General features: G+C 69.8%; 55 protein-coding genes (1 of these 55 running past the window's edge). 31 read left to right on the plus strand and 24 right to left on the minus strand.

Annotated features, from left to right (window positions below; genetic code table 11):
• Window positions 1–166: 166 nt before the first annotated feature.
• The gene (locus tag NDW01_RS37010; RefSeq protein WP_252829053.1) at window positions 167–2,989 is read right to left on the minus strand and encodes a family 20 glycosylhydrolase; all 2,823 of its coding nucleotides are present in this window, start codon (window positions 2,987–2,989) and stop codon (window positions 167–169) included.
• Between the two features lie 246 nt (window positions 2,990–3,235).
• Here NDW01_RS37010 and NDW01_RS37015 point away from each other — a divergent pair, with 246 nt between their 5' ends.
• The 8 genes from NDW01_RS37015 to NDW01_RS37050 all read left to right on the plus strand — a co-directional run bounded on the left by NDW01_RS37015 (window position 3,236) and on the right by NDW01_RS37050 (window position 6,962).
• A complete protein-coding gene (locus tag NDW01_RS37015; protein WP_308211859.1) occupies window positions 3,236–4,015 on the plus strand; it encodes a TetR/AcrR family transcriptional regulator in 780 nt (259 codons plus the stop codon).
• A gap of 133 nt (window positions 4,016–4,148) precedes the next feature.
• The gene (locus NDW01_RS37020; protein ID WP_252829054.1) at window positions 4,149–4,625 is read left to right on the plus strand and encodes an Asp23/Gls24 family envelope stress response protein; all 477 of its coding nucleotides are present in this window, start codon (window positions 4,149–4,151) and stop codon (window positions 4,623–4,625) included.
• Entirely contained in the window at window positions 4,622–4,933 is a 312-nt protein-coding gene (locus tag NDW01_RS37025; protein ID WP_252829055.1) for a hypothetical protein, read from the plus strand. Before NDW01_RS37020 ends, NDW01_RS37025 begins: the two co-directional genes overlap by 4 nt.
• Complete coding sequence (locus NDW01_RS37030; protein WP_252829056.1) at window positions 4,930–5,166, plus strand: hypothetical protein; 237 nt, start codon at window positions 4,930–4,932, stop codon at window positions 5,164–5,166. The genes NDW01_RS37025 and NDW01_RS37030 overlap by 4 nt, the downstream gene beginning before the upstream one ends.
• 22 nt (window positions 5,167–5,188) lie before the next feature.
• Complete coding sequence (locus tag NDW01_RS37035; protein ID WP_252829058.1) at window positions 5,189–5,380, plus strand: hypothetical protein; 192 nt, start codon at window positions 5,189–5,191, stop codon at window positions 5,378–5,380.
• Window positions 5,377–5,778, plus strand: coding sequence for an Asp23/Gls24 family envelope stress response protein (locus NDW01_RS37040; RefSeq protein ID WP_252829060.1), 402 nt, complete (start codon window positions 5,377–5,379; stop codon window positions 5,776–5,778). Before NDW01_RS37035 ends, NDW01_RS37040 begins: the two co-directional genes overlap by 4 nt.
• Window positions 5,775–6,401 carry a DUF6286 domain-containing protein gene (locus NDW01_RS37045; protein WP_252829062.1) on the plus strand — a complete coding sequence of 209 codons (627 nt, stop codon included), beginning with the start codon at window positions 5,775–5,777 and terminating at the stop codon, window positions 6,399–6,401. The genes NDW01_RS37040 and NDW01_RS37045 overlap by 4 nt, the downstream gene beginning before the upstream one ends.
• Before the next feature lie 3 nt (window positions 6,402–6,404).
• Complete coding sequence (locus tag NDW01_RS37050) at window positions 6,405–6,962, plus strand: hypothetical protein (protein ID WP_252829064.1); 558 nt, start codon at window positions 6,405–6,407, stop codon at window positions 6,960–6,962.
• A 55-nt stretch (window positions 6,963–7,017) separates the two neighbouring features.
• On the opposite strand, the gene NDW01_RS37055 is transcribed toward NDW01_RS37050, so the two are convergent.
• On the minus strand, window positions 7,018–9,321 hold the full coding sequence (locus NDW01_RS37055; RefSeq protein WP_252829065.1) for an ATP-binding cassette domain-containing protein: 2,304 nt from the start codon (window positions 9,319–9,321) through the stop codon (window positions 7,018–7,020).
• A gap of 178 nt (window positions 9,322–9,499) precedes the next feature.
• Here NDW01_RS37055 and NDW01_RS37060 point away from each other — a divergent pair, with 178 nt between their 5' ends.
• Window positions 9,500–10,003, plus strand: coding sequence for a MarR family winged helix-turn-helix transcriptional regulator (locus NDW01_RS37060; protein ID WP_252829066.1), 504 nt, complete (start codon window positions 9,500–9,502; stop codon window positions 10,001–10,003).
• 54 nt (window positions 10,004–10,057) lie between these two features.
• On the opposite strand, the gene mctP is transcribed toward NDW01_RS37060, so the two are convergent.
• Window positions 10,058–11,677: a monocarboxylate uptake permease MctP gene (mctP, locus tag NDW01_RS37065; protein WP_252829067.1), complete on the minus strand. Its 1,620-nt coding sequence runs from the start codon at window positions 11,675–11,677 to the stop codon at window positions 10,058–10,060.
• 3 nt (window positions 11,678–11,680) lie between these two features.
• Window positions 11,681–11,914, minus strand: a complete 234-nt coding sequence (locus NDW01_RS37070) for a DUF3311 domain-containing protein (RefSeq protein ID WP_252781700.1) — start codon at window positions 11,912–11,914, stop codon at window positions 11,681–11,683.
• Between the two features lie 291 nt (window positions 11,915–12,205).
• Between NDW01_RS37070 and NDW01_RS37075 the strand changes: the two genes are divergently transcribed.
• The 4 genes from NDW01_RS37075 to NDW01_RS37090 all read left to right on the plus strand — a co-directional run bounded on the left by NDW01_RS37075 (window position 12,206) and on the right by NDW01_RS37090 (window position 16,874).
• Window positions 12,206–12,814, plus strand: a complete 609-nt coding sequence (locus tag NDW01_RS37075) for a TetR/AcrR family transcriptional regulator (RefSeq protein ID WP_252829068.1) — start codon at window positions 12,206–12,208, stop codon at window positions 12,812–12,814.
• Between the two features lie 4 nt (window positions 12,815–12,818).
• The gene (locus tag NDW01_RS37080) at window positions 12,819–13,301 is read left to right on the plus strand and encodes a nitroreductase family deazaflavin-dependent oxidoreductase (RefSeq protein WP_252829069.1); all 483 of its coding nucleotides are present in this window, start codon (window positions 12,819–12,821) and stop codon (window positions 13,299–13,301) included.
• Window positions 13,302–13,504: 203 nt separating this feature from the next.
• Window positions 13,505–15,655: an anthranilate synthase component I gene (locus tag NDW01_RS37085; protein WP_252829070.1), complete on the plus strand. Its 2,151-nt coding sequence runs from the start codon at window positions 13,505–13,507 to the stop codon at window positions 15,653–15,655.
• Between the two features lie 82 nt (window positions 15,656–15,737).
• Entirely contained in the window at window positions 15,738–16,874 is a 1,137-nt protein-coding gene (locus tag NDW01_RS37090; RefSeq protein WP_252829071.1) for an amidohydrolase family protein, read from the plus strand.
• Between the two features lie 55 nt (window positions 16,875–16,929).
• Here the strand turns inward: NDW01_RS37090 and NDW01_RS37095 are convergent, their stop codons facing one another.
• From NDW01_RS37095 to NDW01_RS37130, 8 genes are all read right to left on the minus strand, one after another.
• Window positions 16,930–17,880 carry a PDR/VanB family oxidoreductase gene (locus NDW01_RS37095; protein ID WP_252829072.1) on the minus strand — a complete coding sequence of 317 codons (951 nt, stop codon included), beginning with the start codon at window positions 17,878–17,880 and terminating at the stop codon, window positions 16,930–16,932.
• Window positions 17,877–19,058, minus strand: coding sequence for a cytochrome P450 (locus NDW01_RS37100; protein ID WP_252829073.1), 1,182 nt, complete (start codon window positions 19,056–19,058; stop codon window positions 17,877–17,879). Before NDW01_RS37100 ends, NDW01_RS37095 begins: the two co-directional genes overlap by 4 nt.
• A 164-nt stretch (window positions 19,059–19,222) precedes the next feature.
• Window positions 19,223–20,893, minus strand: coding sequence for an AMP-binding protein (locus NDW01_RS37105; RefSeq protein ID WP_252829074.1), 1,671 nt, complete (start codon window positions 20,891–20,893; stop codon window positions 19,223–19,225).
• Window positions 20,894–20,925: 32 nt separating this feature from the next.
• A complete protein-coding gene (locus NDW01_RS37110) occupies window positions 20,926–22,068 on the minus strand; it encodes an FAD-dependent monooxygenase (RefSeq protein ID WP_252829075.1) in 1,143 nt (380 codons plus the stop codon).
• A complete protein-coding gene (locus tag NDW01_RS37115; RefSeq protein WP_252829076.1) occupies window positions 22,065–22,637 on the minus strand; it encodes a flavodoxin family protein in 573 nt (190 codons plus the stop codon). The genes NDW01_RS37110 and NDW01_RS37115 overlap by 4 nt, the downstream gene beginning before the upstream one ends.
• A 5-nt stretch (window positions 22,638–22,642) precedes the next feature.
• On the minus strand, window positions 22,643–23,905 hold the full coding sequence (locus NDW01_RS37120; RefSeq protein WP_252829077.1) for a hypothetical protein: 1,263 nt from the start codon (window positions 23,903–23,905) through the stop codon (window positions 22,643–22,645).
• Window positions 23,902–24,159 carry a hypothetical protein gene (locus tag NDW01_RS37125; RefSeq protein ID WP_252829078.1) on the minus strand — a complete coding sequence of 86 codons (258 nt, stop codon included), beginning with the start codon at window positions 24,157–24,159 and terminating at the stop codon, window positions 23,902–23,904. Before NDW01_RS37125 ends, NDW01_RS37120 begins: the two co-directional genes overlap by 4 nt.
• Window positions 24,156–24,722 carry a VOC family protein gene (locus NDW01_RS37130; RefSeq protein ID WP_252829079.1) on the minus strand — a complete coding sequence of 189 codons (567 nt, stop codon included), beginning with the start codon at window positions 24,720–24,722 and terminating at the stop codon, window positions 24,156–24,158. Before NDW01_RS37130 ends, NDW01_RS37125 begins: the two co-directional genes overlap by 4 nt.
• Window positions 24,723–25,156: 434 nt before the next feature.
• On the opposite strand from NDW01_RS37130, the gene NDW01_RS37135 reads away from it, so the two are divergent.
• Window positions 25,157–26,131 (plus strand): alpha/beta hydrolase, encoded by a 975-nt coding sequence (locus NDW01_RS37135; RefSeq protein ID WP_252829080.1) that lies wholly within the window; start codon window positions 25,157–25,159, stop codon window positions 26,129–26,131.
• Window positions 26,132–26,198: 67 nt separating this feature from the next.
• Window positions 26,199–26,873 carry a TetR/AcrR family transcriptional regulator gene (locus NDW01_RS37140; RefSeq protein ID WP_252829081.1) on the plus strand — a complete coding sequence of 225 codons (675 nt, stop codon included), beginning with the start codon at window positions 26,199–26,201 and terminating at the stop codon, window positions 26,871–26,873.
• Here the strand turns inward: NDW01_RS37140 and NDW01_RS37145 are convergent.
• Both NDW01_RS37145 and NDW01_RS37150 read right to left on the minus strand, forming a co-directional pair.
• The gene (locus NDW01_RS37145) at window positions 26,870–28,954 is read right to left on the minus strand and encodes a molybdopterin-containing oxidoreductase family protein (protein ID WP_252829082.1); all 2,085 of its coding nucleotides are present in this window, start codon (window positions 28,952–28,954) and stop codon (window positions 26,870–26,872) included. The two genes, NDW01_RS37140 and NDW01_RS37145, sit on opposite strands and share 4 nt — an antisense overlap.
• Window positions 28,951–29,454 (minus strand): hypothetical protein, encoded by a 504-nt coding sequence (locus NDW01_RS37150; RefSeq protein WP_252829083.1) that lies wholly within the window; start codon window positions 29,452–29,454, stop codon window positions 28,951–28,953. Before NDW01_RS37150 ends, NDW01_RS37145 begins: the two co-directional genes overlap by 4 nt.
• Window positions 29,455–29,598: 144 nt before the next feature.
• Between NDW01_RS37150 and thyX the strand changes: the two genes are divergently transcribed.
• On the plus strand, window positions 29,599–30,318 hold the full coding sequence (thyX, locus tag NDW01_RS37155; protein ID WP_252829084.1) for an FAD-dependent thymidylate synthase: 720 nt from the start codon (window positions 29,599–29,601) through the stop codon (window positions 30,316–30,318).
• An 18-nt stretch (window positions 30,319–30,336) separates the two neighbouring features.
• Here thyX and NDW01_RS37160 read toward each other — a convergent pair whose 3' ends face one another.
• Window positions 30,337–31,104: an SDR family NAD(P)-dependent oxidoreductase gene (locus tag NDW01_RS37160; RefSeq protein WP_252829085.1), complete on the minus strand. Its 768-nt coding sequence runs from the start codon at window positions 31,102–31,104 to the stop codon at window positions 30,337–30,339.
• A gap of 46 nt (window positions 31,105–31,150) precedes the next feature.
• The gene (locus NDW01_RS37165; RefSeq protein WP_252829086.1) at window positions 31,151–31,546 is read right to left on the minus strand and encodes a PaaI family thioesterase; all 396 of its coding nucleotides are present in this window, start codon (window positions 31,544–31,546) and stop codon (window positions 31,151–31,153) included.
• A 442-nt stretch (window positions 31,547–31,988) separates the two neighbouring features.
• On the opposite strand from NDW01_RS37165, the gene NDW01_RS37170 reads away from it, so the two are divergent.
• Window positions 31,989–32,855: an alpha/beta hydrolase fold domain-containing protein gene (locus tag NDW01_RS37170; RefSeq protein WP_252829087.1), complete on the plus strand. Its 867-nt coding sequence runs from the start codon at window positions 31,989–31,991 to the stop codon at window positions 32,853–32,855.
• 102 nt (window positions 32,856–32,957) lie between these two features.
• Here the strand turns inward: NDW01_RS37170 and ggh are convergent, their stop codons facing one another.
• Window positions 32,958–34,334: a glucosylglycerate hydrolase gene (gene ggh / locus NDW01_RS37175; RefSeq protein WP_252829088.1), complete on the minus strand. Its 1,377-nt coding sequence runs from the start codon at window positions 34,332–34,334 to the stop codon at window positions 32,958–32,960.
• A gap of 225 nt (window positions 34,335–34,559) precedes the next feature.
• A complete protein-coding gene (locus NDW01_RS37180) occupies window positions 34,560–35,753 on the minus strand; it encodes an ROK family transcriptional regulator (RefSeq protein ID WP_252829090.1) in 1,194 nt (397 codons plus the stop codon).
• A gap of 274 nt (window positions 35,754–36,027) precedes the next feature.
• On the opposite strand from NDW01_RS37180, the gene NDW01_RS37185 reads away from it, so the two are divergent.
• Complete coding sequence (locus NDW01_RS37185; protein WP_252829091.1) at window positions 36,028–36,831, plus strand: helix-turn-helix transcriptional regulator; 804 nt, start codon at window positions 36,028–36,030, stop codon at window positions 36,829–36,831.
• A 61-nt stretch (window positions 36,832–36,892) separates the two neighbouring features.
• Here NDW01_RS37185 and NDW01_RS37190 read toward each other — a convergent pair whose 3' ends face one another.
• Entirely contained in the window at window positions 36,893–37,987 is a 1,095-nt protein-coding gene (locus tag NDW01_RS37190; protein WP_252829092.1) for a globin domain-containing protein, read from the minus strand.
• Between the two features lie 470 nt (window positions 37,988–38,457).
• On the opposite strand from NDW01_RS37190, the gene NDW01_RS37195 reads away from it, so the two are divergent.
• The gene (locus tag NDW01_RS37195; RefSeq protein WP_252829093.1) at window positions 38,458–39,186 is read left to right on the plus strand and encodes a gamma-glutamyl-gamma-aminobutyrate hydrolase family protein; all 729 of its coding nucleotides are present in this window, start codon (window positions 38,458–38,460) and stop codon (window positions 39,184–39,186) included.
• A gap of 97 nt (window positions 39,187–39,283) precedes the next feature.
• Window positions 39,284–40,069 carry an enoyl-CoA hydratase/isomerase family protein gene (locus NDW01_RS37200; RefSeq protein ID WP_252829094.1) on the plus strand — a complete coding sequence of 262 codons (786 nt, stop codon included), beginning with the start codon at window positions 39,284–39,286 and terminating at the stop codon, window positions 40,067–40,069.
• Between the two features lie 39 nt (window positions 40,070–40,108).
• Here NDW01_RS37200 and NDW01_RS37205 read toward each other — a convergent pair whose 3' ends face one another.
• Complete coding sequence (locus NDW01_RS37205; RefSeq protein ID WP_252829095.1) at window positions 40,109–40,717, minus strand: TetR family transcriptional regulator; 609 nt, start codon at window positions 40,715–40,717, stop codon at window positions 40,109–40,111.
• A 101-nt stretch (window positions 40,718–40,818) separates the two neighbouring features.
• Between NDW01_RS37205 and NDW01_RS37210 the strand changes: the two genes are divergently transcribed.
• On the plus strand, window positions 40,819–41,157 hold the full coding sequence (locus NDW01_RS37210; protein WP_252829096.1) for a hypothetical protein: 339 nt from the start codon (window positions 40,819–40,821) through the stop codon (window positions 41,155–41,157).
• Window positions 41,158–41,382: 225 nt separating this feature from the next.
• Here the strand turns inward: NDW01_RS37210 and NDW01_RS37215 are convergent, their stop codons facing one another.
• Complete coding sequence (locus NDW01_RS37215) at window positions 41,383–42,624, minus strand: cytochrome P450 (RefSeq protein ID WP_252829097.1); 1,242 nt, start codon at window positions 42,622–42,624, stop codon at window positions 41,383–41,385.
• Between the two features lie 682 nt (window positions 42,625–43,306).
• Between NDW01_RS37215 and NDW01_RS37220 the strand changes: the two genes are divergently transcribed.
• The 6 genes from NDW01_RS37220 to NDW01_RS37245 all read left to right on the plus strand — a co-directional run bounded on the left by NDW01_RS37220 (window position 43,307) and on the right by NDW01_RS37245 (window position 48,481).
• Complete coding sequence (locus NDW01_RS37220) at window positions 43,307–44,119, plus strand: AfsR/SARP family transcriptional regulator (RefSeq protein WP_406567797.1); 813 nt, start codon at window positions 43,307–43,309, stop codon at window positions 44,117–44,119.
• Window positions 44,116–44,865 (plus strand): thioesterase II family protein, encoded by a 750-nt coding sequence (locus tag NDW01_RS37225; RefSeq protein ID WP_252829099.1) that lies wholly within the window; start codon window positions 44,116–44,118, stop codon window positions 44,863–44,865. The genes NDW01_RS37220 and NDW01_RS37225 overlap by 4 nt, the downstream gene beginning before the upstream one ends.
• Window positions 44,866–45,034: 169 nt before the next feature.
• Window positions 45,035–45,640 carry a DUF6886 family protein gene (locus NDW01_RS37230; RefSeq protein ID WP_252829100.1) on the plus strand — a complete coding sequence of 202 codons (606 nt, stop codon included), beginning with the start codon at window positions 45,035–45,037 and terminating at the stop codon, window positions 45,638–45,640.
• 281 nt (window positions 45,641–45,921) lie between these two features.
• Complete coding sequence (locus tag NDW01_RS37235; RefSeq protein WP_252829101.1) at window positions 45,922–47,361, plus strand: MFS transporter; 1,440 nt, start codon at window positions 45,922–45,924, stop codon at window positions 47,359–47,361.
• Complete coding sequence (locus NDW01_RS37240; protein ID WP_252829102.1) at window positions 47,358–47,873, plus strand: MarR family winged helix-turn-helix transcriptional regulator; 516 nt, start codon at window positions 47,358–47,360, stop codon at window positions 47,871–47,873. Before NDW01_RS37235 ends, NDW01_RS37240 begins: the two co-directional genes overlap by 4 nt.
• 20 nt (window positions 47,874–47,893) lie before the next feature.
• On the plus strand, window positions 47,894–48,481 hold the full coding sequence (locus tag NDW01_RS37245; protein ID WP_252829103.1) for a YbhB/YbcL family Raf kinase inhibitor-like protein: 588 nt from the start codon (window positions 47,894–47,896) through the stop codon (window positions 48,479–48,481).
• Window positions 48,482–48,613: 132 nt separating this feature from the next.
• Here NDW01_RS37245 and NDW01_RS37250 read toward each other — a convergent pair whose 3' ends face one another.
• On the minus strand, window positions 48,614–50,164 hold the full coding sequence (locus NDW01_RS37250) for an acyl-CoA carboxylase subunit beta (protein ID WP_252829104.1): 1,551 nt from the start codon (window positions 50,162–50,164) through the stop codon (window positions 48,614–48,616).
• Between the two features lie 619 nt (window positions 50,165–50,783).
• Here NDW01_RS37250 and NDW01_RS37255 point away from each other — a divergent pair.
• The 4 genes from NDW01_RS37255 to NDW01_RS37270 all read left to right on the plus strand — a co-directional run bounded on the left by NDW01_RS37255 (window position 50,784) and on the right by NDW01_RS37270 (window position 54,773).
• Window positions 50,784–51,662: an AfsR/SARP family transcriptional regulator gene (locus tag NDW01_RS37255; RefSeq protein ID WP_252829105.1), complete on the plus strand. Its 879-nt coding sequence runs from the start codon at window positions 50,784–50,786 to the stop codon at window positions 51,660–51,662.
• A 221-nt stretch (window positions 51,663–51,883) separates the two neighbouring features.
• Window positions 51,884–53,797, plus strand: a complete 1,914-nt coding sequence (locus tag NDW01_RS37260; RefSeq protein ID WP_252829106.1) for an HAD-IIIC family phosphatase — start codon at window positions 51,884–51,886, stop codon at window positions 53,795–53,797.
• Window positions 53,794–54,021 (plus strand): acyl carrier protein, encoded by a 228-nt coding sequence (locus NDW01_RS37265; RefSeq protein ID WP_252829107.1) that lies wholly within the window; start codon window positions 53,794–53,796, stop codon window positions 54,019–54,021. The genes NDW01_RS37260 and NDW01_RS37265 overlap by 4 nt, the downstream gene beginning before the upstream one ends.
• Before the next feature lie 11 nt (window positions 54,022–54,032).
• Window positions 54,033–54,773: a 2-oxo acid dehydrogenase subunit E2 gene (locus tag NDW01_RS37270; RefSeq protein WP_252829108.1), complete on the plus strand. Its 741-nt coding sequence runs from the start codon at window positions 54,033–54,035 to the stop codon at window positions 54,771–54,773.
• Window positions 54,774–54,790: 17 nt separating this feature from the next.
• Here the strand turns inward: NDW01_RS37270 and NDW01_RS37275 are convergent, their stop codons facing one another.
• Entirely contained in the window at window positions 54,791–55,825 is a 1,035-nt protein-coding gene (locus tag NDW01_RS37275; protein ID WP_252829109.1) for a 3-oxoacyl-ACP synthase III family protein, read from the minus strand.
• 78 nt (window positions 55,826–55,903) lie between these two features.
• On the minus strand, window positions 55,904–55,967 hold the 3' end of the coding sequence (locus tag NDW01_RS37280) for a type I polyketide synthase (protein WP_256514067.1). 18,995 nt of this gene lie beyond the right edge of the window; only the last 64 of its 19,059 coding nucleotides appear in the window; its start codon lies off the right edge, out of view; its stop codon occupies window positions 55,904–55,906.

The following is a 55,967-nucleotide window of genomic DNA, read 5'->3' on the forward strand; positions in this document are numbered from 1 at the left end:
CGCGGATCGCGGACGTCACGAAGGGGAGAAGCTCGGCGGCGCCGATCCGCGCCGCCGCGTCGGCGGCCGCGGCCACCCACCCCACCACCCCGGCGGCCGCCCCCCCCCCCCGCCGATCCCACGGGACCGTCCCTGCCGCTCCCGGTCCGGCTCTACCGATCCGGCTCTACCGGACCAGCGCCCAGGAGGACGGGGACGTGTCCGGAGCGGCCGACGTGTTCGCGCGCGTCGCCCGGTAGATCTCCCCCTGATGGTCCACCAGCGCGCCCGCCGGGTAGGCGGTGCCGGTCTGCCACACCGTCAGGCCGACCGGCGAGATCCGGCTCGTACGCCCGTCGACGGCGCGGGTGCGCAGCAGCACGGTCGGGCCGGCCGTCACCGGTCCGGGGTACGGCCGCCAGGAGGTGCCGTCGGTGGAGTACTCGATCGCCATGCCCGGGTTACGGACGTTGGCGGTGAGCATCCCGTTGCGCACCTGCCCGCCCGGCAGGGGGATGCGGTAGTTCACGCCGACGCCCGGCAGTCCGACCGGCTTGTAGAAGGACAGCAGCGGGAAGGTGACCTGCCCGAGGGTGTTCGAGAAGACGTCCCACGCCGCCGGCATCTGCGCCGTGTCCGGCGTGCGGCGGTTCCAGGCCCGCTCGGCGACGCCGAGGAGCTTGGGGAACGCCTGGTACTCCCGCAGGCCCTCCGACTTGCCGTTCTCGGCGAACAGTTGCGCCTCCATCCCGAGGATGTTCTTGCGGCCCTCGGGCGTCAGCCTCTCCCAGCTCGGGTTCGGCTGGATCGGGTTGCCCCAGCGGTCCTCCGTCGCGCTCGCGTACACGTCGTACGGCTGGTAGGTGAACGTGCTCTTCTCGTCCACGTAGTTGGCCCAGTAGTAACCGGGCTCGTCCGGGTCCTTGTTGTAGGCCAGGTCCATGTACAGGTTCGTGGCGTGCGCCAGGATCACCTGCCGGCCGGTGTTCGCGAAGTGGTACGCCCAGGCCTCCCGGCCCCAGCCCCAGACGTTCTGCCAGGGCAGCGCGATGAAGTGGTCGAGGTTCAGCGTCCGCGGGTCGTCGCGGACGACGTCCTCCCACCCGGCGGTCGTCGGCGCGACCGTCAGCGCGATCCGGTTCCACTTCGTGAAGAAGTAGTTCATCAGCGCGGCGTCGTCCTTGCCGGCCGTCTCCGGGTTGCTCTTGCAGGCGGGCGACCCCTGCCAGCGGTTCGGTCCCGGCGGCTCGTCGCCGCCCAGGTTGAAGGTGTTCAGCGGCGCGCCGGCCTCGGCGTACAGCTTCTTGACCTCGGTCGCGACCTTGCCGAGGAACGCGTAGGTGCTCGGCAGGCACGGGTTGGCGAGGTTGTCGGTGTAGCCCTGGACGCTGACGTGGTTCGAGGTGTCCTTCGGATCCAGCAGCCGGTACGTCGCGTCGCCGGTCCGCTGGTAGCGGTGCTCCATCGACTGCACCGCGGCCCGCGCGTGCGCCGGGAAGTCGAACTCCGGGACGACCTGGATGTGCCGCCGGTTCGCGTACTTCAGGATGTCGACGAAGTCGGCCGTCGTGTAGTAGCCGCTGCCCTTGCCGACGAAGTTCACCGTGTCCTGCTCGAACCCCTGGTACGCGGGCCTGCGCCCCAGGTTGGCCTCGGTGGCGTCGCGGGCCTTGTCCGTGACGCCGTCGCCGCCGCCGAGGTCGTTGCCCGAGCCCATGGCCTGGTGCAGCTGCGTGTTCCGGTCGAGGTCCAGGCCACGGTGCGCGCCGAAGCCGGTCAGCTCGGGGAGCCCGGGGATCTGCAGCCGCCAGCCCTCGTCGTCGGTGAGGTGGAAGTGCAGCCGGTTCAACTTCAGGTACGACATGAGATCGAGGAACTTCTCGATCGTCTGCCTGGTCTCGAAGTGCCGCGCGACGTCGATGCCCATGCCGCGGTATCCGAACAGCGGGGCGTCGGCGATCGTCGCCTGCGGCACGGCGATCTGCGACGGCCGGGCGCCGCGGGCCGCCGCCGCGTACGCGGACACGGGGATGAGCTGGCGCAGCGTCTGCACCCCGTAGAGCACGCCGGCCGCGTCCTTGCCGACGATGTCCACGCCGTGGGCGGCCGCGCGCAGCGTGTAGCCCTCGGTGTCGGCCTTGCCGTCGTGGTCGACGTCCAGCTTCGGGTCCACCGACAGCCGGATCACGGTCCCGCCCCCGTCGCCGCGGCCGCCGCCCTTGACGACGTCGCGGAGCGCCGACCGCAGGTAGCCGGCCTCGCCGGACAGCCCGGCCGAGTGGCGGATCGCGGTCCGTCCGCTGATCGTCACCGTGCCCCGGCCGGCGGTGGCCGACAGGGGCTGCGGGACGAGCCGCTGCTGCAGGCTGAGGTTCGCCTTCTGCGCGGTGTCGTCGGCGTACCGCGTCGCCGCGGTCTGGACGGGCCGGTTGTCGCCGGAGAACGCCTTGGTCTGCTTCGGATCGGCCGGATCCAGCAGTGCCTTGGCGGGCACCCACTCGGCGGCCCCGCCGCCGAAGGAGATGCTCCAGCCCGCGGGCGCGTCGGTCTTCTGGATCGCCCAGAGCTCGAAGTTCATGTCGATCTTGCGGCGCTCGCCCGGCTTGAGCGGTGCGAACCCGCTCGTGGGCGTCAGGGCGTAGAGGTCGCCGCTCTGCGCCCGGTCCGCCCGGGCGACCGCCAGGCCCTGGGCGGCGAGCTGCGCACGCGCGGTGTCCCCGGCCGCGCCGGACAGGACGGCGGCCGGCTGGCGCACGGAGTTGAAGTACAGGGTCCAGCCGCCCGCGAGGGAACACCGGCCGCCCCCGTTGGCCAGTGTGAGACGGGCGAGGTAGTACTGCGCGTCGGTGACGGTGTGGTCGATCGGCTGGAAGGTGACGGACAGGTCCCGCCCGTGCGGGTGGCACGCGCCGGGCGTCGCGTGGGCGGGGGCCGTCGTGAAGACGAAGGACGAGGTCAGCGCGGTCGCCGCCAACAGGCGGAGCGCTGCCGATCTGATGGGGATGCTCATCGTGGAAGGTGCCGCTCTCCTGGGAGTCCGGTAGGGGCCATCGTCGCCCGATGGCTGGGCGTTGAAGAGGCGCAGCGGGGGAGAGGGACGGTCACGGACCGTCGCGCGGCCAGGGCTCTAACACGAGACAGGAAACTAACCTGTTTAATTTTTGCGGCGCAATGAGCCGACCTGCTCCGGCCATGAAGATCGCGGTCAGGCCCTCTGACCACGATCGGTCAACGGACCCGGGTCTACGCTCGAACCGTGATCGACGGCGTACGAGACGAGGGAAGCGCACCACGCGGCGGCGACGACGCGCCCGGGGAAGAAGCGACGGCGGGCACGAACGCGCCCGCCCGGCACCCGCACGCGACGCCGAGCGGGCGGCCGGCTGCCACGTCGAGCGAGCGGCCGGCTGCCACGAAGCCGTTTGGCCAGGTCGCTGCGACGACGCCGAGCGGGCGGGCGGGGCGTGACCCGCGCCGCCGCCGGGCTCTGCTCGAGGCCGCGGACCGGATCATCCTCCGTGAGGGGCCGGAGGCGTCGATGGCCGCGATCGCGTCCGAGGCGGGCATCAGCAAACCAATCCTTTACCGGCACTTCGGCGACAAGTCCGGCCTCTACCAGGCCCTCGCCGAACGGCACACGCGAGCCCTGATGGACAGCGTACGGGCGGCCTTCCTGCGCCCCGGAGACATCCGCACGCGGTCGCGGGCGGCGATCGACACCTACCTCGCCGCCATCGCCGCCAACCGGCACCTCTACCGCTTCCTCGTGCACCGGGCCAGCGCCGAGGACACCGCCACGCACAGCGCGATGGGCACGGTCATCCGCGGCCTCGGCGGCGAGATCGCCGACATCCTGCTCCGGGAGGGTCTGCTGCCCGACCCGGTCCGGGTGCACATCTGGAGCCACGCCACCGTGGGCATGGTCCAGGCGGCGGGGGAGTGGTGGCTGGACCACCCCGACGTCCCGCGCGAGACGGTCACCGACGGCATCGTCGACCTCCTCCTCGACGGCCTCCCGGAGGCCACCCGCCGCTGACCCCCGGGAGCGCAGCATGACGGTTCGGGCGGTTTGTCCGGGTGCGCCACGGGTAGGGCGAGCCGTGACAGGGGGCGAATCCAACAGTGGCCGTCGCGAGACCGGTGTGCGTCTCGCGTGGGAGGGGGGCCACATGAGTGCTGCGGAGAGCGGGAAGACGGCCTCGGCGGTCTCCGAGTCCAAAGGCGGCGCGGTGACCGGCCGTACGAGCGGTGAGCTGGTCGGCGAGCACGGCAGGACGTCGATCGCGGACGCGGTCGTCGCCAAGGTCGCCGGCATGGCGACCCGCGAGGTCCCAGGGGTGTACGCGATGGGCTCGGGCCTGTCCCGGGCGGTGGGAGCCGTCCGCGAACGTCTTCCCCGGGCCGGTGGTCCGAGCATCACCCGTGGCGTCATGGTCGAGGTGGGCGAACGGCAGACCGCGATCGACCTGGACATGATCGTCGAGTACGGCGTTTCCATCCCCGACCTCGCCAACGGCGTGCGGCGCAATGTCATCAGCGCCGTGGAGAAGATATGCGGACTCGAGGTGACCGAGGTCAACATCACCGTGGGCGACGTTCACCTCCCGGACGAAGAAGCCGAACCGGCCGAGCCACGGGTCCAGTGACGCTCTTCGGCGACCCCGTCGACACCGCCGAGGCCGGGAGGCTGGCCGACCGGATCAGGAAGGCCGTGACCGGCTGCGCGTCGGTCGCGCGACTCGCCGCGGGTCCGGTCGCCACCTATCTGCCCGGTCGCGCGGTCCAGGGAGTGGCCGTGGGAGAGGGCGAGGTGCGCATCGCGGTCGTGGCCGTCTACGACCGGCCGCTGGCCGAGGTCGCCGACCAGGTGCGAAGAGCAGCGCGGAGCGTGGTACCGGAGTGGCGGATCGATGTGGCCATCGACGACATCGAGGTTCCCGGGCGGCACGGGTGAGAGCGGATCGGCACGACTTCAACCTCTGGGTGCGGGCCCATCACCCGGATGTGGGCGGAGACCCGGAGCGGTTCGCCGCCGGCCTGGAACGCTGGCGCGCCGGCGCCGCCACCGGCGTCGGCGCGAAGACGTGGGGGACGGGGAACGTGACGGTGTTCCGCTCCCGGGGCGGGCTGTGGCCGCTCGCCCGCTGGGCGAGGCGCCGGTGCGGGGCGAAACGGCACCTGGCGTGAGGAATGCGGGGGTGTGAAAGGCATGGACGAACTGCGCTGGTGGCCGGTGGTCGGTCTGGCGTTCGGAACCGCGCTCGGATTCGCCGGTGCGTTCGGCGGCGTCGGCGCGTTCCTGATCGTGCTGGTGCTCGGGGTGGTCGGCCTCCTGACCGGGCGAGCGATCATGGGCGATCTGGACCTGCGCGAACTGATCGGCGGCCGGAGGCACTCGTGAACCCCGCGCCGGCGGTGCCCGACGAGCGCGCCGCAACGGAGGCGGAGACCCGGGGTCACACCACGATCACCGCCCGGGTCGTGGAGAAGATAGCGTCCCGCGCCCTGACCGAGGTCGAGGGAGTCCGCGGGGCCGCCGGGCGGTTCGCGGGTCTCCCGTTCGGAGGCGGCACGGCGGCCGCCGCACCGCGCGTGCGGGCCCGCGTCGACGGTGGGCTGGCGATGCTGCGGATGCGGATCCGCGTCGCCTACCCGGCGCCGATCCGGCAGGTGACCCGTGATCTGCGCGCCCTCGTCATGTCCCGCGTCGGTGAACTGACCGGCCTGCGGGTACGCCAGGTCGACATCGACATCGCCCGGCTGACACCGCCCGGGCGAGCCGGCGGGCGGCCGCGGTGACCGCCCCGGAGCAGGACCGCCCGGCCGAGGCGACCGCCCCGCTGCAGGGCCGGCCGCCCGCGGAGATGTCCCGCCGCGAGCGTCGGCGCGCGTTCCGGCCGCGCCGCGCGATCCCGGCCATCGTGACGGCCGCCGCGCTGGCCGCCGCCACCATCCTCATCGCCGTCGAGGTGATCACGGCGCTGGTGTCCCACCGCGCGGGCAACGTGCTGCCGGTGCCGTACCTGGCGCGGCTCGGCCGCGACACGCGCTGGGCCGACCCGCTCGCACTGGCCGTGGCGGCCCTGATCGCGGCGCTCGGCCTGCTGCTGCTCCTGCTCGCGCTGTGGCCCGGACGCCCGCGGGTCATCGCGCTGGCCTTCGACGACCCCGCCGCGCTCGTGGGCATCACGGTGGCGGGGCTCCGGCGGCAACTCGCACAGGCCGCCCGGACGGTCGACGGCGTCACCGGCGCCCGCGTCAGGGTCCGGCGCGGCGGGGTACGGGTCCGGGCGGTGAGCCCGCTCCGTGACCCCCAGGGCCTGGCCGAGCAGGTGGAGCACGCCGTCACCGGGCGGATCCGGGAACTCGCGCCGCTGCACCCGCCGCGCGTACACGTCACCGTCCGCCACCGGGAGGACTGACCCATGCTCCGCCGTACCGCACGCCGGAACCGCATCGGCCTGGCGATCATCGGGCTCATCCTGTTCCTCGGCGGCCTCACGGCGTTCATCCGTGGACTCGGCCTCTACCCCGGTGTCCTCGGAGCCGCCCGCAGACCGGTCACCGACCGGGCCACCCGTGCCTTCGTCGACGGTCATGTCTGGTTCTGGGCCGCACTGGCCGCGGTCGCCATCGTGATCGGAATGGCCGCCCTGCACTGGCTCATCACCCAGGCCGCCACCGGCGTCCAGCGGACGATCCGCCTGGAGGACGACCCGCGGGAGGGGATCACGGCTCTCCCCTCCCGCGTAGCCGGCGACGCCGTCCGGAACGACCTCCTCGACAGCCCCGACGTGCGGAGCGCGGCCGCGACGTTCACCGGAACCCCGGCGCACCCGTGTCTCCGCCTCACGATGACCCTGGAGCCGGACGCCGATCCGGCCGGCGTCGAGGACCTCATCCACCCGGCCCTCCGGCGGCTCCGCCAGAGCGTTCAGGCCCCGGACCTGCCCGCCATCGTCCGCATCCGCACCGGCCGCTGACCGGGCCCCGTGAGCCCCGCCACGCGCCTCGCCGCGCGGCCCCGCCGGCCGGCCGTCATTTCGGCGCCGAGTGCCCGGCCCGGCGGAGGTCCTCGGCGAGGCACCGGCCGGTATGCGATCCCTCGGCGGTGAGGAGGCCGTCCGGCCTGCCCTCGTACAGGACGCGCCCACCGTGCCGGCCGGCCTCCGGCCCCAGGTCGATGACCCAGTCGGCGTACTTGACGACGTCGAGGTCGTGCTCGATCACGATGACCGTGTTGCCGCCGTCCACCAGGCGGTCGAACAGGCGGAGCAGGCGGCGGGAGTCCGCCATGTGCAGCCCGGTGGTGGGCTCGTCGAAGACGTAGACGACGCCCCGGTCCCGCAGCCGGTGGGCGAGCTTGAGCCGTTGCCGTTCGCCGCCGGACAGGGTGGACAGCGGCTGCCCCAGGGTCAGGTAGCCGAGTCCCACCTCGCGGAGGAGGGAGAGCCTGCTGCGAATGCGGGCGTCGTCGAAGAAGCCGTGCGCATCCTCGGCCGTCATCGCGAGGACGTCGGCGATCGTCCTGCCCTGAAGCGTGTGACGCAGTGCCTCTTCGTTGTACCTGCGTCCGGCGCAGCGCTCGCACACGGTCGTCACCGGGTCCAGGAACGCCAGGTCCGTCTCGATGTATCCCCGGCCCTGGCATTCAGGGCACGCGCCGGTCGAGTTGAAGCTGAACAGTCCGGGGTCCGTGTCCGAGGTACGGGCGAACAACCGGCGGACGGCGTCCATCACGTCGAGGTACGTGGCCGGGGTGGAGCGCGTCGAGACGCCGATCGCGGACTGGTCCACCACGACGGTCTCCGGGTGCTGCGCCGTGAACACCTTGGAGATCAGGGTGCTCTTCCCGGATCCGGCCACGCCGGTCACGCAGGTCAGCACTCCGGTGGGAACGCCGACCGTGATGTCGCGCAGGTTGTGCAGGCCGGCGTTACGGATCGGCAGGGTGCCGGTGGGGGTTCGGTACTCCCCCTTCAACCCGGGCACGGTGAGGAGGCTCCGGCCGGTCGGCGTCCCGGCCCGGCGCAGCCCCTCGACGGTGCCTTCGTAGATCACCTGACCACCGTCGCCTCCCGCGCCCGGCCCCATGTCGACGACGTGGTCGGCGCTCTCGATGACGGCCCGGTCGTGCTCGACGACCAGCACGGTGTTGCCCTTGTCGCGGAGGGCGCGCAGCAGGCCGGTCATCCGGCGCACGTCGCGCGGGTGCAGGCCGACGCTGGGTTCGTCGAAGATGTAGGTGAGGTCGGCCAGGCTGCTGCGCAGGTGCCGTACCAGCTTCAGCCGTTGGGCCTCGCCGCCGGACAGGGTCGAGGTCTCCCGGTCCAGGCTGAGGTAACCGAGGCCGACCGCCTCCAGGCCTCGCAGGGCCGCCACGGCGGCCTCGGCGACGGGCCTGACGGCGGGCGCCTCGATCCGGGCGAGCCGGGGGATCAGCTCACCGACCTCCAGGGCGGCGTAGTCGGCGATGTTGTCCCCGTCGATGCGCGAGTCCAGCGCCGCCCGGTTCAGGCGGGAGCCGCCGCAGACCGGGCATGGCCCCTCGACGACGACCTGTTCGACCGCCGTCCGATCCCTGGCCTTGAGACCGTCCAGCCCGTCCTTGAGATAGCGGCGTTCGAACCGGGGGACGATCCCCTCGTAGGCGTTCTTGTAGACGCCGTTGCGGCCCGTTCGGTCCACCGTGAACCCGCTGCCGTACAGCAGCAGTTCCCGGTCGGCGTCACTGAACTCACGGATCGGCAGATCCGGGTCGAACAGCCCGGACTCGGCGTACAGCTGCCACAGGAATGTGCCGGGCGCGAACGCCGGAAACCGGATCGCGCCCTCGTTCAGGCTCTTGTCCTCGTCCAGCAGCCGGCCGAGGTCGACGCGGACCGTGGAGCCCAGGCCCTCGCACTCTTCGCACATCCCGCGCGGGTCGTTGAAGGAGTACGCGTGCGAGGGGCCGGCGCTGGGCCGTCCGTGGCGGGAGAACAGCACCCGCAGGATCGGGTTGATCTCGGTCATCGTGCCGACCGTCGACCGTGCGTTGCCGCCGACGGGCCGCTGGTCGATGACGACGGCCGTGGACAGGTTCTCGATGACCTCGGCGTCCGGTCGCTCGTACCGTGGCAGCCGGTTGCGGATGAACCACGGGAACGTCTCGTTCAGCTGCCGCTGCGACTCGACGGCGATCGTGCCGAAGACCATCGAGGACTTCCCCGAGCCGGAGACGCCGGTGAAGACGGTCAGCCTGTGCTTCGGGATGCGCAGGTCCACGTTCTTGAGATTGTTCTGGCGGGCGCCGCCGAGGACGATCACGTCACCGGGATGAGCGCTCGGGTCATGCGTCATGGGTTCGTCCCCCCAGGGGTCAGCAGACCGGTGAGACCGGACCGGCTGGACACGGGATATGGTTTCCGATTGGAAACCATATCGGCGTCCGCCCTCACAGCCCTCGCTAAGCCGCGCGCCTAGGATTGATCAGTGCCGGCGGATCCGCCGTCCTCGTCATCCGAACCGGGGGTCCTCCATGACGACATCCGGCACCCCACCGGAGATGCCTCTCGGCGAGCCCGACGAACTGGAGAACGCCCTGTCCCATCTCCAGTGCGTCCTGGTGGCCCGGCGGGCGCTGACCAACCCCGAAGGGGTCACCTGGCAGCAGTACGACGTGCTCGAACTCCTGCGCATCCGCGGGCCGATGATGCCCTCGGCGCTCAGCACGGCCCTCGGCGTCTCCCGGCAGACGATCTCCAAGGCCCTCCGGGTCCTCAAGGACCTCGGACTCGTCGGCCAGGAGACGGCCGGCGCGGACCGGCGCGAGCTGACCACGTTCCTCACCGCGGAGGGGCGCTCCTTCCTCGCCCGTGTCGCGCACCAGCGCCGGGAGAACGCCCGGACCGTGACGGCCGCTCTCACGCCGGCCGAACGCGCGCTGTTCACGGAGCTCTGCGCGAAGGCGACGGCGGCGATCGAGGCACTCAGCGGCGACGGCGCGTCCCTGCGAGCCGCGTCCTCGGCCCCTTCACCGTGAAACGGCGGCCGCCCCGATCGGGGCGGCCGCCGTCTGCGCGGGAGACCGACCGGGTCAGGCGAGCTCCGCCTCGATCTCGCGGCTGCCCGCGGCGACCCGGGGGTCGCCCTCGTCGGCGTAGTAGTCGTCGGCGCGGGTGGCGTCGACGCCGTCCGCGGCCTTGACCGCCTTGAGCACGAGGGTCGCGACGATGGCGACGACCAGGTTCACGAGCAGCGCCAGCATGCCGACGTAGACCGTCACCTTGCTGTCGAACCCGAGATCGCTGAGCGGGTACGCCGAGCCGCCGAAGTGCGCCTTGTGGGTGGCGGGGTTCGGGATCCGGTACAGCATCCACAGTCCCGTCGCGAGGCCCGCGACCCAGCCGGCCATGAGGCCGCCGCGGTGGAACCAGCGGGTGATCAGACCGAGGCCGACCGCCGGGAGCGTCTGCAGGATGATGACGCCGCCGATCAGCTGCAGGTCGATGGAGAACTGCGGGTCGAGCAGCAGGATGCACGCGACCGCGCCGACCTTGACGACCAGCGAGACCAGCTTGCTGACCTTCGCCTCCTCGGCCTCGCTCGCGTTCCGGCGGAAGTACTCCCGGTAGATGTTGCGGGTGAACAGGTTCGCGGCGGCGATCGACATGATCGCGGCGGGGACGAGCGCGCCGATGCCGACGGCCGCGTACGCCACGCCGGCGAACCAGCTCGGGAACATGTGGTCGAACAACAGCGGGACGACCGTGTTGCTGTCCGGCTTGCCGCCGGAGGTGAGCGGCTTGATGCCACCCGCGATGGCCATGTAGCCGAGCAGCGCGATCAGGCCGAGCACGAAGCTGTACGCCGGCAGCGCCGCCATGTTCCGCTTGATGACGTTGCGGTTCTTGCTGGCCAGCACGCCGGTGACGCTGTGCGGGTACAGGAACAGCGCCAGCGCCGAGCCGAGCGCGAGCATCGCGTAGTTGAGCTGGTTGTTCGCGTTCAGCAGGGTGCCGTCCGCCGGGGCCGGCGTCTTGTCGAACTTCGTCTGCGCGGCGCCGAAGATGTGGCCCCAGCCGCCGAGCTTGTGCGGGATGTACAGCACCGCGACGATGATCACGATGTAGATCAGCGCGTCCTTGATGAACGCGATCAGCGCGGGCGCCCGCAGGCCCGACTGGTAGGTGTAGGCCGCCAGGATCGCGAACGCGATCACGATCGGCCAGTGGCCGGTCACGCCCATCGCCTTCAGGGTCGCCTGGATGCCGACGAGCTGCAGCGCGATGTACGGCATCGTCGCGACGATCCCGGTGATGGCGATGAGCAGCGCGAGCAGCGGCGAGCCGAAACGGGCGCGGACGAAGTCGGCGGGTGTGACGAAGCCGTGCACGTGCGACACCGACCACAGGCGGATCAGCACGAGGAAGACCAGCGGGTAGACGACGACCGTGTACGGCACGGCGTAGAAGCCGGCCGCGCCGGCGCCGAACACCAGCGCGGGCACCGCGACGAACGTGTAGGCGGTGTACAGGTCACCGCCGATGAGGAACCAGGTGATCCACGAGCCGAAGCTGCGGCCGCCCAGGCCCCACTCGTCGAGGGTGTGCATGCTGTCCGGGCGGCGCCAGCGGGCCGCCACGAAGCCCAGCGCGCTGACCAGGACGAAGAGGACGATGAAGACGATGAGTTCGGTGAGGTGTCGGCTGGACATGCCTCAGTCCTCCTTCGAACCCGGGTCGCGCCGCGTCATCAGGTACACGACGGTCGTCGCCGCGACGCCGAGGATGATGAACGCGAACTGAGCCCAGTAGAAGAAGGGGAATCCGGCGAGCCGTGGCTTGTCCTTGTTGAAGAGGAAGGTCAGGAGCGGCACGACGACCGGAAGGACGAGCAGCCAGTTCCAGGGGCTGCGATCGCCGCGACGAGGCCTGGGTGTCGTCTCGGCCAAGGGGGGTCCTCCTTGGTGCGTCAATTACGCGATAAGGCCGCCCAGGGGGCATTCCGGGCAGCCGTAATCGGATTTCTCACCACGAATTCCACCAGCGCTAAGTCTCGGTTAGGTCTCGGCAGCGTACGGCTTCGGCCTCTGACGTGCTCGGGAACGCGCGCCCCCGGCCGACGCCCCCGGGGGTGCCGCCGGTCGACGCCCCCCGGGAGGTGCGGCCGGGCTCCGTGGTCCGTGCGGATCGTGTCTCGGTGGCGTCGTCGCCGCCGAAGGGTTCCGTGCTAACTTGGTCGAATGACCAACTTGGTCGATCGACCAAATTCGCCACGCGGCGACCGCCGCCGTGAGCAGCTGGTGGCCGCCGGGGTCGCGTTGCTGCAGCGCGACGGATGGCCCGGCGTCACGACGCGCGCCGTGGCCGAACACGCCGGCGCCCGCCCCGGTCTGATCCACTATCACTTCGGTGGCCTGCCCGGCCTGCACGCGGTGATCTTCCGCCGTGCGACGGACCTCATCATCGAGCCGTTGGTCACCGAGCTCCTGGCGGCTCCGGACGAGCGGGCGGCGCTGGCGAGGATGCGGACGATGATGCCCCGGGTCCCGGCGGACGAGGCGACGACCAGGCTGGCCGCGGAGCTGATCGTGGGCGCGACGCGCGACCCCGCCCTCGGTGTGGTCCTCCGAGACGAGCTTCGCCGGGCCCGTGCGCTGATCGCGGACCGTCTCGGGGAGTTGCATCCGGCCTGGCCGCCGGCCCGGCTCGCCGGGGTGGCCACCCTGATCACGGCCTCGATCGACGGGCTGATGCTGCACCACATGATCGACTGTGAGCTTCCGGCCCGCGAGGCGCTGTCCGCGGTGGGGGAGCTGCTGGGCCACGAGAACGACCACGGAGAGGACTGAGATCGTGGAGATCGTCAAGCACGTCGCCCCGCCGACCGGGCTGCGCCGCAGGCTGTGGCGCCTTCCCATCGGTCTGTACCGCATCGGGCTCGGGCCGCTGCTGGGACACCGCGTCATGCTGCTCACCCACACCGGCCGCGTCTCCGGCCGTCGCCGTCAGGCCGTGATCGAGATCGTCGAGCACGACGGACACGGCTACGTCGCGGCGTCCGGGTTCGGGAGCCGCGCGGACTGGTACCGCAACGTCATGGCCACGCCCGAGGTCACGATCCAGGTCGGCGGGCGGACCATCCCGGCGACCGCCACGCCGCTCGACACCGATGAGGGCGCGAGGATCATGGCCGCGTACGCGCCGCGCCACCCGGCTGCGGCCCGGCGCCTGTGTCAGATCATGGGCTTCGCCGTCGACGGCAGCGTAGAGGACTACCGCGAGGTCGGGCGGCACATCCCGTTCGTGCGATTCGTGCCGCGTGGGAGCCGTGCCTGAGGGTCCGCCGGGACGTGGCATGTCCCGGTGGCGCCGCCGGACCGGACCGGGTAGCCTTCGGCCTATGCGAACCCAGTCGACCCAGTGGTGGTGGCGCCGCTAGGCGGCGCGGGTTACGCATTCTCTGACACCGCAGCGACCGCCTTCGTCCGGCGGTCGTGTCACCTCTCCGCCGGAGAAGGCCCGACATCGAGGGGCCGATCGTGGAGACGACGACGGAGTATGTGACGGCGGGGGGCGTACACGTCACACGCACCGACACGCCGGTGGACCCGGCACGCAAGAGCGACGCGCTCGACGTCCTCGTCGAGGCCGTGGGGACGCGTCGTGGCGGCGTGCTCAGCTCGGGCATGGAGTACCCCGGCCGGTACAGCCGGTGGCACATGGCCTACGTCGACCCCTGCCTGGAGATCGTCGCGCGCGGCCGCCGGCTCGCGGTCCGCGCCCTGAACGACCGCGGTCGCGTGCTCCTGCCCGCCGTCTCCGCGGCCGTGTCCGCCACCGGCGAGCCCGTGGACGTCCCCGACGGCATCGAGGTGTTCGTCCCCTCCACCGACGAGGTGTTCACCGAGGAGGAGCGCAGCCGCCGCCCCACCGTCTTCACCGCGCTGCGCGCCGTCACCGACCTGTTCCGCGGCGAGGACCCCCACCTCGGCCTGTACGGCGCCTTCGGCTACGACCTGGCCTTCCAGTTCGAGCCCATCCGGCTGAACATCGACCGCCCGGCCGACCAACGCGACCTCGTCCTCCACCTCGCCGACGAGATGATCGTCGTGGACCGCAAGCGCGAGACCTCGGCTCGCATGTCGTACGACTTCGAGATCGGCGGCGTCAGCACCCGCGGCCTGCCCCGGGGGACCGAGCCCACGCCCGTGCCCCGCGCCGCCGAGCTGCCGCCGCAGCCGACACCGGGCGCCTACGCCGACGTGGTCCGCGAGGCCAAGGAGAAGTTCATCCGCGGCGACCTGTTCGAGGTCGTGCCCGGCCACGTGATGTACGCGCCATGCGAAGAGCCGGCGGCGTTCTTCGAGCGGCTCCGGGTCACGAACCCGGCCCCGTACGAGTTCTTCTTCAACCTCGGTGAGGGCGAGTACCTCGTCGGAGCGTCCCCGGAGATGTTCGTGCGCGTCACCGGGGACCGCGTCGAGACCTGCCCGATCTCCGGGACGATCCGGCGCGGCGGCGACCCGCTCGAGGACGCCGACAACATCCGCGAGCTGCTCAACTCGGCCAAGGACGAGTCCGAGCTGACCATGTGCACCGACGTCGACCGCAACGACAAGTCGCGGGTCTGCGTCCCCGGCAGCGTCAGGGTAATCGGCCGGCGGCAGATCGAGATGTACTCCCGGCTGATCCACACCGTCGACCACATCGAGGGCCGGCTGCGCCCGGGCTACGACGCGCTCGACGCGTTCCTCACCCACATGTGGGCGGTCACCGTGACCGGCGCGCCCAAGACCTGGGCGATGCAGTTCATCGAGGACCACGAGGAGACGCCCCGCCGGTGGTACGGCGGCGCCGTCGGCTGCATCGGCTTCGACGGCTCCATGAACACCGGCCTGACGCTGCGCACCGCGCAGATCCGGGACGGCGTCGCCGCCGTACGCGCCGGAGCGACCCTGCTGTACGACTCCGACCCCGACGCCGAGGAGCGCGAGACCTACCTGAAGGCACGGGCGCTGCTCGAGGCGCTGTCCCCGTCCGGCCGGGACGAGACCGCCGGCGGCGCTCCGGCGCGTGAAGGCGCCGGCGAGGGGATGACCGTCCTGCTCGTCGACCACCAGGACTCCTTCGTCAACACGCTCGCGGACTACTTCCGGCAGCAGGGCGCGGACGTGACCACGCTCCGGTTCGGATTTCCGGACAAGATGCTGGATGAGATCCGGCCCGACCTGGTCGTGCTGTCGCCCGGCCCCGGACGGCCGGCCGACTTCGACACCGCCGGCCTGCTCGACGCCGTCTACGCCAGGGAACTCCCGGTGTTCGGCGTCTGCCTCGGCCTGCAGGCCATGGTCGAGCACGCGGGCGGTGAGCTCGCCCTGCTGCCCGAGCCCGCCCACGGCAAGCCGGGCCGGGTGGTCGTCGACGGCGGCGACCTGTTCGCCGGGCTGCCGGACGAGTTCACCGCCGCCCGCTACCACTCGCTGCACGCCAAGGCGGAGCAGGTCCGCGGCGGGTTCACGGCCACCGCGATGCTCGACGACGTCGTCATGGCGATCGAGGACCCGGCCAACGGGCGCTGGGCCGTCCAGTTCCACCCGGAGTCCATCCTCACCGCCACCGGGGAGACCGGGCACCGGATCATCGCCAACCTGCTGCGCCTGTGCCGCGAGGCCCGCCGGCCTGTGGCATGAGGGACCGGCCGTACGGGCCCAGGCCGCGAGGTCCGGCGGCGGCCCTGGCTTGAGTGGCCGGCCGTACGGGCATTGATCAGGCGTGAAGGCAGGCGACGCGCTCGACGAGGCACTGTCGATGCCGCTCGTCGACCAGCACTGCCACGGCGTGCGCCGCGACGACCTCGACCGGGCCGCCTTCGAGAGCCTCATCACCGAAGGCGGCCCGTCGCCGGCCGGCACCACGCACTTCGACAGCCCGGTCGGCCTGGCGGTCCGCCGCTGGTGCGCGCCGGTCCTCGGCCTCGAACCGTACGCAGAGCCCGAGGCCTACCTCGACCGGCGGCGGGAGCTCGGTGCCGAGGAGGTGAACCGGCGGCTGCTGCGCGCCGCCGGGATCGCCGACTTCTGCGTCGACACGGGCCCGGCGGACGAGGCCATGCTGACGCCCGCGGAGATGGGGAGCCTCGGCGACGCGCGAGGCCACGAGGTCGTACGGATCGAGAAGGTCGCCGAGGACGTGGCGGGCCGCTGCCCACCGGCGACGGCGTACGCCGCCGAGCTCGCCGACGAGCTCGCGCGCCGCGCGGACCGGGCCGTCGGCCTCAAGACGGCCGTCGCCTACCGGTACGGGTTCGACTTCGATCCGCGCCCGCCCGCGCCCCGTGAGGTCACCCAGGCCGCCTCGCGCTGGCTCGCCGGGCCGAGGCGGCTCACCGACCCGGTGCTGCTGCGGCACGCGCTGTGGACCGGCGCGGACATCGCCGGCGACCGCGAGCTGCCGCTGCAGATCCACACCGGCATCGGCGACACCGACCTGACCCTGCACCGGGTGAACCCCGCGCTGCTCACCGACTTCATCCGGATCGTGCCCGCGCCCATCGTCCTCCTGCACTGCTACCCCTACATCCGGGAGGCCGCCTACCTGGCCGCGGTGTTCCCGCACGTGCACGCCGACCTCGGCCTGACGGTCACCTACACCGCCGCGTCGTCGGCCCGGGTGATCGCCGAGTTCCTGGAGATGGCGCCGTTCCACAAGATCTTGTTCAGCACCGACTGCTACGGCCTCGCGGAGCTGTGCCACCTCGGCGCCCACTTCTTCCGGCGGAGCCTGGGCGCCGTGCTCACCGAGCGCGCGGGGGAGTGGTCCTCGGCCGACATCGTGCGCATCGCACGCCTGATCGGCGCCGACAACGCCCGCCGCCTGTACTCCCTGGATCAAAACCAGTGCCGCGTCTGAAGAGGTTCGCTTCGTTGACGATCTCGCGTAGATGACAGGCCGGCTCGCGATCGTGTCAGAGGTCGAGTACGAGCTGGGGCGTGCGGGACCGCGAGACACAGGGCAGGATCCGGTCGCCAGCCGCCTGCTCCTCTTCGGTCAGTATCGAGTCACGGTGGTCCGGTCGGCCGTCGAGGACGGCCGTCTCGCAGGTGCCGCAGGTGCCTTCCTCGCACGAGGTGAGCACGTCGATGCCTGCCTCGATCAGCACATCGACGATGGAACGGCCGGCAGGCACCGCCAGCTCGGCGCCGGTCGAGGCGATTCGCACCGTGAACGGGGCATCCGGACCCGAGGAATCGATGTTCTTCGGCGAGAAACGTTCCGTTCGCAGTCGCATTCCGCGACGTGTGCACACTCCCTCGGCGGCGGAGATCAACGCCTCAGGACCGCAGCAGTAGACGTACGCCTCCCGGTCGACATCGTCGAGCGCGGAGTCGAGATCGATCAGACCGCATTCGTCGAAGGGGAACAGCCGCACCCGGCTCGCGTCGATGGCCTGAAGGTCTTTCACGTACGCCATGGACGCTCGCGTTCGGCCGCCATAGTGCAGCGCCCAGTCCGCGCAGTCGGCGGCAACCCGGCGGATCATGGGCAGCAGCGGCGTGATCCCGATCCCGCCCGCCAGGAACACGTAGCCGGGGCCCGTTTCCAGCGGGAAGTGGTTGCGCGGGCCGCTGGCAAGGACCCCGTCGCCCTCATGGAGCCGTTCGTGCAGCCATGCCGATCCGCCCTGGCCGTCGGCCTGTCGCAGGACGGCGATCCGGTAGCCGGTGCGATCGTCCGGGTCACCGCACAGCGAGTACTGGCGGACGATCCCGGCTCCGGTCACGACATCGATGTGGGCGCCTGGACACCAGGACGGCAGTTCGTCGCCGTCGACCGGGCGCAGCTCGAACTCGACCACGTCGAGCGCGACGGTCGTTCGCCTGCCGACGGCGAGCCGGAACTCGCGGGGACCGTTCATGCGGCGTTCTCCGGGGTGAAGGCCACAGGTAGCGCGAAGTGGGTCATCAAAGATCCGCCGATCAGCCCGCTCTCGACCGGCTCTCTGTCGAGGCGGAGGTCGGGCAACCGGTCGAGAAGGCGGGTGAGGGTGATCCGGAGTTCGGCCCGGGCGAGGTGCTGGCCCTGGCAGACATGGGGTCCCGCGCCGAAGCTGACGTGCCGGTTCCGGGTGCGGTGCGGATCGAACTCCTCCGGGTCCGCGAATTCCCGCGGATCCCGGTTGGCGGCCGCGAGGTCGAGGAGGACTCGGCCGCCTTCGGCGAGTTCGTGGCCGCCGACCTGGATCGGGCGCCGGAGTGTACGGGCGAACAGCTGCAGTGGTGTGGTCAGCCGCAGACTCTCCTCGATCACCTGTGGCAGTCGGCGCCGATCGGCGATGAGGTCGTCTCGCAGGCCGGGGACGGTCAGCACGTGCCGGATGAGGCCGCCGAGGGCCGAGCCCGTCGAGTGGTGGCCACCGAGGATATAGGCGAGCAGCAGCCCGGTGGCGCCCGCTTCGTCGATCTCCTTGCCGCTGACCACGCCGCCGGCGATCTCGGTGAGCATGTCGTCGCGAGGGTTCTCACGGCGGTCGGCCAACCAGCGCTGTGTGTGGTCGGAGAACTCCGCGAAACGTGCCGGGAAGTCCTCGGAACCCGCAGCGGCGAACAACGCCGCCGCGACGCCGCGAGCGCGCACCGCCTCGGTCTGGTCCAGGCCGATCATCCGCCCGATCACGATCGCCGGCAGTGGCTCCGTGAGCCGGTCTACGAGGTCGGCTCTGCCGATGGTCGCGAAGTCGTCGATCAAAAGGTCGGCGACCTCGGTGATGACCGGTTCGAACGCCCGTACGGCGCGCGGGGTCAACGGGCCGTTCAGGACTCTGCGCCACTCGGAGTGTTCGGGCTCGTCGAACTCCAGGGCGGGGATCGGTGGCAGCAGCTCATTGGGCGGGATGTGCACACCGTCGGCCGAGGAGAACGACCCGGTGTCCGTCAGCGCCGCGCGGACGTTGTCGTAGCGGGTCAGGTAGTCGAATCCGCCATGCCGGTCGCTGTGCACGACCGGGCACGCTTCCCGCATCTCCGTGCGGGCACGACGGACCTCATTGGCGGGCAAGGTTCCGTGGAGGTGATCGAAGGCGGGATCTGTTGTCATGACGGCTCCTTCCTCTGCGCTGGCGGCGGCGAGTGTGGTGGGGGTCGGCTCGACGGTCTGTCCGCTGCGCGCGGGCCTGTCCGCCGTGCGCGAGGCATGCGGGGTGGTCGACGGCGGGCGTGGGCGTCGTCGACCGGGCACTCGGCCGCGGCGCCCGGTGGGTGCTATCTCGGCGCGGCTCCGAGCGTTTCGGCGATCTCCCGCAGGCGGCGGCGGTCGATCTTTCCGACCTGGCTGACCCGCGGCATCTCAGGGAGCACGACCAGCCGCTCCGGCCACTTGTACTTGGCGACCTGGAGGCGGTCGAAGTGGGCGCGGACCTCGGCGAGATCGATCTCCAGTCCGTCCCGGGTCACGACGAAGGCGCAGGCCCGTTCGCCCAGCCGGACGTCGGGCATCGCCACCAGGGCAGCCTCGGCGATCGCATCGTGGGAGCCGAGGAGGAGTTCGACCTCCTCGGTGTTGATCTTCTCGCCACCGCGGCTGATCATGTTCTTGATGCGGCCCTCGACGGTGTAGCAACGGACGCCGGCGATCGTCCGCTCCGCCATGAGGTCGCCGCTGCGGTAGAAGCCGTCCGGGGTGAAGGCTCGCCGGTTATGTTCGGCCGCGTCGTAGTAACCGTGCAGGGTGTACGGGCCCCGGGCACACAGCTCGCCCACCTCGCCGGGCGCCACCTCCTTTTCGGTCCCGGGTTCGTACAGTCGGATCTCGTCCGCGGGCGAGATCGGTATCCCGACGCTCGCCGTGCGGGCCTCGATCGGGAAGTCGAGCGGGGTGGTGAGGCAGAGTCCCTCGCTCATGCCGAAGATCTGGCCGCACCAGATCCCGTGCGCGTCGAGCGCCGCCATGTACCGGGTGGGCACCTTCTTGCCGCTGAACAGAACCCGCCGGAGCGTGGTGGCGGCGGCCAGGCCCGGATCCAGGGCCAGCTCGAAGGCGAACGGACCGAGGAGGACGTCCGTCGCTCCGTTCCGGACGACGAGGTCGAGCGCGGCCGATGCATCGGGAACTCCCAGCACGAGAGTCGCCCCCACGCTATGCGGACCCTGCAGGCCGATGATGATGCCCGCGTTGTGCACGATCGGCATCATGAACGCGATGCGGTCTCCGGGGCCCCATCCCATCGCGCGGGCGAGGCTCACACCGTAGTGCCAGTACGGGGCCTGCAGGCAGGGGATCACCTTCGGCACACCAGTGGTGCCACCGGAGAGCTGGAACGCGGCCAGCGACTGCATGCCGAGTCCGGCCTGGATGGCCTCGACGATCCCGCGGGCCTCGGCGTCGTCGATCTCGTCGCCGAGGCCGTCCAGCTCGACGGCTCGGGAGTCGTCGGCCGGGCCGTCGGAGACGAGGACCGTGCGCTCCATGCCGGCCGCCTCGGCCTGTTGGAAGGCGAATCCGACGAGGTCGAAGCGAGGGTCGCGGGCCGCGACGAGGTGCGCGATCGGACGGGTCTGGCGCGCGATCTCCCCGATCTCGTGCCCGCGGTGCAACGGCAGCGTGCACACGGGCACGAGGCCCGCCTTGAGCAGCGCGTACCAGGCGATCACGGTGTTGGCGGTGTTGTGCACCTGCATCAGAACGGCACCGCCGGGCTCCAGCCCGAGCCGATGAAGGCCTGCGGCGCGCCGGTCGGTGATGCGGTCCAGCTCGGCGAAGGTCAGCCGTGTGTCACCGCAGATCAGTGCCTCCCGGTCGGCGTGTGCCTGTGCCGTGATGTGCAGGTGCTCGGCGATGGTGGGCGATTCCCACAACCCCTCGCGGACGTAGCGGGCCTCCTCCTCGGCCGGGTAGAGGACGAGCTTGCCGGGGGTGTCGGGTGCGAGCGTCATCGCGTCTGTCTCCTCTGCGGTGCCGGGCGGGGTCAACGCAGGTCACGCTCGTAGCCGAGGACGACCTCGCGGTTCTCCCGGCGGAAGTCCCGGTAGGAGACGCGTCCCGTGCGCATCAGGTACTCGATCGCGAACTTCGTCGGATGGGTGATGGTGCGGGACGGGAGCCCCTCGTACCAGGCGATGCTGCGCTTCGCGGCGGTCTGGAAGGCGTCGGCGACGGGCTTGCGCACCCGCTCGAACTCCTTGAGGCCCACCTCGACGTCCCACCCCGCGCCGGCCAGCGCCTGCGTCAGGTAGACGGCGTCACGCATCGCGAACCGGGTGCCGGACCCGATCGATGGATGGACGGTGTGCAGGGCGTCCCCGATCAGGACGAGGTTGCGGTGGGTCCATCTCGCGCAACTGACGAACTTGGTCTGGAACCACGGCGAGTGGTTGCTTCGCAGCGGCGCGCCGTCCAGCGAGTCGCTGAAGAGCCGCTCGCACAGCTCGCGCGACTCGTCCTCGGTCATGTCGGCGAACCCGAGCCGGTCGAACGTCTCCTGACCGACCTCGACGGTGAAGTTGCTCATCTCGGCGGAGAACCGGGAGGCATGGACCATGAGGATCCCGTACTCGCTGTTCTGCAGGATGATCGAAGGCGGGTAGGGCTTCGGGGTCCCATACCAGGCCAGCCAGTTGCTGCCCAGCTCGACGCTGGGCAGGAAGTGCGCGGCGAAGCGCTCGCGGGTCTGGCTGTTGACGCCGTCGGCGCCGATCACGAGATCCCAGGCCGCCATGTCGCTTTCGGTCACCGATGCGTCGCAGTCGTGCTCGATGCTCACCCCGGCATCGAGAGCGAACCCCTCCAGCGTGGCCAGGAGCGACCAGCGGGCGTTGAGGTGGCTGCGGCCGACCTTGACCGGCACGCCGACACCGTCCAGGCTGAGGACCATCCGATCGTGGCGGGTCTCGGTCGTGAGTGCGTCGATCACATCCGCTGCGGCGGGCCGGAGCGCGTCGGCCGCGCTCTCGCTGAACGCCACGCCCCAGCCGTACGTCACGCCGTACGGGTTGCGCTCCCTGATGTGGATCGTGGCCGTGGGGATCGCTCGTTTGACGATGATCGAGAAGAAGAGTCCCGCAGGCCCGGCGCCGACCACCAGAATTCTCAGGGGCTTCCCGGATGTCACTGTCCGCCTCCCCGCCACAACACGACATGGTGGGCGACCCGCTCGCCCAGTGCCGCCGCCGTTCGCAAGTCGCTGTCCTGCATGCCTTCCAGGCCCTGGTCCGAGTTCGACTGCGCCATGGCCCCGGCGTAGGCGCCGAGCCGGTTCAGCTCGGAGGCGGACCCCGTACTGCGTCCGTTGCCGTCCAGCAGGCCGAGCCCGACCCACACCATTCCCTGCTGCATGGCGAAGAGCCAGAGCTGGGTGAGGGTGCTGAGCTTGTCCCCGGAGTGACCGCTGGAGTTGGTGAACCCGGCGGCGAGCTTGCCCTTCCACCCCTGAGCCAGCCAGATCTTCGCGCTGGCCTCCATGAACGCCTTGAACACCGCCGAACCGCTGCCCATGTAGGTCGGGGTGCCGAAGATCAGCGCATCGCAGTGGTCGAGCTGATGGGGATCGGTGGCGACCTCCTCGGCGAAGTACAGCGCGACGTCGATGTCCGCGACCGAAGCGGCGCCTTCTCCCACCGCTCTGGCCTGCGCCGCGGTATGGCCGTAGCCACTGTCGTAGACGACTCCGATGGAGTGCATTTCCGTCACCTGGTCCTCCGTGGTGGTGCGGTGGCGAAGCGGCCGTCCAGCCAGCGGTCGATGTGGACGGCGGCGGCGGCGTACCCGGTAGGTTCGCCCTCCGTGATGGGCTGGCCGAAGTGCTGGCCCCGGACGACATGACGGATCTTGTCTTCACCGGCCAGGGACTCGAACATCCGGGCGCCGGCGGTGGGGAGTGCGGCTTGGTCGCCGCTGAACTCCAGGTAAAGCGTCGGTAGCCGCACTCCGGCCGCGCACCGCACGAAGTCCGCGTTGGTGTGGTTCGCCGACCAGGTCGACAACCATGCATCGGGAGTGGTCAGCCGGCCGAAGCCCACCAGGCCGTAGTTGGTCAGATCCGGGCGGCGGCCGAACAACGAGCCGTAGTGCCGGTCGTTCGGATCGATCGACAGGTCGACGTAGCAGGGGTCGGCGTCGGTGCGGTACGTGGTGATGACCCTCGGGGCGAGGCCGGTCCGCCGGTCGGCGGGATCCCCGGTGCGGGCGAACCGGGCCCGGGCCTCCGAGGCCTCGGCGGCGAGCTCGACGGCGCGGGCGTCGATCCGGGCGATCCGATTCCTCTGGGCCGCACGGTACGCGCGGAGGAAGCCGACGTTGTAGCGGCTCGGCTCCGGCGGCTCGGCGAACCCGTTCCCCGGCGAGTACATGTCCAGCGAGGGATCCACCGACATGGGGTCCGACTCGTCCATGACGGACGGGTCGATGCAGTGCAGCAGCACCTGTCCCTGGCCCGGGTGCGGCGCGAGGAAGATCGCACCGTCCGGGACGGGCATCCGCGCGCCCGCCAGCGGGATCGGCCGGCCGGCCGGTGTCACGTCCAGCCGCAGCCCCGGCTCCAGGGACGCCTGCTCGATGTAGAAGGCCGACAGCGTTCCGCCGCCGGAGTGACCGAAGGTCAGCACCGTGTCGAACCCGGTGTCCCTGAGGAACACGTGGCCCGCCGCCGCGTCCAGGACCGCCTGCTCGTGGACCAGGGTGAGGTCGTTGTTGGGCGAGCGGGAGCCCTGGGTCCAGACCGAGACGCCGCTGCGCAGGAGCAGCGGGATCATTGGATGGTGGGCCACCGATTGGCGTGGGTGCATGACGGTGACCGCCGTCGCCGCGCCGTCGAGGGAGTACAGCACTCCCTCGATCTGGGCGCCGTCGAAGGTGGTGAGCTGGTGCGTGCTCACCGTGACGCCGAGCGGCATCTCCGCCCTTTGGACGTCCCGGCCCGCGCCGAGCCGGTCCACCGCCGGCGGGCTCATCCACCGGCTCCTGTCGGCTCGACCACCAGCTCTGATTTGTCCCAGCGGCTCACCCGGCCGTCCTTCACCGCGGCGACCGCGCTGTACCAGACGGCGTTGCGACATCCCACGGCATTGCGGTCGATGCGGATCAGACCGGGTGCGGCGACCTCGAGGTAGGGGCCGCGCCGCCGGACGGTCACGTCGGGATCCTTGCCGGCGACCTCGGCCAGCGGGCGGAAGTCGGCGACGTCGAGGACGAACAGCGTGGTCATGCGAACGTCACCGGCTCCGGCTCGCCCGCGTAGCGCTCCGAGATGAGCTTCGCCTTCCGCGCGAAGAACTTCTCCAGGGATGGATCGGGCTCCGCTGCCACCTCCATGAGCGCGTCGACGCTCAGGTTGGCGTCGATGTCGTCCTCGACGGTGATCGCCCGCAGCGGACGGGTGATCTCCATCAGGTATCCGTTGGGATCGGTGACGTAGATCGACTCGACTGTCTCGTGCCGCACCTGCAGCTCGCACGGCCAGTCGCTCGCGTCCAGCCGGCGCCGGTATTCCAGCAGATCGTCCTCGGTGTCGACGTGGATCGCCAGGTGCCGGGCACGGTGGAGCAGATCGGGGATCCCGGTGTCCCGGTAGGGCTCGACTCCGAAGTAGTAGAAGAACGCCAGCCGGTCGCCGCTGCCGATGTCGAAGAAGAAGTGGATGAAGTCCGGGTGGTCCCCGGGTCCCCACCCGAGTGCGCATGTCGCGTGGACGACGGGGAAGCCGAGGATGTCCCGGTAGAAGGTGATGGTGGCCCGCGGATCGAAGGTCGGGAACGCGGCGTGGTCCACGCCTCGCACCGTGTGCGCAAGCACGTCTTGCCCCGGCGATGACATCTGCGTACTCCTCTCGCGACGAACTCGGTGACGGCGAGCGTAGAGCGACACTGTCGTAACCGTCAATATTCTGACGGAGCTGTATCGATAGATCGCGCCGCCGAGAGATGTGAAGGCCCTCGCTCGGCGCTGGGGGCGGTCGCCTCTTGCCGGGCCGGTCTGAAACGAGCCCGATTGACACCACAGAACACTTGCGTCAGTATTACGACGAAACTGTCAGAAACTACCGGTCCGGTCTCTGCGGACCGGTTCCCGACATGGCGTGCCGCCGTCGCAGGCCCTCGCGGCCGAGATCCATCGACGCTGCCGGGTCATCGGTCGAGGCGTCGAGGTCAGCCTTGCTCGGATGGATGGACTGGACGCGTTCGACTGCGAAGGGGCGGCGGCACATGACCACAACGCCGATCGATCTCTCCGTCGACGGACGGAGGATCACCGGCCTCGCGGCCGGTGGCGACGACGCGGAGTCTCCGCTGATCGTGGCGCTTCATGGCGGGGGGTACGGCTCCGGGTACTTCGACGTACCCGGTCATTCCCTGCTCGACCTCGGTGAGGCGACGAGATTCCCCGTGTTCTCGCTCGACCGCCCCGGCTACGGCTGGAGCGACCCGCTTCCCGGCGGTAGGGCGACCTTCGGCGACAGCGCCGAGGTCTTGGACGCCGCGATCGGCGCACTATGGACGGACCATGGCGATGGGCGTCCGGGAGTGGTCCTGCTCTCCCACTCCATCGGCTCGGCCATAGCCGTGCATATCGCCGCACGCCGGCCTCGCTGGCCGCTGCTGGGAATCTCACTACACGGTGTGGGTGATCGGTCTCCCGAGCACATCATCAGTGCCTGGCGTGCCCTCCCCGCGCACGGGCCGGTGGAACTCCCACGCGAACAACGACGCGCTCTGCTGTACGGCCCGGCGGGGACTGTCGACGTCGAGGCCGTGGAAGCGGCGAAGGCATCGGTGGAGCCCATACCTCTTGAGGAGATGCTCGAAATCGTCGGGGCCTGGCCGGAGAACGTGGCAGAGCTCGCAGCCGAGGTCGTCGTTCCCGTGCAGTACACGCTCGCCGAATACGACGGCCTATGGGTCGTCGACGCGAGTCGCGTCGAGACGTTCGCCGGGTATTTCACGTCCGCCCCGTGGGTAGAGGCCAAGCTTCAGGCGGGTGCCGGTCACAACCTCGACCACCATCGCCTCTCTCGCGCCCTCCACCTCAGGCAGCTGGCCTTCGCATGGGAGTGCGCAGCGCGGCCGACCGCCGCCGGTGACTATGATGACCGGCTGACGGGCAGGAACGGCGCGCATGACGGACCGGCATCCCAGGCTCACAGGCGAGGGGTAGGTAGTGACGACCGCGCGGGACTCTAATGCGCAGGGACGGTCCGGTGGCCGCCCGGAGTCACGCCGCGCCGCAGCGCCCCGACGTAAACTCCTCATGAGCGAGATCGTCGAGCAGGCCATCCGCATCTTCGCTGAACGCGGCTACGACGGGACCACCCTGCAGGATGTCGCGGACGCGGTCGGGCTCAGTCGCCCCAACCTCTACAACTATGTCAAGAGCAAGGAAGAATTGCTCGTGGCGATGGTCGAGGCGACGACTGAGAGCGCGGCGAACTCGCTGCGGGAAGTTCGGCGACGCACCGATCTCGACTCGACGCAGAAGCTGCGGATGATCGTCCGCGCCTTGGTCCTGCGCCGTGCCGAGCAACCGGCGCAGTTCCGTGCGCTCGATCGCAGCGACCAGGCGCTGCCTCCGGAGATCGCGAAAAAGCACCTCCAGGGCCGTCGTGCCGTCCTCCAGGAGATCACGAGCGTCATAGAGGAGGGGATCACGGCCGGCCGCTTTCGCCCCGTCGACGCACGCATCACAGCCCTGTCGATCATCGGCATGTGCAACTGGGTGGCATGGTGGTTCCATCCTTCTCCGGATCACCCCGCCGAACCGGTGGCCGAACAGATCGCGGAGAACGCGGTGGCAATGGTGGCTCGAGAGGCCGGGCGCATACCGGATGCGCCGACGCCGCTCGGCGCCGTCGCGCTCCTTCGGCAGGATCTCGACTACCTGACCCGTCTCCTCAACGCACAGGGCGGGCCAGGAGACCTTGATTAGCCATTCGGCCGCCTCCCGAGCTCCAGGCCTGTGGTACTAGAGCCTGTCTCAAGGCCCTGGCGCGGCTCGATCTCGACGCGGTTGTCGTGGAAGACGGCGCCGTGGCCCATGTCGGAGTCGCGCTCGTCGACGGTCGCGTTGACGGTCGCGCCGCCGGTCAACTTCGCCCAGCGGCCCTTCGACGTCGCCGCCACGCCCGGCCGTACGCGGTCGGAGACCTGCGCCACGGCGTCGAACGCGCCACGGGCGTTCGACACCCGGATGGGCGCCCCGTCCGGGATGCCGCGCGCGGCGGCGTCGTCCGGGTGCACGGTGACCGTCGGCGCGCCGGCGCGCCGGCGCAGCTCCGGGTTGTTGCCGAACGTCGTGTTGAGGAAGTGGTGCGGCGCCGCCGAGATGAGCACCAGCCCGTCGCCGGGATCGGCCGGCGGGGTGTACCCGGGCAGCGGGTCGTGCCCGACCCGGGTCGCCCGCACCGAGTAGAACTCCAACCTCCCCGACGTCGTCGGGAACCCGTCGGCGAAGGGCAGGAACGGCCGCGCGACGTTCAGCCGGGCGAACCCCTCCTTCCGCAGCGTCTCGACCGTGATCCCGGCGAGCGACGGGTGCGGGGAGTCGAGGAGCTGCCGCGCCAGATCCTCGTCGGAGTCGTACAGGCTCGGCTCGGTCAGGCCCATCCGGCGCCCCAGGCGTCGGAACGTCTCCGAGGTCGACAGGCACTCCCCGGGCGGCGCGACCGCCGGTTCGTTCCAGACGAGGTACAGGTGGCCGTACCCGGCGATGACGTCCAGGTGCTCGGTCTGCATCGTCGCGGGCAGCACGATGTCGGCGTAGTCGGTCGTGTCGGTGAGGAAGTGCTCCAGCACCACGGTGAACAGGTCCTCGCGTGCCAGGCCCCGGCGTACCTTCGTCTGGTGCGGGTTGCTGCCGACCGGGTTCGCGGCGATGACGAACAGCGCCTTGACCGGCGGGTCGTCGACGTCGAGCAGCCCCTCGCCGAGCCGTGTCATCGTCAGGGAGCGCACCGGGTGCGGCAACAGGTCGATGCGCACCAGCTTCGGCAGGTTCAGCGTGAAATGCCCGCTGGTCGAGTAGCACAGGCCACCGCCGGGCAGCGCCCAGTCGCCGGTCACGCCCGGCAGGCAGGCGAGCGTGCGCAGCGCCATCCCGCCGCCCGCGTGCCGCTGCATGCCCTGCGTGGCGCGGATCGCGGTCGGCCGGGTCCGGGCGATGCGCCGGCCGAGCGCGACGATCCGCTCCTCCGGCAGGCCGGTGATCCGCGCGACGCGGTCGGGCGGGAACTCCTCGATCCGCGCCCGGAACTCCTCCCACCCCAGCGTGTGCCGGTCGATGAAGTCCTGATCGTGCGCGCCGAGCCCCACGATCACGTGCATCAGACCGAGGGCGAGAGCCGCGTCCGTGCCGGGCAACGGGGCCAGGTGCTCGTCGGCCTGCGCGGCCGTGCGCGTGCGCACCGGGTCGATGGCGACGACGTACGCGCCGTCGCGCCGGGCGTCCTGGATGAACTTCCATACGTGGTGGCCGCTGGTCAGCGGGTTGGTGCCCCAGAGGATGATCAGCTTGGAGCGGGCGAAGTCCTCCGGGTCCATGCCGCCGGCCGTGCCGAGCGTGTACTTCAGCCCGGTGCTGCCGGCGATGGAGCAGATCGTCGGTTCGTGGACCGACGCGCCGAGCACGTTGAAGAACCGGCGGCCCGCGAAGCCCTCCAGACCCTGGATGTAGCCGAGGGACCCGGTGCCGTGGAACGGCCAGATCGCCTGCCCGCCGTACGTCTCCAGGACCTCGCCGAGCCGCGAGGCGATCTCGTCGAGGGCCTCGTCCCAGCTGATCCGCTCGAACCGGCCCTCGCCCTTCCGGCCCACGCGGCGCAGCGGATGCAGGATCCGGTCGGGGGCCCTGGTCTGCTCCAGGTAGCGGTTCACCTTGACGCACAGCGCCCCGCGCGTCACCGGGTGCGCGGGGTTGCCGCGCATGCCGACGGCCTCGCCGTCCTCCACGTCGACCACCCAGGAGCAACCGTCCGGGCAGTCCAGCGGGCACGCGCCCCAGATTTTGGTCAAACCTCTCCCTCGAAACGCTCGGCCAGGTAGGCGTCGATGTCGGCGCCGTCGTCGTTGGCGAGGACGTGCCGCAGCCAGGCGCGCCGCTCGAAGTCGGTGACGGCCAGCTCCCTCGCGCTGCCGATGGCCGGTGTCGGATGCGGCCGCATCGCGCCGAGCCGGTTCGGCAGGGCCGAGAATATCCGCTGGTGGATCTCGCTTTCCCCGGCCCACCAGTCGTAGAGGGCGTAGGCGTAGTCCGGGGCGTCGTGGACGATGACGAAGCCGACGCCGTACCGGTCCATGTCGTGCGGCTCCTCGCCGCCGCTGTGCGCCGCCGGCCGCGGCAGCGCGGTCGGAACGAGCAGCTCGGCCGTCCTCACCAGCTCCGGCCGGGGCCGCTCGCCGTTCGCGGCGATGCCGTAGAACTTCAGCCGCCAGCCGGCCGACTCGTGCAGCTTGAGGAAGCCGACCGGCCGGGGTCGATGGGCGCCGGTCCTGGTGATCGTGGTCTGGGTCACGGTTCCTCCTCGGACAGGTGCTCATTCAGTTATACCTGTCATCACCGTCCCGCCCCGACGTCGATTACAGTACGTGGCCGCCGGGCCGTCACCACGGCGGGCTAGAGTGGCGCCCGAGGGCAACGGGCGATTAGGAGGCGACCGGTGGAGGACCAGATCGAGTTCCGCAGCGACGTGACGGTTGAGCTGATCAAGCATGCCGCCTCGGACGCCGATGTCATCTGGGCCGCCCGGGTCTCCACGAAGGGTGAGAACTCCCTCGCCGACGTCCAGGCCGACCCGGAGCGTTCGAAGGGTCTGATCAACTTCCTGATGCGCGACCGGCACGGCACGCCCTTCGAGCACTCGTCGATGACCTTCTACGTGCAGGCGCCGATCTTCGTCTTCCGCGAGTTCATGCGGCACCGCACGTTCAGCTACAACGAGGAGAGCGGGCGGTACCGCGAGCTCCGGCCGGTCTTCTACGTTCCGGGGGCGGAACGGAAGCTCGTCCAGGTGGGCAAGCCCGGGAAGTACGACTTCGTCGAGGGGACTCCCGAGCAGCACAAGCTGGCCGTCGAGGCCACTCAGGAGGCCTGTCGGCAGGCGTACGCCGCGTACCGGGAGATGCTCGACGCGGGCGTCGCCCGGGAGGTGGCGCGGACCGTCCTCCCCGTCGGGCTCTACTCGTCGATGTACGCGACCTGCAACGCCCGGGCCCTGATGAACTTCCTGTCGCTGCGCACCCGACGCGACGACTCGGCCTTCCCGTCGTTCCCGCAGCGGGAGATCGAGATGGTGGCCGAGAAGATGGAAGAGGAGTGGGCGAAGATCATGCCGCTGACCCACGCCGCCTTCGAGGCCAACCGCAGGGTCGCCCCCTGACCACCGCGCGTCCGGGGATCAGAAGAAACGGCGGGCGCTGGGGTGGTCCTGCGCGCCGTCGACGGGGACGTTGGCGCCGTTGATCCCGCTCGCCCGCGGGGACAGCAGGAAGCAGGCGGCGTCGGCGACCTCGTCCAGCGTGACCAGCCGGCCGGCGGGGAAGTCCTCCCGGGCGAAGGCCGCGAGTCGTTCCGGATGCGCCGCGCCGAACTCCGCCCAGCCGCCGCCCTCGAAGTAGGTCGACCCCGGGCTGAGGGCGTTGACCCGGATGCGGCGGCTCGCCAGCTCCTGGGCGAGCGTCGCCGCGAGGTGGATCTCGGCGGCCTTGGCGGAGGCGTAGGAGGACTTCGGGCCCGGCTTCCAGCCGGTGATCGAGGAGACGATCACGACGGAGCCTCCGCCGCGCCGTTCGAAGTGGGGGACGGCGCAGCGGACCGCGTGCGCGGCGTGCAGGACGTTCAGCGCGTAGGTCGCCGCCCAGTCGTCGGGCGTCGAGTCCAGGAGGTCACCGCCCTGCGCGCCACCGGCGTTGGCCACCAGCAGGTCGAGGCCGCCCAGCCGCTCGGCGGCGTCGTCGATCGCCCGGCGCAGTTGGTCGGGATCGGTGACGTCGGCGGCCGTCCCGTACGCGCCGAGCTCCGCCGCCGCCTTCTCCAGGCGTTCGGGGGACCGCGCGCAGACGGCCACCGACGCGCCCTCGGCGATGAGCGAGCGGGCGATCCCGTACCCGATGCCCGACGAGCCACCGGTGATGAACGCCGTCTTTCCCGACAGGCCGAGGTCCACAGGCGTCCCCCCGATCGTCCTTGAGTTCCCGGCAAGCTTAGGACCCTCAGGCGTGGAGCACGGCCTGGGTCTGGGTGGTCTGGGCGACTCTGCGGCCGTCGGTGTCGTACAGGTCGGTCTGGACGACGATGGTGGTCCGGCCCCTGTGCAGGGGGCGGGCCACCGCGCGTACCTCGCCACCCTGTACGCCGCGGAAGAACCGCGTGCTCGTCTCGACCGTGGTGGTGTTCGCGCCCGGCGGCAGGTTGAGGAAGGCGCAGGCGGCGCCGACGCTGTCGGCGAGCGTGACGAGCGCGCCGCCGTGCAGGACGCCGCCGGCGGTGCAGCGCTCCGGCGCCCAGGGGAGCCGGCCGGTGACCTCCTCGGCGGACGCCGACTCGATCACCACTCCGGCGGTGCCGGCGAACGGCATGGCGGCCAGGAGATCGTCAGGAGAGATCATGATGACAGTCTGCCGACGGCCGTAGGCGGGTCCATTACCTCGCGGGTAATCGACGCGCAGGGCGCCGGCCGATTCTTGACGTCCGGTGGGGGTTCTGCGTTCAATGTGCGTCGGTGCCGCACCGCGCGTACGTACGAGAGCCCTGACGAAGGACGACGGGCCAGGCCGCGTACGAGCGGGCGAGCACCGCGAGAGCCCGAAGGGGATGATGCAGGTGGCCGCCTACCGCATGGATCGCGCCTAGCCGCATCCGACGCCGTTCGCGTCGTTCCGTCCCGCGCCTCTGCCCGCGTGCCGGGTCTCGAATGCGTCTCCTCATCGCGTCCGTTCTCCTCGTGGCCGTCGCCTTTCGCCGCCACGTGCCCTTGGCCGGACGGGCGCGTCGTTTCACCGTTCGATCGTCGTTCGTTCTTGCCATGCGGCAACGCAGCGAAGGAGAGCCTTGACCATCAATCGCGTCACCGTCCCCGACACCTTCGACACCGTGCTCACCGCGCTGAGCGGCCTGAGCGCGGGTCCGCCGCCGCTGCCGCCGGGCACCGACACGGCCGGGCCGTTCGCGTTGCCAGTGCCGGGCCGCTGGGCGAACGCCTCGGGCCGCACGCCGCAGGAGGCGGGCGTCGTCCTGTACGTGCACGGCGGTGGCTTCGAGCAGTGCAACCCCGAGCTCGAGAAGCTGATGGCCCACCACCTGTCGAGGGCGACCGGCCGCCCGGTGTTCGGCGTGGACTACTCGCTGGGCCCCGCGCATCCCTTCCCGGTGGCGCGCGACGAGGTGGTCACCGTGTACCGCGCGCTGCTGGCCGAGGGCGTCCCTGCCGAACGGACGGTCCTGTTCGGCGAGTCGGCGGGCGCGACGATCGCGCTGGAGACGCTGCTCACGTTGCGCGCGGAGGGCGTGCCGCTCCCCGGCGCGGTGGTCCCGGTCTCGGCGATCACGGACTTCACGTTGACGAGTCCGTCGATCGACGCTCCGGCGGGCCGGGACGTCATCGGCCGGGAGGTCCTGGAGCGCATCGTCGGCCGGTACCTGAACGGGCGGCCGAACGACCGGGCGCCCCAGTCGCCCATCCACGGCGACCTGGCGGGCCTGCCGCGCATGCTCCTGGTGGCCGGCGGCGACGAGGTCCTGCTGGACGACTCCCGGCGCTACGCGGAGGCGGCGGCCGAGGCGGGCGTCGAGGTCACGCTGGACGTCTACGAGGGAATGCCGCACGCGTTCCACATCGCGGTCCTGCCGGATCCGCAGCTCCCGGTGGGCGCCGTCTTCCTGGAGCGCCTGTCCGCCTGGCTGGAGGAGGGCCGGTAGCGGGAACGCCGTGGCCGGCGGCACGGCTTCCGTCGGCGGCCGTCGTCCGCGCGTACCCGCCCGGGCCCGGGGGACCGGTCGCCGTACGGAGGGCGATCGACGTCAGCGGCCGGCGAGGTCGAGGGCGACCGCGGCGGTCCAGGACTGGGGTCTGCTGCCGAGCGGGTGCGCGGTGAAGGGCTGGTAGTACTCCGCGAACACCCCGTCGGTGAGCTGGTGCAGCGCGGCCTCGCGCAGCCGGTCCGCGGCGTCGTGCTCTCCCGAGCGCTCCAGGCCCCAGACGAGCAGGAGGTTCATCGGCGGCCACTGCGGGCCCCGCCAGTACCGCGCGACGTCGAACTCGGGCGCCGCCGGGCTGGTGCTGGGCGGCAGGGGATAGGCGAGGTCCGGGTTGCCGCACCATGCCGGGGAGTGCAGCAGGTCGACGAGGCGGCGCCGGCGGTCCGTGTCCAGGCCACCGGACAGCAGCGGCGCGAACCCGGCGATGGTCCTCGTGCGCAGCGTCGTGTCGGTGCGCAGGTCCACGTCGGCGGCGAACCCGTCCTCATCGGTCGTGCCGAGCACGCCACGGCGGAAGCGTGCGGCGTAACCGAGCAGCTCGTCGCCGGCGCCCAGGCCGAGCTCGTCGCCGACGCGGGCGAGGTCCTCGTTCGCGGCCGCGAAGATCGCGCTGGCGAACACGTCGGCGACGCGGAAGCTCAGCGACTTGCGGGCCAGCTCGTCGTCGTAGCGCGCCTGTCGCAGCTCCTCGATCAGCCACTGGTACTTGACATAGTCCGCGTCGGTCGGGCGCTGTGACTGCTCGCCCAGGGCCTCCAGGTCGGAGCGGCGGAACGGCCGGAAGTCAGGGTCGGGGACCACGTCGGCGTACGGCACGTCCCAGCGGGGTGAGTTGTCCATCCCGCTCTCCCAGCCGTGGTAGATCATCAGCAGGCCGCGGCCGTCGGCGTCCCGCTGCTCCGCCAGGTACCGGTGCCAGGCGAGCAGCCGCGGCCACAGCGCGCGGACGCGGGTGAGGACGTCGCGCCGCTCGGTGGCGCCGGCGCCGCGGACCGCGTCGAGGATTCGGAGCAGGGCCGACGCGTGCACCGGCGGCTGGATCAGGCCGCTGGTCGCGGCGTGGCCGGGGGCGTGCGGGGAGGTCTCCTGTGCCGCCCAGCGGTCCGGCCCCGGTTCGTACAGTGGGGCGTTCGCGGAGAAGACGATGTGCGGGACCATGCCGTTGCCCCACTGTGCGGCGAACAGCGTCTCGAGCTCCGTCAGCGCTCGGCTCGGCGAGATCCGCGCCAGCCCGACCGCGATGAACGCCGCGTCCCAGCTCCACATGTGCGGGTAGAGCCGGGGCGCGGCCACCGTGAGGGAGCCGCGGTCGTTCGCGCGCAGCACCGCCGCGGCCTGCTCGGCGACCTCCGCGCGGCTCAGTCTCCTGACCACCCAGAGCCGATGGCGGTCGGGGCTCGGTCTGTCGCTGTCGGCCATCTCGCTGTCTCCACACCCAGAAACTTAGTCCGCCATGACGGCGACTTCGTCCACGATCACGGACATAGTCGCACGGACCGATCCTGCGCTCCTCTTCCAGCCCTGGCAAGTAGCCCACGTGTAACCGCTGTGTAACTTCCGTAACGCCGGGGAAACGAGCGCGGCACTCGGCTCGATCGCGAGGTACGAGGCCGGGGATCGACCCTGAGCGGGCGCGGGCGGAGCTCAGCAGCCGGCGCGCAGCGACTCGGCCGCGGCGATCCGGGCGTCGACCGCCGCGGGGGAGAAGACCCGGTCGATGACCATCGAGGCGGCCCCGACCACCCCGGCGCGTCCGCCGAGGCGCCCCTCGCCGATCTGCAGCCCGCGCGTCGAGCGGTACTGCACGCCGCGGAAGACGACCTCGCGGATCTCGCCCACCAGGTGCTCGCCCGCCCCCGCCAGCGATCCGGCGATGATGAGAGAGCCGGGATTCACGACGCTCACGACCACGGCCAGGACCTCCCCGAGAGTGCGCCCGGCCTCCCGCGTGAGGCGGACCGCCTCCGGGTGGCCGGCCAGCGCGAGACGTGCCACGTCGGACGCGTCGCGGACCGCGGGGTCGCCGGCGGCGAGCTCCCGGGCGAGCGCGGCGCCGCTCGCCACCGCGGCGAGGCAGCCGCGCGATCCGCACGAGCACACCACGTCCTCCCGGCCGGGGACCCGCACGTGGCCGATCTCACCCGCCGCTCCGCCGACGCCGCGCAGCACCCGGCCGTCCTCGACGATCCCGGCGCCGATGCCGGTCGCGACCTTGACGAGCAGGACCGGGGGCGTGTCCGGGCCGGCGGCGGTGTACTCGCCGAGCGCCATGACGTTCGCGTCGTTGTCCAGCATGATCGGACCGGGGAACTCCGCGGCCAGTGCGGCCGGGATGTCGTACCGCTCCCATCCCGGGGCGATCGGCGTCTGGACCGTACGGCCCGTGCGAACGTCCACCGGGGCCGGCAGGCCGACGCCGACCCCGCAGACCTCGGCGACCGATCGGCCGCAGTCGGCGAGGAGGTCCCGGAACCGGGACGTCACCCACGCGATGGCCTTCTCCGGGCCCTCGGCGCTGAGCGGCCGTCCGGTCGTCTCGCCGAGCGCCCGGCCGGCGAGGTCCGTGACCGAGACCCGGCCGTGCGTCGCCCCGATGTCGGCGGCGAGCACCACGGCGGACCCCTCGTCGATCTCCAGGAGACTGGGCCTGCGGCCCCCGGTCGAGGCGTCGACGCCTCCCTCGCGGACGTAGCCGGCGCTGACGAGTTGGTCGACACGCTGCGCGACCGTGGACCGGGACAGTCCGGTCAGCTCCATGAGGTCGCGGCGGGTGCGCGCCGCGCCGGCCCGGATGAACTGCAGGAGGTGGCCGGCCGAGGGCGCGCTGACATTCGGCATCCATCGACCCCCTCTCCTCGGCCTGATTTTCCCACGAGGCACGGCCCGTCCGCGCCGCCCGCCCGCCACGCCCCGCGCACGCCATCCCATGCCGCGCCGTCCGCCATGCCGCGTCGTCTGTCGGGCCGCGCCGCTCGCCATCCCGCGCCGCGCCGTCCGGCAGGCACGCCGCCCGCCAGGCCGCGCCTGCGTCCGTCCGGAGGCCTGCGTCATCGCTTTCGTTACCTGCCAGGTAATGGTCGCGGGCGGGAAGGGCCGATAGCGTCTGCTGATCATGGTCACCACAACACCCACCCGCCCCGTCGGCGACCTGCTGCGCGACTGGCGCCGCCGCCGGCGGCTCAGCCAGCTCGAACTGGCCCTCGACGCCGACGTCTCCACCCGTCACCTCAGCTTCGTCGAGACGGGACGCTCCCAGCCGAGCCGCGAGATGGTCCTGCGGCTGGCCGAGCGCCTCGACGTCCCTCTGCGCGAGCGCAACGACCTGCTGATCGCGGCCGGGTACGCGCCGGTGTACTCGCAGCGGTCGATCGACGCCCCCGAGATGGGCCCGGCCCGGATGGCCCTGAACAGGGTCCTGGACGGCCACGAACCGTACCCGGCCCTGGTGGTCGACCGGTTCTGGAACCTGGTGATGGCCAACAACGCCGCCATGCTGTTCCTGGAGGACGTGCCCGCCGAGCTGGTCCGGCCGCCGGTCAACGTCCACCGCCTCGCCCTGCACCCCGAGGGCCTGGCGTCCCGGGTGGTCAACCTGCCGGAGGTGCGGGCGCATCTGATCGCCCGGATGGCGCGTCAGGTGTCGCTCACCGGAGACCCCGAACTCGCCGCGCTGCACGAGGAGACCAAGGCGTACGGCCCGGTCACCGAGGAGGACGCGGTCCATCAGCCGGCCCACGACATCGCACTGCCCACGATCCTGCGGTACGGCGACGGCGTGCTCAGCTTCTTCAGCACGGTGACGACGTTCGGCGCGGCCGCGGACGTCACCCTCGCCGAGCTGGCCGTCGAGGCTTTCTTCCCCGCCGACGACGAGACCGCCGCGGTGCTCCGTCGCCGCGCGGAGTCGGGCGAATAGGGGCTGCCCTCTCCGCCGAGGGTCGCCCTCTCCCCAGGGGCCGTGTTCTCGCGCCGGGGCGTCAGCGGTCCGGGGAGTCGTAGTGGATCCGCCCGGCGGGGACGCCGAGCTCCTGCAGGTTCGTGACCGTTCGGGAGACCATCCCGGCAGGCCCGGAGACGTACACGTCGTGACCGGACCAGTCCCGGAGCCGGTCCAGGACGTCGGACACCGGCCCTCGCACGCCGTCGAAGGCCGGACCCTCCGAGACGACCGGAAGCGGGTGGAACCGCGGGCACCGATCCGCGAGCGCGCGGAGGGCCGGCAGGTCGTACAGTTCCGCGGACGTGCGGGCCCCGAACACCAGGTGGACGTCGCGTCCCTCCCGTGCCCGCAGGACCTCCTCCGCCAGCGCCTTGAGGGGGCCCAGACCGGTGCCGCCCGCCACGCACAGGACGTCGCGGTCGGACTCGGCGTCCAGGACCATGCCGCCGGAGGCGCGCCCGAGCAGCAGCGCGTCACCGACCCGCGTGTGGCGGACGAGCGCGCCGCTGACCCAGCCGGCGGGCAGCGCCCGTACGTGGAAGCGCAGCAGCCCGTCCTCGGTGGGGGCGTTGGCGATCGAGTAGGTGCGCCAGACCCGGGGCCAGCGAGCGGTCTGAACCGAGACGTACTGCCCGGCCCGGTAGGGGAGAGGCTCGGTCGGTCGGACGGCCAGCACCGCGATGTCCGGAGTCCGGCGGTCGTGCTCGACGACCTCCCCGACCCACCAGGGCGGTGTCTGCGCGGCGTCATCCTCAGCGGCCTGAATCATGATCGAGGCGGCGGTGTCGAACATCGCCGTCCAGGCCGCCTCCATCTCCGCCGTCCAGGCCTGGCCGGCGTACGCACGGAGCGTCGCCAGGATCGCCCGGCCCATCGCCTCGTAGTGATCGGGGGCGATTCCGAATTTGCGATGGTCCCGGCCGAGCCGGGTGAGGAAGCGCGTGAAGGTCTCTGGATTGTCCAGGCTTGCGGTGATTTGAGAAAGGGCGTCGAACATTCGATGGCGCTGTGCGGCCATGCTCGAGGGAAAGAGGGTGCGGAGTCGCGGGTTCTCCGCGAAGAGGCGTCCGTAGAAATAGGCGATGCTCTTTTCCGCGTGCGGCTCGATGAGTGCGTAGATCTCCTTGATCACCCTAGGCTTCAGGGATTCCAGTGATTCCACTGCTCGTTCCCGTCGTTCGTTCCGCGCTGCCCCGTACCACGAGTTTCGCATCTCACCAGGGAGAACATCAACCGGTTGGAGGGATCGAATCCCGAGATGTACGAAGAGTAATCAACTGTGGATTTCGCGGGACCGGAGACTAAATGTCGGGGATTTTCGGATACTGATCGGTATCAAACTGGCTGTGGCGCACGCCTGGCTGCATACTGGGAACGGTAGAAGAAATATCTACGAGTTTGAAGGAATCTCTACTTTGGATCGCCCTCGCGTACGCGAGGATGTTCCCGCGACTCCGGGTCCTTCGGGCGTACGGGGCGAGAGTCCCGGGGGCCGGGCGGCCCGGACGCGCGCGACGCGGCGCGCGCGGCGTCACCCGGTGCGGCATGCGCCATGATGGCCCGGACCGGCGAGACACCCGCAGGACTTGGGAGGAGCTCTGGATGGCAGGGTCGACGTACGGCGCGGGGCCCGCCCTCATCGGCATCACCACCGAGCTGGAGCCCGCCCGCTGGAGCGACTGGGTACGAGAGGCCGCGCTGCTGCCCGTCTCCTACCTCCGCGCGATCGAGCGTGTCCGCGCCGTGCCCGTCCTCATCCCGCCGTCGATCCGTGCCGCCGTCGCCGCGCACGTCGAGCGCCTCGACGGACTGGTCATCGCGGGCGGTGCCGACCTCGACCCGAGTCTGTACGGCGAGCCGCCGCACGAGCGCACCGGTCCACCGCAGCCGCACCGGGACGGTTTCGAACTCGCCCTGCTGCGCGCGGCGATCGACGCGGACCTGCCCTTCCTGGCCATCGGACGCGGCATGCAGGCTCTCAACCTGCTCCGGGAGGGCAGCCTGATCCAGCACCTGCCCGACGTCGTCGGCGGAGACGCCCACGCCCCGGCCTCCGGGTGGACGGGCCGGCACCGGGTACAGCTCAGCGCCTCCAGCGCCCTGGGCCGGATCCTCGGCGAGCAGGTGGAGGTGCCGACCCGTCACCACCAGGCGATCAAGCGCCTGGGCAAGGGCCTGGTCGCGGTCGGCTGGGCCGAGGACCAGGTCGTCGAGGCGGTGGAGCTGCAGGGATACCGGTTCGGCATCGGCGTGCAGTGGCATCCGGAGGAGGGGGAGGACCTCCGCCTGTTCGAGGCCTTGGTCCGCGTCGCCTCCGGCGGCCGTCTCTGAGCGGTCCCAGCCCCAGGCCTCCGGCCGACCGCCGGTCCCGGCCGCCGGGAAGATCTCCTGGATAGGCTCGGGCCACTTGGAGCGGAGGTTCGGACCGATGAACTACGAATCGTACGAGCGGCTGCGGATCGACTGGGCGCGGGAGGGCGTCCTTCGCGTGACGATCAGCGCCCCCGAGCGGCTCAACGCCGTCGACGCGACCGGCCATCGGGAGCTCGCGCAGATCTGGCGGGACGCCGACGCCGACGACGAGGTGCGCGCCGTGCTGATCCGCGGTGAGGGCACGGCGTTCTCCGCCGGCGGAGACCTGGCGATGATCGAGGACATGATGGCGGACTACGAGGTTCGCTCCCGGGTCCTGCGCGAGGCGCGCGACATCGTCTACAACGTCATCAACTGCGGCAAGCCGGTCGTCAGCGCGATCCAGGGACCGGCGGTCGGCGCGGGCCTGGCGGTGGCCCTGCTCGCCGACATCTCGGTCGCGGGCCGGACCGCCAGGATCATCGACGGGCACACACGGCTCGGCGTCGCCGCCGGTGACCACGCCGCCGTGGTCTGGCCGCTGCTGTGCGGCATGGCCAAGGCGAAGTACCACCTCCTGCTCTGCGAACCGCTCAGCGGCGAGGAGGCCGAGCGCATCGGGCTCGTCAGCGTCTGCGTCGACGACGACGCCGTGCACGACAAGGCCCTCGAGATCGCCGGGCGCCTGGCCGACGGCGCCGCCCAGGCCATCGGGTTCACCAAGTACGCCCTCAACAACTGGCTGCGGACGGCGGGTCCCGCCTTCGACGCGTCACTGGCCCTGGAGTTCTACGGCTTCGCAGGCCCCGATCTGCGCGAGGGGGTGCAGGCCCTCCGGGAGAAGCGCCCGCCCCACTTCTGACCACGGCGAGGCGCCCGACCTGCGGACGAGGGTTCCGGCCTACGACGAGGAGGCCGCCGACGGGCCGGTCGCGCCCGAGGCCGCGTCCGGCTGGCGCAGATAGCGCGCGACCAGCCGTGCCATACGCTCGGCGACGACGTCCACGGGATCCGTGGGCAGCATCACGTGGCTGATCGTCAGGCGGATGACCGCGTCGACGATCTCGGCCAGGTCGGTCGCGTCGAGCCACGGCCACTGGCGTGCGGCATGGCTGATGATGCGCTCGCGTGCCGCGAACAGCACCGGCTCGGCGTGCGTGGTCATCAGGGGCAGCAGGTCCTCGCTGCCCTCGCCGGTCAGTGTGGCCTTCTTCAGCGGGTCGTCCGCGGCGGTCCGCAGCGTGTACGACACGGCGGCCGCCACCGCGGAGTACAGGTCGGCGTGGTCGGACAACGCGGCGTCCACGCCGTCGAGGTAGCGCTCGTTCTCCCGGAGGTTGAGGGCCTGCGCCAGCCCCCACTTGTCCCCGAACTCGTTGTAGACCGTCTGCCGGCTGACCCCCACCGCGTCCGCGACGTCCTGCATCCGGACGCGCCGGAACCCGCGCTCGATGATCAGGCCGGCGGCGGCGTCGAGCAGGTCTTCGCGGAGCCGGCGATGTTGCTGCATGATTCCAGATTCCCAGAGAGACGGCGGTGCGGGAACATTCGTGTCATCCGACCGGTGGCGCGGTGCGTCCTTCCTTTTGTGGCGGCGAGAGGAGAGACGTGATGAAGGTATGGCCTCTGGGCAAGTCTCACCGCCCGGTCACCCCGCACCTGTCGCGTCGTCATGGGTCCGGCCTCGCGGGCTGGGCGATCCGCGACGAGAAACTGCTGGTCGAAACCAGGTTCGGCGGCGACCAGGAGCTGTATCGCGCCTGGCGGGACCGTCTATGGCGGGAGATGCACGACGCCGTGCACGAATCCCGGCCGGTACGCAAGACCGCCGAAGATGAGGAAATTGTCGTGATGAAGGCATTCGGCGGCGACTGGGCGCAGTACCGTGTCTGTCGTGACCGGCTGCAAGAAGAGCTGTGGCAGATCATGAAGGTCACCGACCGGCGCTGAGAAAGCGCCCCACGGACCGCCGCGTGGCCGGGGTCATCCCCCCGATCCCCGGCCGCGCGGCCCTCGGCCTGGTTTAAGTAGATCATTGCAGGTCGGAGTCCTGGCAGGGGCAGGCCGCGACGAGAGCGCAGTGCTCCTGCCAGGGTCGGCCACGGGCCGGAGAGCATCAGTGCGCGACCCGACGGTACGACGGTCAGGTCCATCGCTGCGGGAGTATCCAACACGTCACCAGGTGACGGGCAGCTCGTAGATCCCGTAGACGAGGGTGTCGTGCCTGAACTTGATCCGAGCCGGATCGATGGCCAGGGCGAGCGTCGGAATGCGCCGGTACAGAGTGCCGTAGACGACCTGGAGCTCCAGCCTGGCCAGGGGCCGGCCGAGGCACTGGTGGACGCCGAACCCGAAGGCCATGTGCCCTCGGGCATCGCGGTGCACGTCGAGCCGGTCCGCGTTGGGGAATACGGTCTCGTCGCGGTTGGCGACCTCGTTGGGGACGATGATGCCCTCACCCGCGCGGATGACCGTGCCGGCGATCTCGATGTCCTCCATGGCCACCCGGCGGACTCCGTTGTGCACGGGGGACAGGTACCGCAGCATCTCCTCGACGGTGCGCGCGATCGAGTTCGGATCGTCCGTCGCCCGGACCTCGGTGAGCTGTTCCGGGTGCGTCAGGAGGGCGTATGTGCCGAGAGCGATCATATTCGCGGTGGTCGCGTGCCCGGCGATGAGCAGCAGCAGTCCCATGAACGCCAGGTCCGGCCGGGAGAGCCTCCCGGTGGCGACGTGCTCGGCGGCTACCCGGGACAGCAGGTCGTCACCGGGCTCGGCCAGTTTGCGCTCGACCAGGCGGTCGAGGTACATGAGCAGCTCTTCCTGCGTCTTCCCCGCGACCTCCGGCGGGGTGTCGTGAGTGATCAGCGTCCCGCTGGCCCGCTGGAAGTAGTCGTGGTCGGTGTACGGGACGCCGAGGAGCCGGCAGATCACCAAGGAGGTCAGCGGCAGGGCGAACGCGGTGACGAGGTCGACCGGGGACGGGCCGGCCAGCAACTCGTCGATGAGGTCGTCAACGAGGCTCTGAACACCGGGTCGCATCCTCTCGATCCGCTTGACGCTGAAGGCCTCGGTGACCATGCGGCGCTGCTGCGCGTGCTCCGGGTCGTCCATGAACATGAAGCTGAAGGGCTGTTCGCGATGCATGTACGTGGCAGGAGTCAGATGCGGGTAACCGTCCGCGCGCGGGTTCGTACTGAGCCGCCGGTCCGTCAGGAGGGCACGCTGCTCGGCGTGCCGGGTAACGAGCCAGGGGGTGCTGCCGTCCCATAGGCGCACCCGCACTAGCGGCCCCTCGGCCCGCATGGCGGCCAGGTCCGGCGGCGGGTCGAGCGGGCACCCCTCCGCGCGCGGCATCGGGTAGTCGGGAATGTCGTCCGGTTCCCGGTCGGGACGTTCGGTCAGTGATCGCGCCATGGGACCACACCTCCACGGTAAGCGGGGCTGGGCTCGGCATCCGACGTATCTGCGCCTCGCATAATTGATCCCCCGCCGGCAGGACGTGACAACCGACAGTGAAATCCTGATGCTTTGGGCATCGTATGCATCTCCAGATGCCTCAATGCATGGCTGCTCATTTCAACACGGTTGGCCATGCGGCTTGTTCCGGTCTTAATCAACTCTAAAGTTCCTGGATGTGGGCGTTTCGCGGCCGGTCGTTGAAAGATGAGCAGGTCCTTGCCCTGTCGTCCGCGAGGCCTGGTCTCGAGGCGGCCGTCTCATGCGATGACGATGCGCCACATAAGAGCGCGACCGGCACATCAAGATCACATATCATCTGCCCAATGTCGCCCCTGGAGGGATGGCGACACTTCAGCCCGGGGGAAGGGTTGATTGGCGTCTTGTGTTGACAGCTTTGACTAACTGTTTTAAACTGATCTTGTGACCGCCGATGTTCACTTTGAGGATCGGGGCGGCATCGGCAAACTCCAAAGTGGATCTCGGCATAGTGGTCCACTGCCGATCGTGAGTGGGGAACCTTCGCGTGAGTATGTCCGTCAATCGGCCATCAGGAGTGTGGAGCTTCGTGGCGTGAGCGGCGCAGGCGACACGGACAGAAAATCGATTCGGCATCGAGACCGGCAAGAGGAATCCTTGCATGCGCTATGAGATCCTAGGGCCCCTACGAATCGTGTCCGGAGGCAGGGAATTCGAGCTGCGATCACACAAAATGCAGGTCCTTCTGGCGACGTTACTGGTCCGTTACGACCAAGTGGTGCCGGCCGACCGACTCCTCGGCGAACTGTGGGGGCAGGATCCACCGCGGCGAGCGGACGCAAGCCTCTACGTGTACATATCGCAGCTGCGAAAATTCATCTCCAGCGTCGAACGGGCGGAAAGTAAGATCCTGACCAAATCGCCTGGATACATGCTGAGCATAGGAGCGGCGGAGCTCGACTTCGAAAGGTTCTACGACCTGCTGTCCAAGGGTCGCGAACTGTACGCGGATGGGCACCCGCAGGAGGCGGCCGCCGTTCTGTCGGAGGCGATCGAGTTGCACCGCGGGCCGGTGCTGGGCGGGCTTCCGTGCGGCCCCACGGTCACCAACTTCGCGACGCTGGTGGAGGAGTTGCGACTTGAGTGCCTCGAGATACTCATAGAGGCGAATCTCGCCCTCGGCCGTCATCGGGAGATGATAGGGCTGCTGTACTCACTGACCGCCGAGCACCCGCTGCGCGAAGTGTTCTACGAGCTTCTCATGACCGCACTGCACCGCTGCGGACGAAGCGCCGACGCCCTTCGCACCTATCACCACGCCCGGACCCTCATCGTGGAAGAACTCGGTGTGGATCCCGGCAGGCCACTGCGTGAGCTCCATCAGACCATCCTGACGGACGACGCGAAGGAGCGAGCCGGCGGCAGGCGTTCTAGCGTGGCCCTGCCCGGGCTCGGCAGAAGGGGCGACCTGTGACGGAGCCGGACGGCCGCTGGATCCGCAGGTTCCGGCCAGTCCAAGACGCGCGCGCCACACTGGTGTGTTTTCCCTTCGCAGGCGGGTCGGCGAGTTACTTTTTTCCTCTTTCCCGGGCACTGCCGGCCTGGGTCGAGGTCTGCGCGGTCCAGTACCCGGGACGGCAGGACCGCAGGAGCGAGTGCTGCATTGAGGACATCGTCGTGCTCGCGGATCGCATAGCCGAGGCCCTTCGGGGCTGGCCGAGGCGGGATATGGTGTTGCTCGGGCACAGCATGGGCGCCACGGTGGCGTTCGAGGTGGCCCGCAGGCTTGAGTTCTCGGGAAGTGTCGGGCCTTCGCCCACCCGCCTGATCGCGTCTGCCCGCCGAGCGCCCACGATTCCCACCGAAACGCTGGTGCATCGTCGCACTGACAGCGAGATAATGTCTGAAATGCGGCGCCTGCAGTCCTCGAGTACAGCTGCGATCATCGACGATGAATTACTGAGTTCCTTCCTTCCCGCGATTCGGGCGGACTTCAAGGCGATCGAGACGTATGTATGTGCGGCCGACACTGAGATCGGCTGTCCCATAACGGCCTTCGCCGGGGAGGCCGACCCCGTTACGTCGCTAGACCAGGTCACGGCATGGGCCGAGTGCACGAGCGGAGAATTCGATCTCCGGGTCTTTCCTGGCGGTCATTTCTTCCTGGATGGCTGGAGTAGCGCGAATGTAGCTGTGATCGAAGAATATCTTGTTGTCTAGTGACTTCCCCCTGAGCTGTGCCGCTCGGAAGCTCGGTTCAGCGATACGAGCCGCGAGGACCAGGGGGCATCAACGATCGTAATGCGGCCTCCTTGCTCAGTCCGCGTAACTCCCTCTTCGCTCGGAAACAATCAGGTACCAGCCGCATTCCCCGTGGGAGACTAACGGAATGATGATGGACTATCCGGAGCATCTGCTGGTCCGCGAGGCGGCGCCGCCCTACCAGGATGAGGGGCCGCATGCGCTGTGGCATTTCAGCGATGACGATTCGCTGGGGCTGTTCGAGCCGCGCGCGTCGACGAAGTCCGGCGCGCCGCGGCTGGTGTGGGCGGTGGATTCGCGGCACGCGCCCATGTTCTGGTTCCCCCGGGACTGCCTGCGCGGGTGCATCTGGCCTGTCTCGACGACCACGGAGGAGGACCGGGAGAGGTTCTTCGGACAGAGCGCGGCGAACCGGATCCACGTCATGGAGGCGGACGGGCTGCGGCGGATGCGCGACTGCCGCCTGTACGCCTACCGGCTTCCGGGGGAGACGTTCCGGCCGGACGACGTCGTAGGCGGCTTCTGGGTCTCCGACCAGCAGGTGGAGGCGATCGAGCGGGTGGTCGTCGACGACTTGATCGGCAGGCACGCCGCCGCCGGCATCGAGTTGCGGATCACGCCGCGGATCTGGCCGCTCTGGGAACGGGTCATCGAGTCGACCGTCGAGTTCAGCGGCTCACGGGGCCTGCCCTACCGGAGGACACTGGAGAACCCGGGCGCACCCGGGGAGTGAGATGCCCTCGGAGCGCCGCCGGGGTCGTGAAGGCGCGGCCCGCGAGGCCGAGCGCCTGCGGGCCGCGCACGTCGGCCTCGCGGTCGCCGGTGAAGACCGCCCCCCGCCTCGGCACACACCCGGGGCATGGGGGTAGATCGCCGGATCCGGTCGGGTCATGCCGGCGCGGCGCTGGTCGTCCGGCCGGCAGGGGAGATCCCGACCTGATCGTGACTCTGTCTTCACCGTGAGTCGAGGGCAATCGTTTGTTGTAACACAACAATTGTTGTACGGTAACGGTCATGCTTTCTGTCGAACCTTCGCAAACGCTGTCGCCGCGCGGGCGGACCATCGTGCTCTTAACCTGCTTCCTGAGCGTGCTCGTGGCGGGGCTGGACACGACGATCGCCAATGTGGCGTTGCCCTCGATTCAGAAGGCACTGCACGCGCCGGTCAGTGGCCTGCAGTGGGTGGTCGACGCCTACACGCTGGTCATCGCCTGCCTGTTGATCTTCTCGGGTTCGGTGGCCGATCGGTTCGGCCGGCGCCGGGTGTTCCAGGTCGGGCTGGGGTTCTTCTCGCTCGGTTCCCTGCTGTGCGGCCTCGCGCCCTCCCTGGGAGCCCTGGTCGCCTTCCGCGCGCTCCAGGCGGTGGGCGGCGCGATGCTGAACCCGGTCGCGATGTCGATCATCGCCACCACCTTCACCGACCAGAACGAACGCGCTCGCGCGGTGGGCGCATGGGGAGCGGTGGCGGGTCTGAGCGGGGCCGGCGGCCCCGTGCTCGGCGGGCTGCTGGTCAGCGGCCTCGGATGGCGATCCATCTTCTGGGTCAACGTGCCGGTCGGTGCTCTGGCCATCTACCTGACCCAGAGGTTCGTCCCCGAATCCAGGGCGGCGAGCGGCAAGCGGTTCGACCCTCTCGGCCAGCTGCTCGTCGTCACCTTCCTCGGCCCGGTCACCGCCGCCGTCATCGAAGGCCCCCGGCACGGCTGGAGCTCACCGTTCATCGTCGCACTGTTCGTCCTGGCCGCCGTCTCGGTGTCCGGGCTGGTCGTGATCGAGTCCCGACGCGCCGGGCCGCTGGTGGACATCCGGTTCTTCCGGAGTCCGGCGTTCTCGGGAGCGGCGATCATTGCGGTGGTCGCCTTGATGACCCTGGGCGGGTTCTTGTTCCTCAACACTCTCTACCTGCAAGATGTCCGCGGCTACAGCGCGCTGCACGCCGGCCTGCTCACCATTCCGATGGCCGCCGCGCTGGCGGTATGCGCGATGATCTCGGGACGCGTCGTGGCCGCCCGGGGCCCCAGGCCGGCGCTCGTGCTGGCCGGGCTGCTGCTGACGGCGGGGACCGGCCTGCTCATCGGGACCGGACGCGAGACCGGGGTCTGGTACCTCATACTCGCCTATCTGCTGTTCGGTGCCGGCTTCGGCCTGGTCGGCACCCCGATGACCAACACCGCCTTGTCAGGGATGCCACGTGACCAGGCCGGGGTCGCCGGAGCGATCGCCTCGACATGCCGCCAGACCGGCGGCGCGATCGGCGTGGCGGTGTGCGGTTCGATCGTCGCGGGCGGCTCGGCAGGGTTCGTGGCGTCGAGTCATATCGCCTGGGCCCTGCTGGCCGGCTGCGGTATCGCGACGGTGCTGCTCGGCCTAGTCTCGACCGGGCGCTGGGCCCGAGCCCGGGCCGAACGCAGCGGCCTGCAACTGGGCACGCAGGCCATGGAGGCGACCCGATGAACCTCGAGCCGACGAACGCCGATCCAGCGGGCCCCGACGAGACCACCACCGACGGCGCCTCGACGGTGCCGGCCCTGGCGAAACAGGCCTGGACGGAAATGCAGGCCTTCGTCACCGGCGAGGACCGCCGTCGTGCCCTGCGGGCAGAGCTGGACCTCGGCCCGGGGAGGGCGGGCGTACTCATCAGACTCGTCCACGGCCCGATGACACTGCGGGAGATCGCAGAGACCGCCGACGTCGACCCCCCTGCCGCGACCATCGCCGTGGACCAGCTCCAACGACGCGGACTCGTCCGGAGGGATCCGCACCCCGAGGACAACCGCCGCAAGCTCGTCCGCCTCACCGACGCCGGACTGCAGGCAGCCGAGACGGCCCGGGCGATCCTCACGGACCCGCCCCCCGCGCTCACCGCACTTGACGCGGACGACCTAGCCGGCCTTATCCGCGTCCTGGCCACACTGAACTCCGGTCCCCGGTCGGCGCCGGCCGCGTCCGACCGAGGAAGCAGCTGACCACCGAAGGCGGGAAATCCATGGCACTTCTCGGCGCCCTCCTCCGCAACAGACGCCCCCACGAACGGCATCACGCATGGAACCATCCCCGGCTCACCGCCCCGGACACCATTGAGGTCACCAGCCGTGACTTCACCCACGAACACCCGCTCGACCTTCGGCACGCCGGGAAGCGCGTGGGCGGCGAGAACCTCTCCCCGCACCTGGCCTGGAGCGAGCCACCGCCCGCCACCGCCGAGTTGTTGCTGCTGGTCGAGGACCTCGACGCCCCGCTAGGTTCCAGGCCTCCCGTCCACTGCATGGCCATCATCGATCCAGCCGGCCTCCAGACACCGAACGAACTCCCTGCCGGCGCCCTCAGCAAAGACGACCCCGCCCCTGGAGTCACGCTGCTGCGCCCCACCATCGGACGCGGCTACGTCGGACCCGAACCTCTCAAAGGCCATGGAGAACACCGCTACGTCTTCCAGATCTACGCTCTCGGTGACAGTCTCTTGAACCATCCCGACCGCGACGCGTTCCTCAAGTCCCGGCCCCGCGCCCTTCTCGACTCCATCGGCTCCCGAGTACTCGCACGCGGCCGCATCACCGGCACCCACGAGCGCTAGACCCATGGCCTGACGAATGTGCTGTTCGTGATCCCGTGAGCCCCTCGTGCCGTCCGACGCGGAGGAGGGGCTGGTCGGCCAGGACCGCGGTGGACTGGGCGGCCCGGCGTCACCCTGTCGCGTTCCAAGCGCTCACTGCGGCGGGTTGCCATGCTTGCGCACGGGGAGGTCAGCACGCTTGGAACGCAGCATCCGCAGCGAGCGGATGAGCACCTCGCGGGTCTCCGCCGGGTCGATCACGTCGTCCACGAGTCCGCGCTCGGCGGCGTGGTACGGGTGCATCAGCTCCGCTTTGTACTCTTTGATCAGGCGCTGGCGAACGGCTTCAGGGTCGTCGGCAGCGGCGATCTGGCGCCGGAAGATCACGTTCGCGGCGCCCTCCGCCCCCATCACCGCTATCTCATTGGTGGGCCACGCGAACGAGAGATCCGCTCCGACCGAGCGGGAGTCCATGACGATGTACGCGCCGCCGTACGCCTTCCGCACGATGAGCTGGATTCGTGGCACGGTCGCGTTGCAGTACGCGTAGAGCAGCTTGGCGCCATGGCGGATGATTCCGCCGTGTTCCTGCCTCACTCCGGGCAGGAAGCCGGGTACGTCAAGGATGGTCACGATGGGAATGTTGAAGGCATCGCACATCTGCACGAACCGTGCCGCCTTCTCGCTCGCGCTGATGTCGAGCACGCCTGCCAGCGACTGCGGCTGGTTGGCGACGATGCCGACGACCTGGCCGTCCAAGCGGGCGAGGGCCACGATCACGTTGGTCGCCCAGCGGGCATGGACCTCCAAGTAATCACCTTCGTCGACGATCACCTCGATCACCGCGCACATGTCGTAGGGCTGAGTGCCGTCAGCGGGTACGAGGTCGAGCAACTCCTCACACCGCCGGTCCGCCGGGTCGCGGGCCAGGGTCGCGGGCGGCACCTCGTGATTGTTCTGCGGCAGCAGAGAGAGGAGATAGCGCACATCTTCCATGCAGTCGCGCTCGTCGTCGTAGGCGAAATGAGCCACTCCTGACAGTTCGGCGTGCACATCGGCGCCGCCCAGGTCGTTCTGCGAGATCTCCTCGCCGGTCACAGCTCGCACTACGTCGGGTCCTGTGATGAACATCTGGGAGGTCTCTCTGACCATGAACACGAAGTCGGTCAGCGCCGGCGCGTACGCCGCCCCGCCCGCGCAGGGGCCGAGCATCACGCTGATCTGCGGGATGACGCCGGACGCCTGGGTATTGCGGGTGAAGATGCCGCCGTAGCCGGCGAGCGCGGTGACGCCTTCCTGGATGCGGGCGCCCGCTCCGTCATTGAGTGAGATCAAAGGTGCCCCGGCGGCCAGGGCCATGTCCATGATCTTGTGAATCTTCTGTGCGTGGGCCTCACCGAGTGCGCCGCCGAAGATGCGGAAGTCATGGGCGTAGACGAATGCCGTCCGGCCGTGCACGGTGCCCCAACCGGTGATCACGCCATCGGTGTGCGGCCTGTTCTCCTCCATGCCGAAACCGGTCGCCCGGTGTCGGCGAAGTGGTTCCACCTCGTGAAACGTGCCCTCGTCGAGGAGCAGCGTGATCCGCTCGCGCGCTGTCAGCTTGCCCTTCGCGTGCTGGCTGTCCGTGGCGCGCTGGCTGGGGCCAGCGATGACTTGTGCCCGGATCTCGTGAAGCAGTTGGCGGGCGTGTTCGGCCGTCATCGACTCTCGTCCAATTCGTCCGGTCCTGCGGTAGGCCGTCCTACGTCGGCTCGCGGAGCTTCAGCGGACGCCGGGGAATCCGGTAGGCCGGCCGACTCTGGGGGCGGGTGCATTCGATGCCGATGTTCACAGGGGACCCTAAAGGCTACCTTTCGGCATCTTATGCAGCTCGAGATGCTTCAATGCACGGCCCCTCATTTCAACACGGTCGGCCATGCGGCTTGGTTCGGTCTTAATCAACTCTAAAGTCGCTGGGTGGAGGCGTTCGCGGCCGGTCGCTGAAAGGTGAGCAGTTCCTTGCTCTGTCATACGTGAGGCCGGCTCGCAAGGCGGCCGTCTCATGCGATGACTACGCGCCACATAAGAGCACGATCGTCACATCGAAATCACATGCCATCTGTGCAACGCCGACCCTTAGGGGGGTGCCGACGCTTTGCCTCGGGGCGAGTGGCTGGATAGGGTGTCTTGTGTTGACACGCAAAACCCGCTGTCTTAATGTGATCTTGTAAGTGACGACTTCGCCGGGAAGAGTGTGGCTGCAGCCGTAAGCTCCAGGACGGACCTCGGCGTACGGGCAGGAAATCGATTCGCCATCGAGAACGGCAAGAGGAATCCTTGCATGCGCTATGAGATCCTAGGGCCCCTACGAATCGTGTCCGGAGGCAAAGAATTCGAGCTGCGATCACACAAAATGCAGGTCCTTCTGGCGACGTTACTGGTCCGTTACGACCAAGTGGTGCCGGCCGACCGACTTCGCAGTGAACTGTGGGGGCAGGATCCACCGCGGCGAGCGGACGCAAGCCTCTACGTATACATATCGCAGCTGCGAAAATTCATCTCCAGTGTCGAGAAGGCGGAAAGTGAGATCCTCACAAAATCGCCTGGATACATGCTTGGCATAGGGGCGGCGGAGTTCGACTTCGAGAAGTTCCATGACCTGCTGTCCAAGGGTCGCGAACTGTATGAGGAAGGGCACCCGCAGGAGGCGGCCGCCGTTCTGTCGGAGGCGATCGAGTTGCACCGCGGGCCGGTGCTGGGCGGGCTTCCGTGCGGCCCCACGGTCACCAACTTCGCGACGCTGGTGGAGGAGTTGCGACTTGAGTGCCTCGAGATACTCATAGAGGCGAATCTCGCCCTCGGCCGTCATCGGGAGATGGTAGGGCTGCTGTACTCACTGACCGCCGAGCACCCGCTGCGCGAAGTGTTCTACGAGCTTCTCATGACCGCACTGCACCGCTGCGGACGAAGCGCCGACGCCCTTCGCACCTATCACCACGCCCGGACCCTCATCGTGGAAGAACTCGGTGTGGATCCCGGCAGGCCACTGCGTGAGCTCCATCAGACCATCCTGACGGACGACGCGAAGGAGCGGCCCGGCGGGAGAGGGTTCAACGGACGACATGGCCGAGTCCCTTCGGGGCCGGGCGAGGCGCGCCATGGAATCACTCGGGCACAGCACAGGCGCCACGGTGGCGTTCGTGGTGGCCCTCAGGTCTGAGCCCCCGGGTTCGAGCCAACAGGGCGTGCCGGGCCTTCACCTATCCGCCTGCGGTCATTTCCTCTGGACGGCCGCGTTGCGAATACATCCCTAATCGAGAGACACCTCGCCGTTCAGTGGCTCCTCGTCACCTCATCTGGGTGATCGCTAAATGACTTAGCCTGGCTTTAGGCGGTGTTGCCAGCATAGAAGTGCGCATCTCGCCAGGAGGTTACTGTCATATGGCGTCACGTGAGGCGACGACCGGCCGGAACTCCGGGTCGGCAACCGACTTCTTCGGGCTCTTTCGCGCCGGGGACCTGGCTGTCCGCTACCCCGAGGTCCCGGCCCTGCTCGCGGGACTGGACGGCCTGGAGATGATACGCGCCGGGCAACTGCTCAGCCGGCTTGATCCTGCGGCGGTACTCAGCGCCCATCCGGGTACGAAGACCATCCGGGTCGCGATCACCGGCCATGGTGAAGTGGCGCAGTTGCAGCCGGCTCTTACGGCGGAGCTCGCGCGCCATGGACTGCTGGCCCGGTCGGTGGTGGCCCCGTTCGACAGCTACATCTTCGACTTGGCCGATCCGGCCAGTCGGCTTTACGCGGACAGGCCCGATATCACGATATGCCTGCTGGACGCGACGGTCGTCTTCGACGAAGTTCCCGTGCCCTGGTGCCCTGAAGACGTGCGGCGGGTCTTCTCGGAAAAGCTGCGAACATTCGAGCAGATCGCAGCGACCTTCGCGATGAGTGGCCACGGCACGCTCGTGCTGAACACGATGCCCCTTCCCTATCAGTCTGCCGCCCAACTCGTCGACTACCGGTCGCGTGCCGCGCTTGGCGTGTTGTGGAGAGAAGGCAACGCCGAGCTGCTGAGGCTCATGGAATCCAACCCTGCGCTCGTCGTGTTGGACCTAGAGCCGATGGCGGAGGATGTGCGCCTTACCGATCAGCGCCTCAGGGTATATGCGAGTGCACCTTTCACCACCGAGCTGACGGCCAATTACGCCCGGGAGATCGGCCATTTGGCCAGTGGGCTGGCCGGCCAGGGGCGGAAGTGCCTCGTGCTGGACCTGGACGGCACGATATGGGATGGCGTGCTCGGAGAAGACGGCGTCGATGGCATCGCGATTTCCGACAGCTACCGTGGGCAGGCCTTTCAGACGTTCCAGCAGATCATCAAGCAGCTCGGCGCGCGAGGCGTCCTGCTGGCCGTGGTGAGCAAGAACGAGGCGTCCGTGGTTCGCGAGGCCCTGCGGGACCGGCCGGACATGACGCTGCGCGAGGAGGACTTCGTCCGCATCGTCGCCAACTGGCGTCCGAAGCATGAGAATCTCGCTGAGATCGCCCAGGCCCTGAACCTGGGTCTGGACAGCTTCGTGTTCGTGGATGACAGCCCGTACGAGTGCGGGCTGGTGCGCCGAGAACTGCCGGCGGTCGCCGTCATCTGCGTCGATGGCGACCCTGCGCTGCACGCGGGGCGGCTGCTGCGGGACGGATGGTTCAGTACCCGCGATTCCACCGACGAAGACCGTGGCCGGACCGCGAGATACCGTGACGAGCTGGTGCGGAAGGACTTCCTGGATAGCTTTGAGTCCATCGAGGACTATCTGCGAGAACTCCAGATCGTCGTGCGCGTGCGTTCCGCCGAATCCGGCGATGTGCCGCGGCTGTCGCAGCTCACGCTGCGCACCAACCAGTTCAATCTCACCACGCGGCGCATGCAGCAGTCGGAGGTGAGCGCTCTGCTTCAAGACCCCGGCTGGATGGTGCTGGCCATCAACGCGAGCGACCGATTCGGCGACAAAGGCCTTGTGGGCGCCATCTTCGCTCGCCGCCAAGCGGATGTGATCTACATCGATAACTTCGTGTTGAGCTGCCGTGTCTTTTCACGCGGGATCGAGCAGGGCTGCCTGGCCGCGCTTCTCGACCATGCGATCGCCAGCGGCGTGACCGCGGTTTTCGGCGAGTACCGGCCAACGGCGAAGAACGGCATCGTCGGCGATCTGTATCCGCGATACGGGTTCCGGCCCGTGCCGGCCGCGACCATCGGCGACAAGACCGCCAGGTTCCGGCATGACCTCCGCGAGCCGCTCGAACGGCCTGTGCACCTGCAGATGGAAGAAGACTTTTCAGGAGGCCTCTCGTCGTGAATAGCCTCGAGGAGCTGATCACGCTCATCCAAGACGAGCTCGGAATCGCTGTGACGGCCGACGACGCCGGCCGCAGCCTCGATGAGATCCCAGGATGGGACTCGGTCCATCTGTTGTGGCTGGTCACCGTTGTCGAGCGGCGCACGGGGCGGCCGGCGTCGCTTCCCGACCTGCTGGAGGCGCGTGACATCGAGGGCCTGTACACCGTCCTGGAGGGAGCGTGAGGTACCCGGCCATGGCGGCCGAACGCCGCCATACCTTGTATTTCCTGGGCGAGACCCGGGCGTTCTCGCCCGTCTTCCTTGATTCCGAGATTGACATGACGGCCGTCCTCGGCCATCGGGCAGCGGAACGGGACGCGGGGCGTTCGCTGTCGGTCGTGTCGTACGTGGTCCATGCGGTAAGTCACGCCATGGCCCGCCACCCCGAGGCCAACGCGGCCGTCCGCGGGCGTCTCCGGCCACGCCTGGCGAAGTATGCCGACGTGAACGCCAAGGTGACATTCGACAAGAACATGAACGGGCACCGCGTTGTCCTCTCAGCCGTCCTGCGTGGTGCCCAGAGCGCGACTCTTGATGAGATACAGGCGTGGCTTGAGGTACATCGTGAGAGCGATCCGATGTCGGCCCCTGAATTCGCGGGAGTGCGCCTGCTCCACCGGCTGCCGGCCTGGCTTGGCCGGCCGGCCTTCCAGATACGGTCGCGGTCGCTCGCCCAGCGCCCGACGCTGTTCGGCACCGTCGCCGTGACGTCACTCGGCCACCGGCCGGTCGACGGCTTTCATTCCGTCGGCGGGACGACCGTCACCTTCGGCGTGGGGCGCATAGCGGATCGGCCGGTCGTGCGCGAGCAGCAGGTGACCGCCGTCCCGGTCATGCGGCTGAGCATGGCGTTCGACCATCGGGTGATCGACGGGGCGGAGGCGGCCGATGTGCTGGCCGACGTGAAAGCCGGCCTGGAGGGCTTCGCCGAGTGAGTGTCCGTTCAGCGAGATCAGATCCGCTCGAACGCGAAGCCGGCTTTTATCCACTTGCTGGACTCCACGGCGAGACCCAGGGCGCGGTCGCCCGGTGCCATCTCGGTAAGCGCGTGCTCGACCTGGATGAACGGAAGGGCGTTTCCCGTGTTACCGGTATCGACCACGCAAGAGATCTCCTCTGCTCCCGGGACACCGAGGCCATCGACGATTGCAGGGGTCATTCTGCCGGACAGCTGGGGTGGCAAGATGAAGTCGAAATCGGACTTCTCCCATTTCAGGTCCTCGAGCAGCTCCCGCATGATCTCGGCGGTCATGACCGGCACCGATTCCTCGATGGCCTTGTATTCCTCGGCCGCTGGCGGACGTCCGGAGTGGCGGTCGGCCAGCCCGTACCATTCCAGCGTCTGGCCTGGTTCCCGGCCGAGGCCGGTCAGCCGGGTGAACACACGGTGCAGGACGGCGCGGCCGCCTGCCCGACCACCGGACCGCAGCACCAACGCACCGGCTCCGTCGCCGAAGAGGAGGAGGTTCACCAGCTGGGGCGGCGGCATGCTGGAGATGCTCATGGCGGGGTCGAAGTGCTTGGCCGTCGTGTCCCCGCCGATCACCAGCGCGGTCTGGTATCGCCCGGTCAGTATCAGGTGGTATGCGACATCGAGCGCTTGTACGGCCCCTGAGCACCCGGACTGCAGCTGGTATGTCGGCACGTCGTTGATTCCGAGCCGCTCTGCGACCATGTTGACCGTCGCGGGCATGAGCATGTCCGGGGTCGCGGTCCCCATGACCATGAAGTCGACCTCTGCCGGTGCGATCCCGGCGGCCGTGAGGGCCACGCTCGCGGCGTCGGCCGCCAAGTCGGTCAGAGATGCCTGCTGCTCGCCGGTATCAAGGTCGCGTGCGAGATGCCGGGTGCGCGTGCCGATGAAGTGGTCGACCCACTGCTCCCAGACCTTGTCCATCTTGAAGTGCCGTGCCAGCCGAGCGTTGTCCACCGGCTTTCCAGGCAGCGCACTTCCGGCCGACAATATGCGGACCTCTGGTTCTTCCATGTATTTTATTATTCGATTCCCCTCTAAAAGGGGCCTTGGGTGCGCCTGTTGGATCGGCCTGGCCTCGCCTGCGGCTCATCAGCTGCCCAGTTCCTTGTCCAGCGCGTCGAAGAGCTCATCGTCGGTCGCCGTATCGAGGTCG

Source organism: Actinoallomurus soli (assembly GCF_024055715.1).
Lineage (GTDB): Bacteria > Actinomycetota > Actinomycetes > Streptosporangiales > Streptosporangiaceae > Actinoallomurus > Actinoallomurus soli.

What these genes read in the sequence shown, in the direction of transcription:
- NDW01_RS37270 (WP_252829108.1), top strand. Translation starts at nt 54,033, where the DNA reads ATGGCGGCCGAACGCCGCCATACCTTGTATTTCCTGGGCGAGACCCGG.
- NDW01_RS37055 (WP_252829065.1), bottom strand. Translation starts at nt 9,321, where the DNA reads ATGACGCATGACCCGAGCGCTCATCCCGGTGACGTGATCGTCCTCGGC.
- NDW01_RS37060 (WP_252829066.1), top strand. Translation starts at nt 9,500, where the DNA reads ATGACGACATCCGGCACCCCACCGGAGATGCCTCTCGGCGAGCCCGAC.
- NDW01_RS37230 (WP_252829100.1), top strand. Translation starts at nt 45,035, where the DNA reads ATGATGATGGACTATCCGGAGCATCTGCTGGTCCGCGAGGCGGCGCCG.
- NDW01_RS37220 (WP_406567797.1), top strand. Translation starts at nt 43,307, where the DNA reads ATGCGCTATGAGATCCTAGGGCCCCTACGAATCGTGTCCGGAGGCAGG.
- NDW01_RS37210 (WP_252829096.1), top strand. Translation starts at nt 40,819, where the DNA reads ATGAAGGTATGGCCTCTGGGCAAGTCTCACCGCCCGGTCACCCCGCAC.
- NDW01_RS37235 (WP_252829101.1), top strand. Translation starts at nt 45,922, where the DNA reads ATGCTTTCTGTCGAACCTTCGCAAACGCTGTCGCCGCGCGGGCGGACC.
- NDW01_RS37035 (WP_252829058.1), top strand. Translation starts at nt 5,189, where the DNA reads ATGGACGAACTGCGCTGGTGGCCGGTGGTCGGTCTGGCGTTCGGAACC.
- NDW01_RS37245 (WP_252829103.1), top strand. Translation starts at nt 47,894, where the DNA reads ATGGCACTTCTCGGCGCCCTCCTCCGCAACAGACGCCCCCACGAACGG.
- NDW01_RS37095 (WP_252829072.1), bottom strand. Translation starts at nt 17,880, where the DNA reads ATGAACGGTCCCCGCGAGTTCCGGCTCGCCGTCGGCAGGCGAACGACC.
- NDW01_RS37075 (WP_252829068.1), top strand. Translation starts at nt 12,206, where the DNA reads ATGACCAACTTGGTCGATCGACCAAATTCGCCACGCGGCGACCGCCGC.
- NDW01_RS37250 (WP_252829104.1), bottom strand. Translation starts at nt 50,164, where the DNA reads ATGACGGCCGAACACGCCCGCCAACTGCTTCACGAGATCCGGGCACAA.
- NDW01_RS37260 (WP_252829106.1), top strand. Translation starts at nt 51,884, where the DNA reads ATGGCGTCACGTGAGGCGACGACCGGCCGGAACTCCGGGTCGGCAACC.
- NDW01_RS37180 (WP_252829090.1), bottom strand. Translation starts at nt 35,753, where the DNA reads ATGCCGAATGTCAGCGCGCCCTCGGCCGGCCACCTCCTGCAGTTCATC.
- NDW01_RS37165 (WP_252829086.1), bottom strand. Translation starts at nt 31,546, where the DNA reads ATGATCTCTCCTGACGATCTCCTGGCCGCCATGCCGTTCGCCGGCACC.
- NDW01_RS37185 (WP_252829091.1), top strand. Translation starts at nt 36,028, where the DNA reads ATGGTCACCACAACACCCACCCGCCCCGTCGGCGACCTGCTGCGCGAC.
- NDW01_RS37105 (WP_252829074.1), bottom strand. Translation starts at nt 20,893, where the DNA reads ATGACGCTCGCACCCGACACCCCCGGCAAGCTCGTCCTCTACCCGGCC.
- NDW01_RS37135 (WP_252829080.1), top strand. Translation starts at nt 25,157, where the DNA reads ATGACCACAACGCCGATCGATCTCTCCGTCGACGGACGGAGGATCACC.
- NDW01_RS37140 (WP_252829081.1), top strand. Translation starts at nt 26,199, where the DNA reads ATGAGCGAGATCGTCGAGCAGGCCATCCGCATCTTCGCTGAACGCGGC.
- NDW01_RS37200 (WP_252829094.1), top strand. Translation starts at nt 39,284, where the DNA reads ATGAACTACGAATCGTACGAGCGGCTGCGGATCGACTGGGCGCGGGAG.
- NDW01_RS37240 (WP_252829102.1), top strand. Translation starts at nt 47,358, where the DNA reads ATGAACCTCGAGCCGACGAACGCCGATCCAGCGGGCCCCGACGAGACC.
- NDW01_RS37125 (WP_252829078.1), bottom strand. Translation starts at nt 24,159, where the DNA reads ATGACCACGCTGTTCGTCCTCGACGTCGCCGACTTCCGCCCGCTGGCC.
- ggh (WP_252829088.1), bottom strand. Translation starts at nt 34,334, where the DNA reads ATGGCCGACAGCGACAGACCGAGCCCCGACCGCCATCGGCTCTGGGTG.
- NDW01_RS37020 (WP_252829054.1), top strand. Translation starts at nt 4,149, where the DNA reads ATGAGTGCTGCGGAGAGCGGGAAGACGGCCTCGGCGGTCTCCGAGTCC.
- NDW01_RS37255 (WP_252829105.1), top strand. Translation starts at nt 50,784, where the DNA reads ATGCGCTATGAGATCCTAGGGCCCCTACGAATCGTGTCCGGAGGCAAA.
- NDW01_RS37205 (WP_252829095.1), bottom strand. Translation starts at nt 40,717, where the DNA reads ATGCAGCAACATCGCCGGCTCCGCGAAGACCTGCTCGACGCCGCCGCC.
- mctP (WP_252829067.1), bottom strand. Translation starts at nt 11,677, where the DNA reads ATGTCCAGCCGACACCTCACCGAACTCATCGTCTTCATCGTCCTCTTC.
- NDW01_RS37050 (WP_252829064.1), top strand. Translation starts at nt 6,405, where the DNA reads ATGCTCCGCCGTACCGCACGCCGGAACCGCATCGGCCTGGCGATCATC.
- NDW01_RS37100 (WP_252829073.1), bottom strand. Translation starts at nt 19,058, where the DNA reads ATGACAACAGATCCCGCCTTCGATCACCTCCACGGAACCTTGCCCGCC.
- NDW01_RS37115 (WP_252829076.1), bottom strand. Translation starts at nt 22,637, where the DNA reads ATGCACTCCATCGGAGTCGTCTACGACAGTGGCTACGGCCATACCGCG.
- NDW01_RS37195 (WP_252829093.1), top strand. Translation starts at nt 38,458, where the DNA reads ATGGCAGGGTCGACGTACGGCGCGGGGCCCGCCCTCATCGGCATCACC.
- NDW01_RS37010 (WP_252829053.1), bottom strand. Translation starts at nt 2,989, where the DNA reads ATGAGCATCCCCATCAGATCGGCAGCGCTCCGCCTGTTGGCGGCGACC.
- NDW01_RS37120 (WP_252829077.1), bottom strand. Translation starts at nt 23,905, where the DNA reads ATGAGCCCGCCGGCGGTGGACCGGCTCGGCGCGGGCCGGGACGTCCAA.
- NDW01_RS37215 (WP_252829097.1), bottom strand. Translation starts at nt 42,624, where the DNA reads ATGGCGCGATCACTGACCGAACGTCCCGACCGGGAACCGGACGACATT.
- NDW01_RS37275 (WP_252829109.1), bottom strand. Translation starts at nt 55,825, where the DNA reads ATGGAAGAACCAGAGGTCCGCATATTGTCGGCCGGAAGTGCGCTGCCT.